General features: G+C 63.2%; 44 protein-coding genes, 2 tRNA genes, 1 other RNA gene and 2 pseudogenes. 23 read left to right on the forward strand and 26 right to left on the reverse strand.

All coding sequences use genetic code 11. The features are described from left to right. Positions 1-217, reverse strand: a pseudogene (locus OS914_RS15535) (hypothetical protein); the annotation flags it as partial. A gap of 431 nt (positions 218-648) precedes the next feature. On the opposite strand from OS914_RS15535, the gene OS914_RS15540 reads away from it, so the two are divergent. Further along, entirely contained in the window at positions 649-864 is a 216-nt protein-coding gene (locus OS914_RS15540) for a hypothetical protein (protein ID WP_267546970.1), read from the forward strand. Here the strand turns inward: OS914_RS15540 and OS914_RS15545 are convergent. Next, the gene (locus tag OS914_RS15545; RefSeq protein ID WP_267546971.1) at positions 839-1,432 is read right to left on the reverse strand and encodes a GNAT family N-acetyltransferase; all 594 of its coding nucleotides are present in this window, start codon (positions 1,430-1,432) and stop codon (positions 839-841) included. The two genes, OS914_RS15540 and OS914_RS15545, sit on opposite strands and share 26 nt — an antisense overlap. Before the next feature lie 125 nt (positions 1,433-1,557). On the opposite strand from OS914_RS15545, the gene OS914_RS15550 reads away from it, so the two are divergent. Beyond that, complete coding sequence (locus OS914_RS15550) at positions 1,558-2,658, forward strand: SGNH/GDSL hydrolase family protein (protein WP_267546972.1); 1,101 nt, start codon at positions 1,558-1,560, stop codon at positions 2,656-2,658. Between the two features lie 58 nt (positions 2,659-2,716). Here the strand turns inward: OS914_RS15550 and OS914_RS15555 are convergent, their stop codons facing one another. Both OS914_RS15555 and OS914_RS15560 read right to left on the reverse strand, forming a co-directional pair. Then, the gene (locus tag OS914_RS15555) at positions 2,717-4,735 is read right to left on the reverse strand and encodes a hypothetical protein (RefSeq protein ID WP_267546973.1); all 2,019 of its coding nucleotides are present in this window, start codon (positions 4,733-4,735) and stop codon (positions 2,717-2,719) included. Positions 4,736-5,031: 296 nt separating this feature from the next. Then, positions 5,032-5,571, reverse strand: coding sequence for an SRPBCC family protein (locus OS914_RS15560; RefSeq protein WP_267546974.1), 540 nt, complete (start codon positions 5,569-5,571; stop codon positions 5,032-5,034). A gap of 110 nt (positions 5,572-5,681) precedes the next feature. On the opposite strand from OS914_RS15560, the gene OS914_RS15565 reads away from it, so the two are divergent. Continuing rightward, entirely contained in the window at positions 5,682-6,542 is an 861-nt protein-coding gene (locus OS914_RS15565) for an NAD-dependent epimerase/dehydratase family protein (protein ID WP_267546975.1), read from the forward strand. Positions 6,543-6,599: 57 nt separating this feature from the next. Here OS914_RS15565 and OS914_RS15570 read toward each other — a convergent pair whose 3' ends face one another. The 3 genes from OS914_RS15570 to mptB (OS914_RS15580) form a co-directional block, all read right to left on the reverse strand. Beyond that, a complete protein-coding gene (locus OS914_RS15570; RefSeq protein ID WP_267546976.1) occupies positions 6,600-7,574 on the reverse strand; it encodes an NAD-dependent epimerase/dehydratase family protein in 975 nt (324 codons plus the stop codon). 114 nt (positions 7,575-7,688) lie between these two features. Further along, the gene (locus OS914_RS15575) at positions 7,689-7,892 is read right to left on the reverse strand and encodes a hypothetical protein (RefSeq protein ID WP_267546977.1); all 204 of its coding nucleotides are present in this window, start codon (positions 7,890-7,892) and stop codon (positions 7,689-7,691) included. A gap of 146 nt (positions 7,893-8,038) precedes the next feature. Further along, a complete protein-coding gene (gene mptB / locus OS914_RS15580) occupies positions 8,039-9,625 on the reverse strand; it encodes a polyprenol phosphomannose-dependent alpha 1,6 mannosyltransferase MptB (protein ID WP_267546978.1) in 1,587 nt (528 codons plus the stop codon). A 320-nt stretch (positions 9,626-9,945) separates the two neighbouring features. Between mptB (OS914_RS15580) and OS914_RS15585 the strand changes: the two genes are divergently transcribed. Both OS914_RS15585 and OS914_RS15590 read left to right on the forward strand, forming a co-directional pair. Further along, positions 9,946-11,238 (forward strand): glycosyltransferase 87 family protein, encoded by a 1,293-nt coding sequence (locus OS914_RS15585; protein WP_267546979.1) that lies wholly within the window; start codon positions 9,946-9,948, stop codon positions 11,236-11,238. Between the two features lie 25 nt (positions 11,239-11,263). Continuing rightward, positions 11,264-12,535, forward strand: a complete 1,272-nt coding sequence (locus tag OS914_RS15590; protein WP_420713982.1) for a glycosyltransferase 87 family protein — start codon at positions 11,264-11,266, stop codon at positions 12,533-12,535. Between the two features lie 113 nt (positions 12,536-12,648). Here OS914_RS15590 and mptB (OS914_RS15595) read toward each other — a convergent pair whose 3' ends face one another. After that, positions 12,649-14,403, reverse strand: coding sequence for a polyprenol phosphomannose-dependent alpha 1,6 mannosyltransferase MptB (mptB, locus tag OS914_RS15595; protein ID WP_267546980.1), 1,755 nt, complete (start codon positions 14,401-14,403; stop codon positions 12,649-12,651). Positions 14,404-14,581: 178 nt separating this feature from the next. On the opposite strand from mptB (OS914_RS15595), the gene orn reads away from it, so the two are divergent. The 6 genes from orn to OS914_RS15625 all read left to right on the forward strand — a co-directional run bounded on the left by orn (position 14,582) and on the right by OS914_RS15625 (position 19,942). Next, the gene (orn, locus tag OS914_RS15600; protein WP_267546981.1) at positions 14,582-15,184 is read left to right on the forward strand and encodes an oligoribonuclease; all 603 of its coding nucleotides are present in this window, start codon (positions 14,582-14,584) and stop codon (positions 15,182-15,184) included. A 171-nt stretch (positions 15,185-15,355) separates the two neighbouring features. Then, positions 15,356-15,431: transfer RNA gene (locus OS914_RS15605), tRNA-His, on the forward strand. Between the two features lie 121 nt (positions 15,432-15,552). Next, positions 15,553-16,707, forward strand: coding sequence for an acyl-CoA dehydrogenase family protein (locus OS914_RS15610; RefSeq protein ID WP_267546982.1), 1,155 nt, complete (start codon positions 15,553-15,555; stop codon positions 16,705-16,707). Continuing rightward, the gene (gene def, locus OS914_RS15615; RefSeq protein ID WP_267546983.1) at positions 16,704-17,276 is read left to right on the forward strand and encodes a peptide deformylase; all 573 of its coding nucleotides are present in this window, start codon (positions 16,704-16,706) and stop codon (positions 17,274-17,276) included. The genes OS914_RS15610 and def overlap by 4 nt, the downstream gene beginning before the upstream one ends. Positions 17,277-17,300: 24 nt before the next feature. After that, the gene (locus tag OS914_RS15620; RefSeq protein WP_267546984.1) at positions 17,301-18,191 is read left to right on the forward strand and encodes an acyltransferase domain-containing protein; all 891 of its coding nucleotides are present in this window, start codon (positions 17,301-17,303) and stop codon (positions 18,189-18,191) included. 101 nt (positions 18,192-18,292) lie between these two features. Beyond that, positions 18,293-19,942, forward strand: a complete 1,650-nt coding sequence (locus OS914_RS15625) for a peptide chain release factor 3 (protein WP_267546985.1) — start codon at positions 18,293-18,295, stop codon at positions 19,940-19,942. Between the two features lie 29 nt (positions 19,943-19,971). On the opposite strand, the gene OS914_RS15630 is transcribed toward OS914_RS15625, so the two are convergent. The 4 genes from OS914_RS15630 to OS914_RS15645 all read right to left on the reverse strand — a co-directional run bounded on the left by OS914_RS15630 (position 19,972) and on the right by OS914_RS15645 (position 23,362). Then, positions 19,972-20,160 (reverse strand): hypothetical protein, encoded by a 189-nt coding sequence (locus OS914_RS15630; protein WP_267546986.1) that lies wholly within the window; start codon positions 20,158-20,160, stop codon positions 19,972-19,974. Between the two features lie 124 nt (positions 20,161-20,284). Further along, positions 20,285-21,139 (reverse strand): HNH endonuclease family protein, encoded by an 855-nt coding sequence (locus tag OS914_RS15635; protein ID WP_267546987.1) that lies wholly within the window; start codon positions 21,137-21,139, stop codon positions 20,285-20,287. Between the two features lie 188 nt (positions 21,140-21,327). Next, positions 21,328-21,717: RNase P RNA component class A (gene rnpB, locus OS914_RS15640), an RNA gene on the reverse strand. A 166-nt stretch (positions 21,718-21,883) separates the two neighbouring features. Next, on the reverse strand, positions 21,884-23,362 hold the full coding sequence (locus OS914_RS15645; RefSeq protein ID WP_267546988.1) for a glyceraldehyde-3-phosphate dehydrogenase: 1,479 nt from the start codon (positions 23,360-23,362) through the stop codon (positions 21,884-21,886). 284 nt (positions 23,363-23,646) lie between these two features. On the opposite strand from OS914_RS15645, the gene OS914_RS15650 reads away from it, so the two are divergent. Then, positions 23,647-24,435: a YaaA family protein gene (locus OS914_RS15650; protein ID WP_267546989.1), complete on the forward strand. Its 789-nt coding sequence runs from the start codon at positions 23,647-23,649 to the stop codon at positions 24,433-24,435. A 22-nt stretch (positions 24,436-24,457) separates the two neighbouring features. On the opposite strand, the gene OS914_RS15655 is transcribed toward OS914_RS15650, so the two are convergent. The 3 genes from OS914_RS15655 to OS914_RS15665 all read right to left on the reverse strand — a co-directional run bounded on the left by OS914_RS15655 (position 24,458) and on the right by OS914_RS15665 (position 26,523). Next, positions 24,458-24,706, reverse strand: a complete 249-nt coding sequence (locus OS914_RS15655; protein WP_267546990.1) for a VOC family protein — start codon at positions 24,704-24,706, stop codon at positions 24,458-24,460. 75 nt (positions 24,707-24,781) lie between these two features. After that, on the reverse strand, positions 24,782-25,519 hold the full coding sequence (locus tag OS914_RS15660) for a zinc ribbon domain-containing protein (RefSeq protein ID WP_267546991.1): 738 nt from the start codon (positions 25,517-25,519) through the stop codon (positions 24,782-24,784). A 65-nt stretch (positions 25,520-25,584) separates the two neighbouring features. Further along, positions 25,585-26,523 carry a Nif3-like dinuclear metal center hexameric protein gene (locus OS914_RS15665; RefSeq protein WP_267546992.1) on the reverse strand — a complete coding sequence of 313 codons (939 nt, stop codon included), beginning with the start codon at positions 26,521-26,523 and terminating at the stop codon, positions 25,585-25,587. A 132-nt stretch (positions 26,524-26,655) separates the two neighbouring features. Between OS914_RS15665 and msrA the strand changes: the two genes are divergently transcribed. The 3 genes from msrA to epsC all read left to right on the forward strand — a co-directional run bounded on the left by msrA (position 26,656) and on the right by epsC (position 28,875). Beyond that, positions 26,656-27,180, forward strand: a complete 525-nt coding sequence (gene msrA, locus OS914_RS15670) for a peptide-methionine (S)-S-oxide reductase MsrA (protein ID WP_267546993.1) — start codon at positions 26,656-26,658, stop codon at positions 27,178-27,180. Between the two features lie 109 nt (positions 27,181-27,289). Continuing rightward, positions 27,290-28,225 carry a cysteine synthase A gene (gene cysK, locus OS914_RS15675; RefSeq protein ID WP_267546994.1) on the forward strand — a complete coding sequence of 312 codons (936 nt, stop codon included), beginning with the start codon at positions 27,290-27,292 and terminating at the stop codon, positions 28,223-28,225. 62 nt (positions 28,226-28,287) lie between these two features. Then, entirely contained in the window at positions 28,288-28,875 is a 588-nt protein-coding gene (gene epsC, locus OS914_RS15680; RefSeq protein ID WP_267547012.1) for a serine O-acetyltransferase EpsC, read from the forward strand. A gap of 202 nt (positions 28,876-29,077) precedes the next feature. Here epsC and gndA read toward each other — a convergent pair whose 3' ends face one another. Further along, positions 29,078-30,514, reverse strand: a complete 1,437-nt coding sequence (gene gndA / locus OS914_RS15685; protein ID WP_267546995.1) for an NADP-dependent phosphogluconate dehydrogenase — start codon at positions 30,512-30,514, stop codon at positions 29,078-29,080. A 256-nt stretch (positions 30,515-30,770) separates the two neighbouring features. Continuing rightward, positions 30,771-30,941: an NAD(P)-binding domain-containing protein gene (locus OS914_RS15690; RefSeq protein ID WP_267546996.1), complete on the reverse strand. Its 171-nt coding sequence runs from the start codon at positions 30,939-30,941 to the stop codon at positions 30,771-30,773. Between the two features lie 121 nt (positions 30,942-31,062). Here OS914_RS15690 and OS914_RS15695 point away from each other — a divergent pair, with 121 nt between their 5' ends. After that, on the forward strand, positions 31,063-32,130 hold the full coding sequence (locus tag OS914_RS15695) for a D-2-hydroxyacid dehydrogenase (protein WP_267546997.1): 1,068 nt from the start codon (positions 31,063-31,065) through the stop codon (positions 32,128-32,130). Between the two features lie 441 nt (positions 32,131-32,571). On the opposite strand, the gene OS914_RS15700 is transcribed toward OS914_RS15695, so the two are convergent. The 5 genes from OS914_RS15700 to OS914_RS15720 all read right to left on the reverse strand — a co-directional run bounded on the left by OS914_RS15700 (position 32,572) and on the right by OS914_RS15720 (position 35,299). Continuing rightward, positions 32,572-32,856 (reverse strand): hypothetical protein, encoded by a 285-nt coding sequence (locus OS914_RS15700; RefSeq protein ID WP_267546998.1) that lies wholly within the window; start codon positions 32,854-32,856, stop codon positions 32,572-32,574. A gap of 366 nt (positions 32,857-33,222) precedes the next feature. Next, a tRNA-Val gene (locus OS914_RS15705) sits at positions 33,223-33,295 on the reverse strand. 107 nt (positions 33,296-33,402) lie between these two features. Further along, positions 33,403-34,353, reverse strand: coding sequence for a Sir2 family NAD-dependent protein deacetylase (locus tag OS914_RS15710; RefSeq protein WP_267546999.1), 951 nt, complete (start codon positions 34,351-34,353; stop codon positions 33,403-33,405). 17 nt (positions 34,354-34,370) lie between these two features. Then, positions 34,371-34,841 carry a peroxiredoxin gene (locus tag OS914_RS15715; RefSeq protein ID WP_267547000.1) on the reverse strand — a complete coding sequence of 157 codons (471 nt, stop codon included), beginning with the start codon at positions 34,839-34,841 and terminating at the stop codon, positions 34,371-34,373. 38 nt (positions 34,842-34,879) lie between these two features. Next, positions 34,880-35,299, reverse strand: a complete 420-nt coding sequence (locus tag OS914_RS15720) for a DUF3052 domain-containing protein (protein ID WP_267547001.1) — start codon at positions 35,297-35,299, stop codon at positions 34,880-34,882. 412 nt (positions 35,300-35,711) lie between these two features. Between OS914_RS15720 and aceE the strand changes: the two genes are divergently transcribed. The 6 genes from aceE (at position 35,712) to fabF (ending at position 43,814) form a co-directional block, all read left to right on the forward strand. After that, positions 35,712-38,465, forward strand: a complete 2,754-nt coding sequence (gene aceE / locus OS914_RS15725) for a pyruvate dehydrogenase (acetyl-transferring), homodimeric type (RefSeq protein WP_267547002.1) — start codon at positions 35,712-35,714, stop codon at positions 38,463-38,465. Positions 38,466-38,703: 238 nt separating this feature from the next. After that, entirely contained in the window at positions 38,704-39,942 is a 1,239-nt protein-coding gene (locus OS914_RS15730) for a PucR family transcriptional regulator (protein ID WP_267547003.1), read from the forward strand. Positions 39,943-40,037: 95 nt separating this feature from the next. After that, positions 40,038-41,009, forward strand: a complete 972-nt coding sequence (locus OS914_RS15735) for an ACP S-malonyltransferase (protein WP_267547004.1) — start codon at positions 40,038-40,040, stop codon at positions 41,007-41,009. Continuing rightward, positions 41,006-42,073, forward strand: a complete 1,068-nt coding sequence (locus OS914_RS15740; RefSeq protein ID WP_267547005.1) for a beta-ketoacyl-ACP synthase III — start codon at positions 41,006-41,008, stop codon at positions 42,071-42,073. The genes OS914_RS15735 and OS914_RS15740 overlap by 4 nt, the downstream gene beginning before the upstream one ends. 118 nt (positions 42,074-42,191) lie before the next feature. Next, positions 42,192-42,437 carry an acyl carrier protein gene (locus OS914_RS15745; RefSeq protein ID WP_267547006.1) on the forward strand — a complete coding sequence of 82 codons (246 nt, stop codon included), beginning with the start codon at positions 42,192-42,194 and terminating at the stop codon, positions 42,435-42,437. A gap of 138 nt (positions 42,438-42,575) precedes the next feature. Further along, on the forward strand, positions 42,576-43,814 hold the full coding sequence (gene fabF / locus OS914_RS15750) for a beta-ketoacyl-ACP synthase II (protein WP_267547007.1): 1,239 nt from the start codon (positions 42,576-42,578) through the stop codon (positions 43,812-43,814). 114 nt (positions 43,815-43,928) lie between these two features. Here fabF and OS914_RS15755 read toward each other — a convergent pair whose 3' ends face one another. The 4 genes and pseudogenes from OS914_RS15755 to OS914_RS15770 form a co-directional block, all read right to left on the reverse strand. Then, positions 43,929-44,432: a DUF3145 domain-containing protein gene (locus tag OS914_RS15755; RefSeq protein ID WP_267547008.1), complete on the reverse strand. Its 504-nt coding sequence runs from the start codon at positions 44,430-44,432 to the stop codon at positions 43,929-43,931. Positions 44,433-44,727: 295 nt separating this feature from the next. Then, the gene (locus OS914_RS15760) at positions 44,728-45,663 is read right to left on the reverse strand and encodes a tyrosine recombinase XerC (protein WP_267547009.1); all 936 of its coding nucleotides are present in this window, start codon (positions 45,661-45,663) and stop codon (positions 44,728-44,730) included. Positions 45,664-45,805: 142 nt separating this feature from the next. Then, positions 45,806-47,014: a DNA-processing protein DprA gene (dprA, locus tag OS914_RS15765; RefSeq protein WP_420713983.1), complete on the reverse strand. Its 1,209-nt coding sequence runs from the start codon at positions 47,012-47,014 to the stop codon at positions 45,806-45,808. 64 nt (positions 47,015-47,078) lie between these two features. After that, a pseudogene (locus OS914_RS15770) lies at positions 47,079-47,693 on the reverse strand (ATP-binding protein); the annotation flags it as partial. Between the two features lie 73 nt (positions 47,694-47,766). Between OS914_RS15770 and OS914_RS15775 the strand changes: the two are divergent. Next, positions 47,767-48,696: a recombinase family protein gene (locus tag OS914_RS15775; RefSeq protein WP_267547010.1), complete on the forward strand. Its 930-nt coding sequence runs from the start codon at positions 47,767-47,769 to the stop codon at positions 48,694-48,696. Positions 48,697-48,807: the final 111 nt, after the last annotated feature.

The raw sequence follows: 48,807 nt of genomic DNA on the forward strand, positions 1-48,807 counted from the left end.
CATAGGGAACCTTGGGCGCGGCCGGCTTTACAGGATCGGCAGGAGCAGCGGGAGTGGCCGGGTTCGCTGCGCCGCTGCCCTCGGGCTGACCGGTCCCGGGAACAGGCCCGGGAACAGCGCCGGAGCCCAGGCCTGCGCGCTGGACCCGGCGCGGATACTTCGCGGTGATCGCGGCCAGCACCTGAGCCAGATTCTCCCGATCAATCTCCACGCCCACCCACCACCCTCAACCCACAAACCCAGCAACCCAAACCCGGCAACCTGCACCAGCAACCCGTACCAGCAAAAACCGGGAAATCCCCCTGATCTCCAACTACTACAAGGCTACGAGCAGGCACTGACATCATCAGGACAAAAAGACCCCAAAACCGGCCCCTGCGGAAAAGAATTTCGAAAAACTTTTCCGGCCATTCGCTATGTGCCAAAGGAGTAACTCGGCTGTTTCTGAAAGCCCCCCGATCCTACCGCCGTGCTGATCGCCGGGACACTGCTGCATTTGCATTTGGTGCTGGACTGCTGCAAGCTTTTAAAGGCCCGTTTCGAAGCGGGCCTTCTTTTGCCTTCCACAGCGTCGCCTTGGACACAGAAGATTTTGGCGTTGCGGTCCACCGACCTATGCCGACACGACCAGCGAATACGGAAGTCACAATGATTGAAACAGCCACTGATCTCACCTTTCGGGTCAAGGTCACAGACAAAGCCACCATGGATGCGGAACTTAATGCCGCCGTCGACATGACACGCGAAAAAGCCATGCGGGACCGCCACGGCGTTCTGATCACCCGGCATGCTTCAGACTCGTTCACGGTCGCCGTCAGCGCAGAAGTTCCCTACGGGATTACTCAGGAAAAGCACGAATGGTAGGAGCCTCGGACTGTCTCCAGTCCTTCGCCAGCACGGCGTAGATCAGTTCGCTGGTCCATTCGCCTTTCAGGAAATAGTTTTCGGCCAAGAGTGCTTCCCTGCGCATACCCAAACGTTTACAAACTGCCGCAGAGGCCGTGTTGCGCTCGTCCAATCTTGCCTGGACGCGGTGGAAGTTCAGTTGACCAAACGCCAACTCCAGGACGGCTGCCGCCGCCTCGGTGGCGAAACCGTTGCCCTGTGCATCGGGGATAAGGGTCCAGCCGATCTCGCCCGTCTTCGGCTGGGCTTCCGCACCAAGGTCCCATTTCAGCGCGATTTCGCCCACAAAGCCGGGTTCGTCCGCTCTTTCAATGGCGAACGAAGCCCAGTCCCCGGGTTTGTCGAAGCCGGAGTCCACGTACATGGCGATTCGAGCCATGCACTCGGTATAGGACCGGGGTTCGTTCAGCAGATAGCGAGCGGTCTCCGGGAGCGACTGGTAGGCGAAAAACGGGTCAAGATCCGCTCCGGTGAAACGACGTAATTTCAGACGTTCCGTGGTCGGGGGCAAAGGGTAGGCAGCCATGATCTTTAGCGTACCGGCTTCGGTTGCGTGAGATTGCTCTCTTTTCCAAATGTTAGGGCGTAGCGGAGCCGTTACGCTGAAAGCTGTTGCATGCCTGATGTTGCTGTCTTTGTAGAAGAGCGATCATGAATATCCTGCGGTTGCCAGATGCCCCCGACGGCGCCCCTGTCAGGTCCCGGCCAGATCGGCCGTTCCAGGCATCGGGTGTGTGGCGCCGGGTCAGCCGCCGGTCCGTGCTGAAGGCCGGCAGCGCGGCAGGCCTTGCAGCCTTTGCAGCCGTATCGGCCGCCGGAATCCTGACGGCAGCGGAAGGACTGCTCGCCGCTCGGCGGCTTATGCCAAGGGGACCGGTCAATATCCTCAGGCCAGCGCAGTTGTTCGGAAGCGGAGCCGATGAGGATTTGATCACGCTTGCCTTGCTCGGTGATTCTCTGGCGGCGGGGTTCGGGGTCGGGACGCCCGAGGAGACCGTAGGCGTCCTGCTGTCCAGCGGGCTGGCAACGGCGGCCGGCCGCCCAGTGAAGCTGCAGAATTTCGCCGTTTTCGGCGCCGAATCGTCCGACCTTCCGACCCAGCTTGCGCAGGTGTGCAGAGCTGGCATTTATCCGGATGTAGCCCTCATTATCGTCGGCGGTAATGACGTCCTGCACCTGCGCAGAATTGATGCTGCTCTTTCGTCGCTGGCCGGCACGGTGCGGGAACTACGGCGGCTTGGCTGCCAGGTGGTGGTGGGTACCTGCCCGGATATGGGTACCGTGGGTCCGATCCCCCAACCCCTGAGGTTCCTTGCCCATTGGGTCAGTCGGCTGCTGGCAACGGGCCAGACGATAGTGGTGCTGCGCAACGGTGGCCGGACGGTTTCGCTGGGCGATTTAGTCGGGCCGGCGTTTCGGATGGAACCTGCACTGATGTTTTCCCCCGATCGGTTGCACCCGTCGGCGCGTGGTTATGCGGAGGCGACCCGTGTCCTGCTGCCGAGCGTAATGGCTGCCGCCGGATACGGTGTGGAAGCGTCAGGGAGGGTGCCGCACCGGGTCTACGACAAAAGTCAACGCCGGCCGCTGGCTTGGTTTGCGTTCAAAGCCTCCCGTCGCGCCGGCGTCGAGGTCAGCACCGTCAAAGCGGCCGACGGCGGCAGCGTTGCCGTGAGAACCCGAACGGCAGGTCGGTCAACCAGCCGGATCCGTCGCTTGGTTCGGCCGTTTCGATCACTCACGGCAGAGTAGTTCTCGGCCAGGTAGGCCCGGTCGGTGCCTTGTTGCAGGCCGAGGGTCGTCTTTAGAGCTATGGTGCTGTGCCTGCGTAGATAAAGCTGTCCCGGGCAGCCCAGTTGATGCCGTCGACTGCGGGACCCGAGACTACGACACCTGTGCCGCTCACCACTACACCAGAGGCGGAGTTCCAGGTATACCGGGTGAGAGCACCAGTGGTATCCCCAAAGTAAATTCTGGTGCCGTCAATGAAAGTGGAGCGGGTGCTGGCGAATTTGGAGCCGTTCGAGGCGGTGAATCGAGTGGCACCGATGATGGTGCTCTGCGGCTCGAAGTAGCGGTAGTACAGATTCGAGCTTCCCGAGACGGTGTAATAGAGCCTTGCTGTGACCCGGTCGTAGAACATCGAGGTCATGACCTGCAGGTCTGCAACGAAGGCCGGCAGGTTGTTTAGCTCGATGGTGCTGGCAGTGCCCAGTGTGGTGCCGTTAAAGGTCTGGGCCCGGAGCGTTCCATCGGAGCGGGCCGAGTAGAGTTTGCCGTCCAGCATGAACAGCCCGCGCACGGTGGAGAAGTCAGTGTTGGTGGAGAGATTGCTCGAAGAGGTGACGGAGGCGCCGCTGAACTCCCTGCGGACGAGCGAGGCGGGCGGCAGTGTGCGGCCCTTGTCATCCTTGGCACCGCCCGCAGCAAAGACGGTTCCCGGCAGTTGTCCCGCCGCTTCCGGCGGCATGGCGAACCCCCCGGTTACGGGCATGAACGCCATCCGCCCGTGGTACTGGTAGCCAGAGATCCGGTCAGTGTCGCTGCCGATCCACAGTCCGGCATCTGTGGCCCAGAAGGAGTAGACACCGTAGCCGCGGGTGCGGCCTGGATTCCATGTGGTCGGTATGCCAGTGCGTGGATCCAGGGCCGCCAGTCCTTCACGGTTGACGGCGCCGGGTCCGACGGCGTCGCCGACGAACGGGTTATTGAGGTAGCTGAAGTGTCCGCCGACGTAAACAGCGGCGCTGGTGACTGCAATCCGGGTGATGGTGTCGCCGCCGGTGTAGTCGATCCAGGTCGGCTGCTGGTTAGCACCCGTGGTGACGATGTTCCAGCGCGAACTCGCATCACACATGGTGTTCGCGTAGTAGGAGCCTGTGGTGGCGACCGCAAAAAACGTGCCGTCCGGCGAGATATCGATGTCGCGCATGTAACTCTCGAACTTGGTGTTGCACAGCGGTTCGAACCGGGTGGTGGACCAGTTCGACAGGGACGTCGGGGACGTGGTGAGATCCGCCATGAAGATTTGGGTGCGTGAGGCGCCGTTGACGACCGTGAAGTTGCCGACAGCGACCAGCTTGGACCCATCAGGGGTGATGTCTGCCCGCAGGATGGAGAGGGCTCCGCCGTTGCGGGGTCCGCTGATGTCCAGCCGGACCTCCGGCAGCTGTGCACCGGTGACCGGGTTAACGGCCGCGAGCAGGGGCCAGGGCTTGCCGGCAACGTTGTTGAACCGGCCGGTGAGGTAGAGCTTGCCGTTGCGCTGCATAACCTGATGGACGCGCCCGTCGAAGGCTGGCGTCTTGAAGCTCGTGTCCCGCGCTCCGGTGGTGACGTCGAGCTTGGCCACGGCGCGCTGGGTGCTGCCGTTAACGGTGGAGAATCCGCCGGCGATCCATACTTGGTTGCTGGTGCCGCCGACGGCGAGCACATCTATGACCTCACCGTTGACGGCGGGAGCGAAGGAAGTGATCTTGCCGGTGGAAAAGTTGAAAGCAAAGATGTTCGTCCGCGCAAGGATTGTGGTGCTGGCCTGGGTGCGTACCTGGCTGAAGTTGCCGACAACGACGACGGTGTCGCCGACCTGGGCGAAGCCGCTGACGTAGCCGTCCAATACGTGCGGGGTGGTCTTGTTCGGCTGATCGCTGACCACCACGGATTGGTTCCCGGGCTGTAGGGCCGCGGCCGGGCTGGCCGGAACCAGCACCGCCAAGATCAGCGCAAGCACCACCAGGCACACCGTGCCTGCAAGGCCGGCTTCGGGACGATATCGACGGCGCCGGGCCGGCGTGATGCACGCAATAGAGACATTTCCTGGAAGCAACACGACAACCGGCCCCTCTCCCTCGCCGAATTATTGCGCTGCCCGCATCCGCACCGGGGCGCTTTTCCGGCTCATCACACAGAACTCTGACTGGTCCGGACGGGGCATGCCATAGGTAGTTCCGGCAAAATACTCGGTATTCCGGGTATTCTTACCCCGCCGTAGCACCAGCCGTACTCCACCAGCCGTACTCCGCCAGCCGTAAATTCGCCAGCCGCGAAATGTCCCGTTGTTGCCGGCCTGCGGGCAGCCATTCCAACACTCCCAGCTGACCAAGTGCTACCAGTCGGGGACCGGAATCACGCCTCCACGGTGGCCTTGAAGGTCTTCAGCGTCTTCTTGATATTCCCGCTTTGAAACTGGGCAAATGTCCGGCCACCGGTGACAACGGCGTCAAAGCCCCTGGCCAGCAGGTCCGGCCATCCACGCCTATCGTCAGTCCAGCTTTCCGTAACGCGGGTCAGTGTATCCGCTGCTTCGAAGCGGTATTCCCAGGTCGCGATCGGTCCGCGCAGGCGGGGAGTTTTTGCGCCGATAGCGTGCACCCTGAATTCGAAGCGCAGACCGGGGTCAGCAGCCGTGACAGTGCATCGCGTAGTCCAGCCGAAACGCCCGCGTTTATTGCGCCCGTCAAATACCATCCCCACATATGCCGCCGCCACGCCGCCCTCGTGTTCGACTTCGCTGCCGCCACCGCCGGTCTGTCCACAGTGGACAGTGGCGCCTAAGTTCTCCGGGCTCCACTGTCCCATCCGCGTGACATCGCTGATCCGTTCGTAGAGGGAAAAGGGATCAGCGCGGATGAGGATGCTCTCTGAAACGGTGAACGTGCGTTTCACGCGGGGACTCCCTTGGTAGGCCATTGAGCGTCACCTTACAGCGTCGAAGAGACCCACGATGGACGGGTTGGGCCCGTCGGGTTGCCGCCCATCACCGTAGACTGTCCTACATGACGGTGCTTATGGCGGGATGTGGTGATTTGGGCACCGAGGCAGGACTACGCTTCGCCGCTGCCGGCCATCGAGTTTTGGGTTGGCGCCGCCATCCGCAAAACCTTCCCGCCGCCATCGAAGGCTCCGCTGTGGACCTAACGCAGGCTCTGCCGCCGGTTCCGCCCGAAACCCGCATCGTCGTCGTCGCGGCGGCTGCCAGTCAACGAACGGTGGAAGCGTACCAGGCCGCCTACGTGGATGTGCTGACCAATGTCCTTGATGCACTGGACCGCGACGACGTCCGGCCCGCTCGGATTCTCTTCATCTCCTCCACCGCTGTGTACGGGGATTCCGGCGGCGGCTACATCGACGAGAGCACAGCAGCGGAGCCGACGACGGCGACCGCCAGGGTGCTGCGGACGGCGGAGGAACTGCTGCACGCACGGCAACCGGACGCCGTCGTACTCCGCCTTGCCGGGATTTACGGACCGGGCCGGACGATGCTGATAAATCAGGTCCGCAAGGGCACCGCCAGGCGCCCGGACCAGCCGCAGTTCACCAACCGCATCCACCGCGATGACGCAGCTGCCGCCATTGTCCATCTGACAACCGGCGTGACCGAGCCGGCCAACACGTATATCGGCGCCGATGACTGCCCGGCGGAACTGGGCGAGGTACTGAGTTTTCTGGCCGCTGAACTTGGCCAGCGGATGCCGCCGAAGGAAGCCGGGGCGGCCAGTGCCACTAACGCGGCCCCACGCGCCAACAAGCGCTGCAGCAACGCACTGCTCCGCAGCACTGGCTTTGAGCTTGCTTACCCGAGCTACCGGGAAGGGTACCGCGCCGTGCTGGCCGGCCAAGGAATTCACCACAGTTGATCGTTGTTCCAGGCGTGCACCTGATGGATGGGACCGAACGCAAGCCCGGCCAGCTCGTCAATGGCTGTCGGCGCCGGGTGTTCGGGCCAGCTGCCCGGCGTCGCGGAGCCACCGCACCGCTTCGGCAACGGCCTGTAGGGACGTGTACCGCGGCACGTAGCCCAGCAACTGCGCGGCCTTGGCGATACTCATGGAGGGACTGCGCGAGATGTGCTCGTAGGTAACGTCGGCGTGCCCGGCGGAGGTCATCTGCCGGAACTGCTCAAACGGCACAAACTCAAGGTTCGCTTCCTTCCCGGACCAGCGGGCCGCCGCCTCCGCGAAGCCGCGAAGCGTCAGCGCCCGTGGGGAAACGATGTGGAAGCTTTCACCGATGGCCGACGGCGGCGGGTCCAGAGCGAGCGTGAAGGCCTGGGCAACGTCGTCGGCATGGACGTGGTGCACCGTTTCGAGGCCGAAGTTCGGCAGCGTGACGCGCTCGCCCGCCGCCAGCCGCTGCCAGATGCCGGGATCCAGATTTCCCGCAGGATTGATCACCGGCCATCCCGGCCCACTGATATGTCCCGGATGTAAAACGACTGAGCGAAGGTTGCGACTGCGGGATTCGTCGTGTAAAACCGTTTCAATGGCCGCCTTGCCGATGCCGTAGGAGCCAAGGGGATGGCGCGGCGCGTCCTCCGTTACCGGCACCTCCGCCGCTGGCCCGTGCACCCAGATGCTCCCGCAGGACAGCAGCATGGTCCCGCTCCTGCGCAGCGGTTCCACGAGCTGCCGGGCCGACTCGGGCGTGAAACACACCATGTCGACGACGACGTCGGCTTTCAGATCCGCTATCCGGCCGGCGAAAGTGCCGGCCGCGTCCTCCGCCTCGCGGTCTGCGGTTATCCGCACCACCTGCTGCCATGCCGGGTCCGCGCGGTACGGGGACCGCAGCCCCCTGCTCATCGCCAGAACTTCATGTCCCGCGCCGACAAGCCGCGGAATCAGGTAGCTGCCCACATGACCGGTGGCGCCGATGACGACAATTCTCATGGTCACTTCCTGACGGCCCTTCGGCCGGTAGGGTCCGGTCCGGTATGGCCCGGTCTGATGGGGTACGGCCCGATGGGGTCCGGCCCGAGAGGCCCTGTCCGGTGGGCACCGCCGTTACCGGCGGAGAACGCTTTCTTCGCCGTCCAGGAACTCATCCTCGATGTCCCAGTCAACCTCTATGGCGGTTACCTCGGCATAATCATTGGCCGGGTCTTCGTCCCGAAAGTGACCCGGCGGCAGATACCGGCGTGTGGCCGGAGCTGGTAGGGATTCAAGCTCTGCGGGGAGGGGTGGGCGGCCTGTCATTTCCGGTGCCATGAGGTGTCTCCAACCGTGGGCGGGACGAACGGTGCTGTCAACGCGGCCCGGTGCTGGCCTGCTGCCTGACCATCCGGTACGGCCCAGCACATCACGGCCCACCGGTGCCGTCAACCCCGCTGCCGTCCTTGGCCCAGCAGTCGGAGTTAGGGCAGTTCCGCGGGCCGGAGGAATAGCACCCGGGTTTTCCGGTCGAAGAAAACCATATACAGCGCGAAGGACACTCCAACGACAATGGCCACCGCGCGGACAACGCCGATCGGGATCCATTGGAAAACGCTCAGCTGGTCGGTCAGCGCAACCAGCATAAAGAACGCGGTCAGGAACAGCACCATGCGCAGCTGCCAGTTTTCCTTGATGCCGGTGAGGCCGAAAAACACGAGCAGCCAAACCATGTACCACGGCTGGATCATCGGCGCCAGCAGGACGACGGCGGCAAACGCCCACGCCATCCGGCGCAGGACGGTTGCGCTGAAGTTGGCTCCGGCCGTGCCGCGGAACGCCAGCCAAACGACGGCGAGAACAGACAGCACGGTTCCGATCAGATGCACGACTGATGTCGCTGCTTCCCCCGGGCCGCCGAGAAGGTCGGTGAAGAATCCCAGCACCGCGCCCAGCGACCCGATGGGCGCATACCAGATCCAGACGGTTGAGGAGGTGCGCAAGGCGGCTACCCAGCCGAATCCGAGGCCATTGACCGCACCGGCAACCCACAACAGGCCCATTGATAGAACAAACGTTCCGGCCCAGCAGCTGAACTTTCGCCGCCATCCGGCGCCGGACCCGGCCCACAATAGGCCAACAAACGGCAAGGCAATCAGTGTGATCGGTTTGACGGCTATGGAAGCGGTGATCAGCACGATTCCCAGCAGGGGTTTCTTGGTGGCGGCGAAATATATACCCGCCACGACTAGACCCAGCATGAGCGAATCATTGTGCGCGCTCGCGACGAAGTTAATCAGCAGGACCGGGTTAAGCACGGTCAACCAGAGGGCCCTCTGCGGGTTGACCCCGTGCAGCGCCGCCAGCCTTGGGACAAAAACCACCAGCAGTACGACCCCGGCAGCGGCGGCCAGCCGGAAAGCCAGCAAGGAAATCTCCGGGATCCCGAACCCGACCCACACGGCGAACTGCTCTATCCACAGAAAGAGCGGCCCATAGGGAGTGGGCGCTTCGGTCCAGAGCGTATCCGGGCCGAGCTGGTAATAGTTGTTCAGCGCCGATATCCCGTTGGTGTAAGGGTTCAACCCCTGACTCATCAGCCGGCCCTGCCCAATATAGGCATAGAGATCCCGGCTGAACAACGGCAGGGCAAGCAGGAGCGGCAGCCCCCAGAGCAACAGCGCTTTGAACAGCACCGGCCGGGCCGACGCGTCCCAGGCACCCACCCGCTGGGCCAGCCGCAACCATGACCGGACCAGCAAGAGGGCCCCAAAACAAAGCAGCACCGTACAGGTAATGACCCCTAAGGGAGTGGTCCGCGCAGCGATGAAAACCGGAACGCGGATCAGCGTCGAGCTCGTGGCAAGCCAGCCGACGCCAATCGATCCCAGCAACATCAGCATTGCGGCGACAAAGCCCTGCCACAGGGCGATCTTCACGGACCCGGGAGCGCCGGCGTCGCCCTTGTGCGACCACGCGGCCAGACGAGCGGCTATTCCCGCCGGCCGGCCGTTCACCGGGGCGTCCGCGGAGTCCGCTGACTGTGCCCGGCGCGGTTTGTCGGTCAACATGGAAGAACAGTCCTCTTCGGTCAGGAAATGCGCTGTTTTTAACGGCTCTGCCATGTGCGTGGCTTAAAACAGGCAACGAACGGCTGGAAGATTGCGGCTGATCCCGCTATTCGAAGATAACCTTTGGATCACCGTGATTCTAACACCGGCGGCTGACGCGAAAGCGGGCCCGGCGGTGTCCTGCGGTAATATCAAGGGGCAACAACCCTCTGCCGCCTCATCTGCGGGCGGCGTCTGCGGCATTAGTCTGCGCGCCATATCTGACACGCTATCTTTCGAGAAGGACTGCTCACATTTCTACCGACTCATTTTTCGGCGCCTTGACGCGGGCCCGGCAACGGATTCTCCCCGATGCGGCAGCGGCGCGGCTGAACAGCCCCCGCGGCCTTCTCTGGGGATTTATTGCCATCCACCTGTTTTTTATCGGCTTCATGATGATCTGGGTGCTGCAGGGCCAAGCCTTCAGTGACACCTTTATCTACCGTGAATGGGCCGCTGCAGGTTTCCGGGACGAGAACCTCTCCGGAGGGCCAAGCCCGTGGGTTTATCCGATCCTGGCGCTGCTGCCCATTGCAATCGCCGGGATCGCGGGCAAGGGTCTGTTTCTGTTGATCTGGGTCCTGATGATCACCGTCCTGAACGCACTCGCGGTGGGCAAGCTCACCAGCTGGGGCAGGAACCGAGGGGCCATCCCGGCTGCCTGGTGGTGGCTGGTTTTCGTTCTCCTGATGGGCTGGCTCGGCTTTGCCCGAGTGGACGGTCTCACGGCCCCGATCGTGCTCATTGCGCTCGTCTACGGCGTCGCCAACCCGTTCGTGGCGTCCGTGCTGCTGAGTATCGCGACCTGGGTCAAGGTCTGGCCCGCCGCCGTCGTGCTGGCGCTTTTCACGGTCGTGAAGGAGCGCCTTCGCGTACTGGCCGCCGGCATTCTGGTCACTGCCCTGGTGGCGGCAGCGGCACTGTCCTTGGGCGTCCTGCCGAAGCTGTTCCACTTCCTGACCGAACAAGGCGACCGCGGCATGCAGCTGGAAGCGACGTTCACCACGCCATGGCTCTGGCTGTCCGTATTGAACGCCGGCGGCACACGGATGTACATGAATACGGACATCAACTCCATGCAGGTCGACGGGCCAGGGACGGCCCTGATGTCCTACCTGATGCAGCCGCTGCTCATTGTTGCCGCGCTCCTGGTGGCCGGACTGATCTTTTGGGCGCTGCATAACGGCAACCGCCATGGTGCCCAGGGCGGCGGCGCGGACCGTACCGAGCTGCTGCTGGCCGGTTCACTGACAATGGCGACGGCGTTCGTCGTCTTTAATAAGGTCGGCTCCCCTCAGTTCATGGTCTGGCTGGCTCCGGCCGTCGCCGTCGGGCTGGCGCACTGCTGGAGGGAATGGCGCGTGCCTGCCGTCATGCTGATTGGCATTGCCGTGGCCACTTTCTTTGTATACCCGTTGTTTTATGACGCGTTGAGCCACAACAACCCGGTGATGGCGCTAGTGCTGACCATCCGGAACGTGCTGCTGGTCGTGCTGTTCTGCTGGTCCGTCCGTCGGCTCTACGTGCTGGGCAAACGGGCCGAAAAACCTGTTGACGCCGTCAAGGAGTTCTAAGATTTCGGTAAAATTCTTTGCCCTGCTGCTTCGTTTCCGCGCGGCACTGCTGCCGCCGGCCGCGGTGGCGTGGTTTGCACGACCTACCAGTGTCTGGTGGGGTTTTGCCGTGGTCCATCTGTATTTCCTTGCCTGGATGATGTCATTCGTTATCCACGGCACCACCTTCAGCGACACGGAGCAGTACCGGCAGTGGGCCCTGGCTGGCTTCAATCCGCCGGACCTGGAAGGCAACATCAGCCCTTGGGTCTACCCGGTGCTGGCCCAGATTCCCATCTTCCTGGCCAACATTGCCGGCCCACACGTCTACCTGCTGATCTGGATGCTCATCATTACGGTGCTCAATGCCGCGGCGATGGCCTACCTGACGCGCGGCACGCGACGGGTCAGCGGCATTGCTCCAGCCTGGTGGTGGCTTGCATTCACCGTGTTCCTGGGATATTTGAGCTTTGCCCGGGTGGAGGGTATTACCGCCCCAATCGTGCTGGTGGCACTGCTCTTCGCTGCCAAAAGGCCGCTGGTGGCCACCGTCCTGCTCAGCATCGCCACCTGGATCAAGGTCTGGCCCGCGGCGGTGATCGCACCCATTGTCATTGTCAGCAGGAAGCGGGTGAAGATCCTTGCCACCGGAGCGCTGGTCAGCGCCGTAGTGGTACTGGGCACCTTCCTGGCCGGCGGCGGGAAGCATTTGTTCGATTTCCTCACCAACCAGGGCGAACGCGGGATGCAGTTGGAAGCCACCTTTTCTACGCCCTGGGTCTGGCTGAGCGTTTTCCATATTGGTGGCGCAAAAATAGCGGACAATCTCGCCATCAATTCAACCGAGGTCTACGGCCCCGGCGCGGCGACCGCTGCCGTGATGATGCAGCCGCTGTTCCTGCTCGCGGCGATGGTGGCGGCACTGCTGATGGTGTGGGCGCTGCGCAAGGGCGCCGAACGGGAGGAACTGTTCCTTGAGGGTGCGCTGATGATGACTTCCGCATTTATTGTTTTCAACAAGGTGGGCTCACCGCAGTTCATCATCTGGCTGGCACCGGTCATCATCGCAGGGCTGACGCATGACTGGGAGCGGTGGAAGGTTCCCGCCGCACTGCTGATGGCCATCGCCGTCACCACATTCGTGATTTATCCGCTGTTTTACACTCCGCTGATCCACGCGAATCCAGCCATGGCTGCGGTGCTGACGGCCCGCAATGTGCTGCTGGTGGTTCTGCTGTACTGGTCCATTCGACGCACGGTGGAGCTGGCGCTCAGGCCCCGGCCCGTAGCAGGAACGGTCTCCACCCCCGCGGGCTGACCCCGGCTGAGCCCATCGGGATGCCTTCGTTGTTCCCTCTGCCCCCTGCTGACGCACCAGCTGAGGACTGGCGCTGCTGCTTCAGCAGGGGTCCTGGTCCACAGCGGCCCTACTCAGTCCCGCGTTGTGCCGCCCGCGTGCCCCGCCTCGGCCGGAGGCATCGTGCCGGCGGCGGGTCCGGCCCCCGCCTCCGCCGAGGGCCTAACCTTGACTGGAACCAGAGCCATGGCCGCCGTGGCCGGTGCTTCCCCGGGCACGGCCTCCCACCCATCCGATATGTCTGTCCCGTACCCGGCTTGGCCCGCAGCCCCCTTCCGGCCGAGGAGTAGTCTCCGAAAGCCCCTGTGCAGCAGGAGCTTTCTGGTGTGTACGTCCACGAACAGCAGATAGACGATGAACGCCAGTGCCACCACATATGCCAGCGTCGAGGCATGGACCGGAAGCCGGACAAAGGACCAGACGGAGAGCTGGTCCTGGGCACCAAACACCACAAAGAACGTGATGACCACGTAGAGCGATTTGATCTGCCAGTCGTTGCGGATACCGGTGACGGCCAGGAAAGGGATGAACCATAGCACGTACCACGGCTGAATGATGGGGGAAAGCATCACGACGGCCGCGAAGGCCAGGGCCATCCGACGGATGAGCTTTGCGTAGTCGCCGCGGAACATCAGCAGGACCACCAAGCCCACACCTGCCCATTTAAGCACCATCCGCAGCAGCGATGCCAGCATCCCGCCATGCAGCCCCAGCAGATTCGCCAGCTCACCCACCCGTTGGCCAAGGAAGCCCGACGGCGAGTACCCGGTGAAACCTGGTGTGGGATCCAGGATGGCCCAAACCCAGCCGAGGCCGAGGTTGTAGGGAATGCCGCTGAGCGCCAGCACCCCGAAGCTGATCGCCGCCGTCGCGCCCCAATAGAAAAACTTCCGGCCCAGCGAAGCGGCCGGACCGGCCCACAAAAGGCCGATGAACGGCAGCAGCAAGACCGTTATCGGTTTAACACCGATGGAGGCCGTCACCAGCAAAATCCCCCATCCGGGATGTTTAGTGGCAGCAAAGTAGGTACCGGCGACGGCGAGGCCCACCATCAGCGCATCGTTGTGTGCGCTAGCGACGAAACTGATCAAGAAAAGCGGATTCGCCACCGATATCCAAAGGGCGCGGGCGCCGCTGAGCCCGTGCAGCCGGGCCAGCTTGGGAACATACAACACGCAAAGGCCGACGCCGGCCACGGCCAGCAGGCGGAACAGGAAAACCGAGAAGTCCGGCTGGGCCCCGGTAATTTGCACGACGGCCCGCTCGAGCCAGAGGAAATAGGGCCCGTAGGGGGTCTTGGCTTCCGCCCACGCCGGATCGGCACCCAGGGCAAACCAATTGCTGAGGGTGGAGATCCCCGTGGTGTAAGGGTTCAGGTTCTCCAACATCAGCCTCCCCTGCCCCGTATAGGCGTAGACGTCGCGGGAAAAGATCGGAACAGCGAACAGCATCGGCGCGGACCACGCCCCGACCGCTATGACCACCGAGCGCAACGCACCGGGCCCCCAATGCTGCAGCCGCTGACCCAACCGAAGCCAGGAGCGCATCAACAACATGGCTCCGACCGTGAGCAATAGGGTGGACGTGGTGACCCCCCAGCCCTCGGTGCGAAGAGCGATCACCACCGGGTTGCGGACCATCGGTGATCCATTGGCGATCCAGCCGGCACCGATGGAGCCAACGAACATCATCAGGGACCCGATAAACCCTTGGACGGTGGCGACGTAGGCCTTCGGCCCAGGGCTGGACGCGCCAGCTGCGGTGCCCGCAGCTGCCTGCAAGGCTGTCGGCTGGCCGCCCCTGCCCATACGCGAATCGCCTGCCGTCATCTGTCTAAAATCCTCTGGTGCCCGAGGGCGATTGTCCGCAGCTGGTAGAAGGGAGTTCGGGTGGAGTCAATTGCATAGCCATTTTAGCACCGGGGTGTCGCCCCACCCCGGATAAAACGCACCGTGACCTGCTCCTTCCGGCCAAAGGACCGCAGCGCCCAGACGGTACATTTGACTGGTGCCTATAACTAACGAACGCATTGTATGGATCGACTGCGAGATGACGGGTCTGGATCTGCTGGCGGATGCCCTCATTGAAGTTGCAGTGCTGGTAACAGACTCCGAGCTGAACGTTCTTGGCGAGGGATTGGACATCATCATCCGCCCTGAGCCCGAGGCCCTGGCACAAATGGGTGACTTTGTCCGGGACATGCACACCACCTCGAAGCTGCTCGATGAGCTCCCGCACGGCATGTCCATGGACGAAGCGCAGGAACAGGTCCTGGCGTACATCAAAACGTACGTTCCGGAACCGAATAAGGCCCCGCTGGGCGGCAACTCCGTGGGAACGGACCGGATGTTCCTCGCGCGCGACATGCCTGCCGTCGTCGAACATCTGCATTACCGGGTGATCGACGTTTCCACCATCAAGGAACTCTCCCGCCGCTGGTACGCCCGCGCCTACTTTCAGTCGCCGCCCAAGACCGGCGGCCACCGCGCGCTCGGTGACATCCAGGACTCGATTAACGAACTCAAGTACTACCGCGAGGCGGTCTTTGTCCCGGCCCCGGGCCCGGATTCTGCCACCGCGAAACGGATTTCGCAGCAATACCGGGACTGACAAGGCATGACTTTCGGACTTTTCGCACCCGAAAATCGCCGAAAATCCGGCCTTTTTAGGGTATGTACGCGTGCCGACGTCGGGTCCGTGTCACCAGCACCCTTCAAGAGCAGGTAGACTATTTGCCGTTGCCTTATCCGCTCCGGTCCGCCGGAACTGTAGAGGCACATGGTGGGATTAGCTCAGTTGGCAGAGCGCCTGGTTGTGGTCCAGGAGGTCGCGGGTTCAACCCCCGTATCTCACCCCAAGGAAAGTATCGACAAAGGCCGCCCTGGAATTATCCGGTGCGGCCTTTGTCATGTTCAATGGACATCAGAATACCCGCACGGAAGCGAAGCTTCCGTCAATATCCGACAGGAGCCTCCGGCATGCAGCGCAAACTCTATGAGGAAGACCACGAGCTGTTCCGCGAGGTGGCGCAGGAGTTCAACGCCCGCGAGGTTGCTCCGCACTACGCCCAGTGGGACGCGGACCATATGATGTCCCGCCAGCTGTGGACCGCTGCGGGTGAACAGGGGCTGCTGGGGCTGGCGGTACCCGAGGACTTCGGCGGGATGGGCATGACGGACTACCGTTTCCGCGCCGTTCTGGACGAGGAGTTCGCCAAAGCCAACCATCTCGCCGTCGGCCTGGCCTTTCATCTGCACGACGACATGGTCCTTCCGCACCTGCTGGCCTTCGGCTCGGAGGAGCTGAAGGGCCGGTGGCTGCCGGGTATGGTGTCCGGGGAAATTGTCACGTCGGTAGGCTGGACCGAGCCCGGCGCCGGTTCGGATCTGCGCGGCGTGCGCACAAAAGCCGTGCGGGACGGGGATGACTGGCTGATTTCGGGTCAAAAGACTTTCATTGGCAACGGCATTTCCGGCGACGCAGCACTGGTGCTGGCCCGGACCGACGGCGGCACCGGCAGGGGTGCCCACGACTCCTATTCGCTGTTCATGGTCGCCAAGGGTGCCGGCTACAGCACCGGCAGGCAGCTGGACAAGATGGGGCTGAAGGCCTCGGATACGGCCGAGCTGTTCTTCGACAACGTCCGCGTCCCGAATGCCGATCTGGTCGGCGAGCTGGGCAACGGCCTTGAGTACGCCGCCGCCGCGCTTCCGCAGGGACGGCTGGCCATCGCGGTGGCATCCGCCGCCGTCGCCCGTTCCGTCTATGAAGCGACCGTAACCTACGCCAAGGAGCGCAACGCCTTCGGTGAGCGGATCATCGACTTCCAGAACAGCCGGTTCGTGCTGGCGGACATCCTGACCGAGGTTGAAGTCACCGAGGGCTACGTGGACCGGGCCATGCTGGCGTTCAACGACGGCGAGCTGGACGCGGCATCTGCGGCACGTGCGAAGCTCTGGGCCAGCGATCGGGTCAAATCGATCACGGACCGCTGCCTGCAACTGCACGGCGGCTACGGCTACATTCTGGAATACCCGGTGGCGCAGGCCTTCCTGGCGTCACGGCTGCTGACCATCTTCGGCGGGACCAACGAGATCATGCGCGACCTCGTTGGCCGCGGGATTGCCCAATGACCGTTCATCCCGTCACCATTTGGGGCGAACCTGTGCTGCATCGTCGCGCGGAGGAGGTCAGGACTTTTGACGGCGAGCTGCAGAGATTGATCGCGGACATGTTTGAGACCATGGACGTTGCCAACGGCGTCGGCCTGGCCGCCCCGCAGATCGGTGTTGGTCTGCGGATCTTCACCTATCAGATGGAGAACGACGACGGCGTCCCCGACCGCGGCGTGTTGGTGAACCCATCGATTTCGCTCGGCAAGATTTCCGGGAAAATCCCTGATCCGGAGGAGGAAACCGAGGGCTGCCTGTCCGTCCCCGGCGAGCATTTCCCCCTCAAACGGGCCGAATGGGCCCGGCTCACCGGCTTCGACGCTCAGGGGGCGCTGCTCGAATTCGAGGCCACCGGCTGGTTTGCCCGCTGCATGCAGCATGAATACGACCACCTGGACGGCAAGCTCTACGTGGACCGTCTCACCGACCGCTACCGGCGCAAGGCCAGGCGGCTGTCCAAGGACCAGGGCTGGGGCGTGCCGGGGCTGAGCTGGCTGCCCGGCGTGGATCCGGACCCGTTCGGACACTGACATTTCAGCGTCAGGCCTCGGTCAATGAACCGGGCGGATAGGCTGGAGACCATGATGGACGCTGCGCTGCTGACCACCGAACCGATCCTGGATTATCTGGCCGTGGCGGCGGCGGACCGCGCGGCCTGCGTGCAGCTGCTGGAAGGCACCCCGGGCCCGGCCGCCGTCGAGGTCATCGCCGCGCTGCGTACAAGCCTCTGCGCGGGTGTCAGCGAACTGCCGGTACTGGTGCAGGCCGATGAAACAGACTGGATCGAGGCCTTTCTCAGGTTCACCCCAGAGCTCCTGTGCTGGCATGCCGAGCGCGGCATTGCGGATGAGGTCAGCCGTGCCACGCTGGCCGATGTGGGCCGCAATCTGGAGATCAACCGCCGGGTGCACGGACGCTTCGGCATGGATACCCACACCTGGCTGATCCATCACTTCACCGGACGCCTCTACCAGCTAGGGCGCCTGCAGTACCTGCTGCACCGCGGCGCGGTGCCCGCCGCGGGAGGCGGGATTCCCGGTGCAGAGTCCGGCGACTGGCGGCTGGGCATCCACATTCCGGAATCCGGCGGCCTGGATCCGGAGACCGTGCACGCCAGTCTGGACCTGGCCCGGCCGTTCTTTACCCGGCACTTCCCGGATCAGCCCGTGCGGATTGCCGACTGCGCGTCATGGTTGCTCGACCCCTATATTGCGGGCTATCTGGACTCGGACTCAAACATTGTCCGGTTCGCCAACCGATTTACGCCGTACGGTCACCCGCTCGATGCGCCCACTGACGCTGTCTACTTCACCTTCCGGACGCGCAGCAGTGACCCGGAGCTGGCTTCGCTGCCGCGCCGCACTTCGCTGCAGCGGATGGTGCTGGAGAGGATCGACGACGGCGGCTGCTGGCAGCTCGGGTTCGGCTACCTGGAGCTGCCCTGACGACGGACTGACGTCGCCCACCAGCGGCCGATGCCGGCTGCGGTAAACTTGATTGTTTGGGCGGCATCTTGCCACACCAACCGAGCCGCGAAAGAAGCACAGTGTCCCAAGACGTCATCTCCCCCGACCGCGCCCATGAGATCCGCGCCGCTAAGATCAACGGGCAGGCCGCACGTCGGCGCACTTTCGCTGTAATTTCCCACCCGGATGCCGGAAAGTCCACGCTCACCGAGGCCCTGGCCCTGCACGCCAAGGTGATCGGCACGGCCGGAGCCACCAACGGAAAATCGAACCGCAAGGATACGATTTCCGACTGGATGCAGATGGAAAAAGACCGCGGTATTTCGATCAGCTCGGCCGCCCTCCAGTTCTCCTACCGGGACACTGTCATCAACTTGTTGGATACACCCGGCCACGCGGATTTCTCCGAAGACACCTACCGGGTGCTTGCCGCCGTCGACTGTGCCGTCATGCTGGTGGACGCCGCCAAGGGGCTGGAAACCCAGACCATGAAGCTGTTCGAGGTGTGCCGCCAACGTGGTCTGCCCATTATTACCGTCATCAACAAATGGGACCGGCCCGGGCTGGACACCCTGGCGCTGATGGACGAGATCACCGAGCGCACCGGCCTGCTGCCGATGCCGCTGACCTGGGCCGTCGGCATTGCCGGCGATTTCCGCGGAGTCTGGGACCTGCAGCGGGATCGTTTTGTCCGCTTCACCCGCAACAACAGCGGCGCCAGCATCGCTTTGACCGAGTACTACACTCCGGAAGAAGCCGCAGCCAGTGAAGGGGACGTCTGGACAGACGCGGTGGACGAGGCCGGACTGGTCAAGGATTCGAACCTGCCCTTTGACCCGGAGAATTTCTATGCCGGCAAAGGCACCCCCATCCTGTTCTCCTCCGCTGCGCTGAACTTCGGCGTCAAGGAACTGCTCGATACACTGGTGGACTTCGCTCCTCCGGCCGCGCCGCGCCCCGACGTTGCTGGCCAGCTTCGCCCGGTAGCCGATGCCTTCTCCGGCTTCGTCTTCAAGGTCCAGGCCGGAATGAACCAGGCGCACCGGGACCACGTGGCGTTCGTTCGGGTCTGTTCCGGGATCTTTGAACGCGGCATGGTCGTGACGCAGTCCCGCACCGGAAAGTCCTTTGCGACCAAATACGCCCAGCAGGTTTTCGGACGCGAGCGCGAGGTGATTGACGAGGCGTTCCCGGGGGATGTCGTCGGCCTCGTTAATGCCTCCGCACTACGCGTGGGAGACAGCCTTTACCTGGAAGATTCCGTCGAGTTCCCAGCCATCCCGCTCTTTGCCCCGGAACATTTCCAGGTCGCCCGGTCCAAGGATCCGAGCCGGTACAAGCAGTTTCGGCGCGGCATCGACCAACTCGAGCATGAGGGTGTCATTCAGGTCCTGCGTTCGGATCTACGCGGTGATCAGGCGCCGGTTCTCGCCGCCGTCGGCCCCATGCAGTTTGAGGTGGTAGAGGACCGAATGACGAACGAATTCAATGCGCCCATGCGGTTCGAACGTCTCCCCTACTCGCTGGCGCGGCTCACCACGGCGGATGCCGTCGCGACGCTCGGTCTGGTGCACGGTGCCGAGGTCCTGCTCCGCTCCGACGGCGAATACTTGGCGTTGTTCAACGACGTCTGGGCCCTCCGCCGGGTAGAGAAAAACAATCCCGACCTGATGCTCGCGGTGATCGGGACGCAAAGCCGCAGCGCGATGCAGGGCTACCAGGTACCTTAGGCGAACGCTGGCCTTGCGGACGCCCTGCCCTAGTTCTCCTTCATCACGCGCTGCAGATCCTGCGCCGCAGTAGTGCGGAGGTCCTCGATCTGCGTGAGCCTACGCTGATCGATGGTCCCCTTGGTGTAGTCACGCTGGGCCTGCGTGAGCTGCCGATTGGCCTCATCCAAGTTGTCCTGGGCGGACTTGACGGGGTCTACGTGCTGAATTTTGCTCATACAGGCATCATCCCACCGTTTTTGTCACGCCGCCATTTCACCCCGCCGCAGCCTTCCCGCCAGTCTTCATCTGTCGTCCCAATGGTTGCCCCACTGGCCTTTCCAGAAGCCATACAGCGGCCTCTTAGGGCACATAGCCGGACTCCAGTGTCGGCTGTCGTGGACAGGACGTCAGGACGCGCGTCATCGCGTCCTTCTCCGCTGGTGTCACCCACAGACGATAGGCTGCCTTCACCGAGACCTGACGGGCTATGTAGCGGCAGCGGAACTCTTTGTTCGGGGGAAGCCAGGTCGCAGCGTCGCCGTCGCCTTTTTGCACGTTGGTTGGCCCATCCACCGCCAGCAGGTTCAGGGGATCATTGGCCAGGCTCTGCCGCTGTTCGTCCGTGAGCTGCTGGGCGCCGGTCTGCCAAGCATTACCCAGCGCCACCACGTGATCGATTTGGATGGCCTTACTGCTGTGCGGCCCTCTGTTGAAATCCAGCTCTCGACCCGTATATGGATCCGCCAGTTGGCCCGAGCCCAGTTGGCATCCAGCCGCCTTGACCAGCTGCTTTTGGGTCAGATCCCGCGCCAGAATGTCATTGCGCGTATCGCAGCCATTGCGGTCCATGTCCAGCCATGGTTCACCGAAGGCGAGCCGATCATAGGTGTTCCGCGGTGCCCGGCCCTGCACCTGCAGGACATCGAGTACGCTCAACGCCAGTGCCGGCTTCACCCGAATCACCGGGCTCCCCGACCCTGCCCATCCCGGCTCCAGCACCAACGGACCCTGACCAGCGAGTGCGGCGGAGACCGGGTTCAGCGGTCCCCAGGCGTAGAGGGCCGCAAGCAATGCCACCAATGCCGCAAACACCGGCACGGCAACGGCAAGCGCGCGTGGTCGCCGTCGCTGGGTGCGCCAGCGAACCCAAGCCGCGCTGCGCCAGGGAGCGCGTGCCGGTCGCGGGGACCGCGCTACCTTAATTCGTGGTGACATCGCCGCTGCCTGCATGCCTGTAAAGTGTTGGTCTGACACCAACACTAAGCCACAGCGCTGACATCGCCGGAGGTATCCACAGCCCGCATCTGGAGTGTGCCAATTGCGCAGGGAGGGCGTTTTGACCCGCTGGAGCGCATTCCCGATATTCGGTGCGGACAATACGCGCTAAATTGTCCGGGGGGGGGTGGATGGGTTGGCCGATACGCCGGGTTCTGTCATCCCGCGCCGTTACCGATGCGGGAGTAGCGGCCATCCATCTACGAACGCCGTTGCCGACGCCCTCTAGCGGCCTACCCGGACACTTGGGCGGGCAGCCCTCAAACATGCCCTGTCTGGCCTTGCTCCCGGTGGGGTTTACCTAGCTTCCCTGGTCGCCCAGGGAACTGGTGGTCTCTTACACCACCGTTTCACCCTTACCTGCCTGCGCACATGTTTCCATGCTGCCGGCCGGCGGTCTGTTTTCTGTGGCACTTTCCTGCGGGTTACCCCGAGTGGGTGTTACCCACCACCTTGCCCTGCGGAGCCCGGACGTTCCTCGAGCCACTTGCGTGACGCGCGGCCGCCTAGCCAACCCATCCAGCTATACAGTCTACTGTCCCGCCGGGCACGCCGGGCACCTGCGCAACCGGACGTGCCGGCACTGCGAAGCTTACGACGACGGCGGCACGCTGCCGCCGTCGTCGTCAAGGGGTCGGCGGCACGCTGCCGCCGCAGCCGTCGTCGTCGTCCCGGGCTCTTTGCCTAGTGGACGGAGCCAGCCAAGGGTCGGGCGCGGTCCACTGCGGGGAAGGCCGGCGGATGCGCTCCGGCCATTTCCTCCATCACCCGGACCACCTGGCAGCTGTAGCCGAATTCGTTGTCGTACCAGACGTACAGGACCAGATGCTTCTCCGTGCTGATCGTGGCCAAACCGTCCACGATTCCCGCCCGGCGCGAGCCAACAAAGTCCGTGGACACTACCTCGGGCGAATCGATGAAGTCGATCTGTTTGTGCAGGTCCGAGTGCAGCGACATATTGCGCAGGTAGGTGTTGATTTCTTCCTTGTTGGTCCCGCGCTCCAGCGTCAGGTTCAGGATCGCCATCGAGACATCCGGAGTGGGGACGCGGATCGAGTTGCCGGTCAGTTTCCCGGCCAATTCCGGCAACGCCTTGGCAACGGCCTTGGCCGCACCGGTCTCGGTCAACACCATGTTCAGTGCAGCGGAACGGCCGCGGCGGTCCCCCTTGTGGAAATTATCCGTCAGGTTCTGGTCATTGGTGAACGAGTGCACCGTCTCCACATGCCCGTGCACAATGCCGAACTCATCATTGACAGCCTTGAGCACTGGGGTAATGGCGTTAGTGGTGCAGGAGGCGGCGGTGATGATCTTATCCGCAGCGCTGATCACCCCGTGGTTGATGCCGTGCACTACGTTTTTCAGCTCGCCCTTGCCGGGCGCGGTGAGCAGCACGCGGGCAGCGCCGCGGCTGAGCAGGTGCTGGGACAGCCCCTCGGCATCGCGCCAGCGGCCGGTGTTGTCCACCACAAGCGCGTCATGGATGCCGAAGGCGGTGTAATCGATAGTGGCCGGATTGTCCGAATAGATCACCTGGATCAGGGTGCCGTTGGCCAGGATCGTGTTCTGTTCCTCATCGACGGTGATGGTGCCAACGAAGGGTCCGTGCACGGAGTCGCGGCGCAGCAGGCTGGCACGCTTGATCAGGTCCTGGTCCGAGCCGCGCCGGACCACAATGGCGCGCAGCCGGAGTCCGTCGCCGCCACCGGCGTGCTCGATCAGGATCCGTGCCAACAGCCGGCCGATCCGGCCAAAACCATACAGGACGACGTCTGTGCTGGTGCGCTCGTCAATGCCTTGGCGGTCGACGACGTCGGCCAGTTCTGTGCGCAGGAATTCCTCCCGCGTCCGGCCGGCACCCTCCTGGGCATAGAGCAGGTTCAGCTTTGCCAAGTTGATCGACGCAGGGCCAAGTTTGAGTGCGCTGAGGGCCTGCAGCAGCGGCAGAGTTTCCTCCGGGCGCAGTTCCACGTCGTCCACATGGCGGGCGAAGCGGTGGGCTTTAAGGACGCTGATCGCGGACTGGTTGATCAGCGAGCGGCCATGGACCGAAATGACCACGTTGTTTTCCCGGTACAAGCGGCCGATCAGTGAGATCATGTCCTCGGCCAAAGCCTCGCGCTTGATCCAAACATCCAGAGTTGTATCGACGATCTGCTTCACAGCTTCCCTTTCCTGTCCCAACCGGAAACGCCTTCGGTGCCGGCCGCACGCCGGGCTCCGATACTGCGAAGCACGGCACCCTGGGACGCGGCGCGGATTGCCGTACGTTCCAGGGAAGTTGACCCCGCGGGTATCCGCAGGTTCTGAAGGGCGGCAAGTCCTGCGGGCCGCCCGATCTACTAATCATTCTAAACGAGATGGTCGCGGCCAAACCCGCGGGAGCGGCGAAAGTGTGCAGGATCACCCCGTGCGGCCGGGGCCTGCCAAGCCGCTAGGCTCAACGGGTGCGCATCCTGCTTCCGCCTTCCGAGGGCAAGACTCCTGTTACCACCGGCGCTGCCATCCGGCTTGACGAGCTGCATTTCCCGGTGCTGAACGCTGCGCGCTCGGAGGTGATGAACGCCCTGGCCCAGGTCTCGGCGACGGAGAATGCACTGCTGCACCTAGGCGTTGGGGCATCGTTGGGTGCTGAGGTGGCCCGCAACATCCGGCTGGGGACCGAACCCGCCGCGGCCGCTCACTCGGTGTATTCCGGCGTGCTCTACGATGCCCTGGGTTACCGGTCACTGACCGCGGCACAGCGCCGGAAAGCGGACGAGTCTGTCGTCGTGATGTCCGGCCTGTGGGGCGTGATCGGCTTCGCAGACCGGATCCCGGCGTACCGCCTTTCAATGGCCGTAAGTCTGCCGGGTCTGGGCAGGCTGGCCGCGTATTGGAGGCCACGGCTGGCCGCTGCGATGACGGAATTTACCGCCGGTCAGCTGCTGATTGACTGCCGGTCCAGCACGTATGCGGCGGCCTGGACGCCCCCGGCCGCGCAGACGGTGACCGTGAATGTGTTCCAGGAGCGGGACGGGAAGCGCACCGTGGTGTCACATTTTGCCAAGCACACCCGCGGCGAGCTGGCCCGCGAGCTACTGGTGCGCCCCGGCAGATCCCCGCGAACTCCCGAGCAGCTGTTGACGGTCGTGTCTGCTCCGGAGTTTCACGACCGCTGGCAGGCCGAACTGGTCCCCGGGACGCAGCGGAAATCCCATGCGCTGAATCTCATCCTGCGCAACCCCACCCGCTGACCCTGCGCAGGTTCCTCCGGACTTACGCGGCCGCAGCCAGCTGCTCTACGTCCTCCACGGTCCCGGCCTTGAAGGCCAGATGGTTCAGACCGGGGCGCAGACGCTCATGGAGCCGGGCCGCGACGTCTGGCCCGGATTCGAGCACTATGTAGTCGTGCTCCCCTTGCCACGAACCGCCCGACGGACCGGCGCCCCACTCCTCCGACAGCGAATACCCGACGCATTCCAACATCCAGCTAAGCGAGGCCTTGGCCCGTGCATAGTCAGCCACCCAGATTTCCAAATGATGCAGGCTGCCGGCTTTCCCGGGCAGCGCCGGTCCCTTAGGAATGCCCGTCCCGCCGGATCAGTTCCAGTCCGGGCTGCGGACCAGGATGCAGCCCGCGTCCGGACACATGACGACGTCGTCGTCCGGCGCCTTGCGGATGTCCGCAAGATCTCCGGGACTCAGCTGCATGCCGGAGCCTTCCGACGTGCCGTGGAAAAGGCGGGCGGCGCCTATCCCACGTTTAGTCAGGGCACGCTCGTAGACCGCCAAGAGTGCGGCGTCGAAGGATGCCGCAAGGGCGCTCCGATCCCGGACGACGGCTTCCCGGTCCGTGGAAACCTCCGTTAACCGCGCATCAACCTCGTCCCGAATCTCCCCCAGCGATCCGCTGATGTCATCCACCACACCTTGCTGCTTGGCGGCGCGGGCCGACGCGCTCTCCAGCCGTTCCATAAGTTCAAGTTCGACATCTTCCAAAGTGGAACGCCGTCTGGCCAGCGACTCGAGTTCCTTTTGCAGAGCCACCAGGTCCTTGGAAAGCCCGGTGCCGCTGTTGAGTCTGGCCTCGTCCCGGCTCATCCGGGTGGCAACCTGCTCCACGTCCGTCTCCGCCCGGGTCAGTTCGCGCGCAAGGTCGGCGGCCTCGGTGGTCAGCACCACCAGATCGCTTTGCGCGACGGCCAGCCCGGCGTGCAGGTCCGTCAGGCGTGGATCCTCGCGCAGCACTTTGGCGCGGGTGTCCAGCTGTTTGATTCTCGCGTCCAGTGCCTGCAAATCCAGCAAACGTAACTGCTCCGCGGGTGCTGCCTTCGCCATCGAAATCCTCTCGGTGTGCCGGCGTCCGCCAAAACGCGTCCGCCCGTCTACGTCCTAGATTACGTCTATCCCTGGCCGCCGCGTCCCAGCCCGGGTGTCAGGATGAAATCCCACGGGTCGGTATTGGTCTGACTGACGGCAAGTTCGACGTCGAACCCCTGATCCGTGAGGACGTTGCCCAGCGCCTGGGCTGCGGCCGGGAGCCATAGCCATTCACTGGCGAAGTGTGACAAGTCAACCAAATAGGGGCGCCCGTTGACGGCGGATTCCCGCGCTTCCGAGGCGGGATGATGGCGCAGATCCGCGGTAACATAAACATCTGCTCCGCTGGCCCGGACCGCATCGAAGAGACTGTCACCGGCCCCACCGCACACGGCAACCCGACGCACCAGGCCCTGCCGATCTCCCGCCACGCGAACTCCCCCGGCGACGGACGGGAGCACCCCGAAGACACGCTCAGCGAAATCTCCCAGACTCATTACTGCGGGCAGCTGCCCAACCCGGCCGATGCCTTCCTCGGGCAGCCCGAGAGGGGCCGGGCTCAGCGGCGATACATCGGTCAGGCCCAAGGCATCGGCGAGCACATCCGATACGCCGCCGACGGCACTGTCGCCGTTGGTGTGCACCGTGAGCAGCGCACAGCCGCCCTCGATCAACCGGTGCACCGCTTGGCCCTTGCCAGTGTTGGCTGCGATCGAGGTGACGCCCTTGAGCAGCAACGGGTGGTGTGTGATGAGCAGCTGCGCACCCCAATCCAGAGCTTCCTCGATAACTTCCAAGGTCGGGTCAACGGCAAACATGATCCGCTGCACCTTCGCGTCGGGGCGCCCTGCTACCAGGCCGACGGCGTCCCACTCCTGGGCGAGGGACTCCGGCCAGAGCTCTTCCGCGGCCAGCAGCACCTCCGCGAGGGTGGGCCGGCCCGGCGCTCCCTGCGCCTGGGCCTGCTGAACGTCCCCGCCGACGTGCCTGCCGCCGTCGTCCGCCTTATCCTTCGGTTCCATGCATCCCATTTCCTCCCTGGGTCCGGCTTCCATTGTCTAACAAAAGCTTCCCGCCGGGTCTTGGGCGCCCGGACGCAACAGTCAATTTCACCGTCGGGGAATCATCTTGTACTCCCGGACATTGATACAGGTATGAAGACATTTGTGCTCGGTGGAGGTTGTTTCTGGTGTTTGGACGCTTTGTATCAGCAGACCCGTGGTGTCACGGAGGTGGTCTCCGGCTATACCGGTGGCCATGTACGCCACCCCGATTATTACGACGTCTGTAACGGAACGACAGGCCACGCCGAGGTGGTTGCGGTGACTTTTGACGAGAGCATCATTGGCGGGGACGTAATCCTCGATATGTTTTTTGTCTCCCACGATCCGACCACGCTGAACCGGCAGGGGTACGACGTCGGCACGCAGTATCGTTCCTCGATGTTCTACACAGACGCGGCGCAGGAAGAGGCCTTCCGTGCCGCCATTGAGAGGAATCAGCCGCATTGGGACAAGCCGATTGTCACGGTCGTCACCAGGCTTCCCGAGTTCTACACTGCGGAAGAGGAACACCAGAACTTCTACGCGAAGCACCCGGAGCAGGGCTATTGCCAAGTGATCATCAATCCGAAGCTGGCTAAGGCCCGGAAATATTACTCCGCGTGGCTTGCTGCATAGGCCCAAGAGCACGCATTCCGTAGGCTAATATTGGTATGCGGTTTTTTGCTGCCGAAAATTTCGCCGGCAAAATCCGCTGTAAAGAATTTAGAGAAAAGGTATAAATCAAATGGGCCGCATTTACGACGACATCACCGAGCTGGTTGGCGGCACACCGCTGGTGCGGCTGAACCGTCTGACCGAGGGACTGGACGCCACGGTCGCGGTGAAGCTGGAATTCTACAACCCGGCCAACAGCGTCAAAGACCGGATCGGGGTGGCGATTGTTGATGCGGCCGAAAAAGCCGGGGAGTTAAAGCCGGGCGGCACGATTGTGGAAGGCACCTCGGGGAATACCGGAATAGCCCTGGCCATGGTGGGCGCAGCCCGGGGCTACAAGGTCATTCTGACCATGCCGGAAACCATGTCCACCGAGCGCCGGGTGATGCTGCGGGCTTTTGGCGCCGAAATTGTGCTCACGCCGGGTTCGGAAGGCATGCGGGGTGCCGTTGACAAGGCCAGGGAAATCGTGGCCACCACCGAGAACTCCATCTGGGCCCAGCAGTTTGCCAACCCCGCCAATGCGCAGATTCACCGGACCACCACGGCGGAGGAAATCTGGGAGGACACCAACGGCGCCGTGGACATCTTTGTCGCCGGGATCGGCACCGGGGGGACCATTACCGGCGTGGGACAGGTCCTCAAGGGCCGCAAGCCGTCCGTCCAGATCGTTGCCGTGGAACCGAAAGACTCTGCCATCCTCAACGGTGGTGCCCCCGGACCGCACAAGATCCAGGGCCTGGGCGCAAACTTTATTCCCGAGGTGCTGGACCGGGAGGTCTATGACGAGGTGCTGGATGCCACGATCGAGGACTCCGTCCGGGTGGCCCGCGCCCTGGGCACACGTGAGGGCATTCTGGGCGGCATCTCCGCCGGTGCCGCGGTATGGGGAGCCCTTGAGCTGGCCAAGCGTCCAGAGAATGCCGGAAAACTGATTGTTGCCGTGGTTCCGGACTTCGGCGAGCGCTACATCTCCACCGTCCTGTACGACGACATCCGGGGCTGACCCGGGTGAATGCCGCTGCCGCGCTCCAAGGCCACGACCGAAGGAATCCCGTGACCGTGATCATGGGGGCCGCGACCCGGTTGCGCGAGGACCTCCAAGCCGCCCGGTCGCATGACCCGGCCGCCCGGGGTTCTTTCGAGAACTTCTTTGTCTACTCCGGGCTGCATGCGATCTGGATTCACCGACTGACGCATCACATGTGGCAACACCCATCGCTGCGGTTTCCGGCCCGACTGCTGTCCCAGTTCGCCCGCTTTGCCACCGGCATCGAGATCCATCCGGGAGCCACCGTGGGCCGGCGGTTCTTCATTGACCACGGCATGGGTGTGGTCATCGGTGAAACGTCCCAGATTGGGGACGACGTGATGATTTACCACGGGGTCACCCTGGGTGGAAGATCATTGGCGAAGGTCAAGCGGCATCCCACCATCGGGGACCGGGTTACCATCGGTTCCGGCGCCAAGGTTCTGGGTCCCATTACCATCGGTGCGGGCAGCGCCATCGGTGCGAACGCCGTCGTCGTTAAGGACGCACCGGAGGATTCCATCCTTACCGGCATCCCGGCCAGATGGCGGCACCGCGACGCCGCGCGGGAAACGGCACCCGCGGTGGACCCGGCCGAGTATATCGATCCGGCCATGTGGATCTGATGCCGTAGCTGCGCAGAACGTCCACGACCGATAATCCGGGCTGAGCGAGTCCCTCAGGTCGCTTACGCAGAGGTAAACGGCCGCCTCCACTTCCCCGCACCCGTTACCGGCGTCTTGCGAGGTTTCCCTCCCTGATAACGCAGCGGGCGCCCATGTTGTGGAAACCATGGGCGCCCGCCGCCATGTCAATCGGCGTCTGGAGTTAGTGCGTGTCCACCGCAGCGATCTCGGACTTGTCCTCGCCCCAGAGCGTATGGAAGGTGCCGTCCTCGTCCACCCGGTGGTAAGTGTGGGCGCCAAACAAATCCCGGAGCCCCTGCGTCAGTGCCGCCGGCAGCCGCTTACGCCGCAGCCCGTCGTAGTAGGCAAGCGAGGAGGAGAACACGGGGACCGGAATGCCCAGCTGCACAGCGGTAGCAACGACGCGGCGCCAGGCCGGCAGTGCGCCCGCAATGGCGTCGCTGAAGGCCGGGGCGAACAGCAGGTTGGCGGGCTTCTCCTGGACCGAATAGGCCTTCGTGATGTCCTTGAGCAGCTCGGCGCGGATAATGCAGCCGCCGCGCCAGAGACCGGCAATTTCGTCCAGCCGCAGATCCCAGCTGTATTCCTTGGCGGCACCCGTGAGCATGTCCAGTCCCTGCGCGTAGCTGACCAGCTTGGACGCGAACAATGCCTGCCGGACATCGTCGACGAAGCCCTGGCCCACGGCAATTTTTTCCTCGTGGCCGGCCAGCTTCTCCTGAGCTTCCGCCCGCTGTGCCGCCTGCGAGGACAGGGCGCGGGCAAAGACCGATTCTGCAATACCCGACGTCGGCGACCCAAGTTCGAGTGCGGAAATGACGGTCCAGCGTCCGGTACCCTTCTGGCCTGCAGCGTCAACGACGACGTCGACAAACGGCTTGCCGGTCCGCGCGTCCGTATGGCCGAGGACCTCCGCTGTAATTTCAATCAGAAAGGACGCCAGCTCGGTTTGGTTCCACTCGCTGAAGATTTTGGCCTGCTCGGCCGGCTCGATGCCTGCTCCGGAGCGCAGCAGGTCGAAAGCCTCGCCGATAACCTGCATGTCCGCATATTCAATGCCGTTATGCACCATCTTCACGAAGTGCCCTGCGCCGTCGGTGCCGATCCAGGCACAGCAAGGTTTGCCGTCCACATGGGCGGAGATTTTCTCCAGCAGCGGGCCCAAGGCGGCGTACGACTCCTTCGAACCTCCCGGCATGATGGACGGGCCATTCAACGCGCCCTCCTCACCACCGGAGACCCCGATGCCGACAAAGTGCAGATCCTTCTTCGCCAACGCGGCTTCGCGGCGGCGGGTGTCCTGGAAATGCGAGTTTCCGCCGTCGATGACGATGTCCCCGGGCTCGAGCAGCGGCACCAGCTGATCGATGACGGAATCCACGGGAGCACCCGCCTTGACCATGATGAGCACCCGGCGCGGCTTCTCCAGCGAGTCCACCAATTCCTGCAGGGTCTCGGTCCGAATGAACTCCCCGTCACCGCCATGCTTTTCCAGCAGCGCATCCGTTTTCGCGACGGAACGGTTGTGCAGGGCGACCGTGAACCCGTTGCGGGCCAGGTTCCGGGCCAGGTTCGCGCCCATGACGGCGAGGCCTGTGACGCCGATTTGTGCAGACATATATCCTCCAGAATTAATTGCGGGCGTGTTTCACCCAGCCTAGCTGCGAGTTCGCACGGCCAGAAGGGCTTGCTCGTTGCGAGGTGCGAATGTGACGTATCGGGTCGGTCCCATCAGTGGCCGAACTTCAGCAGCACATTGCCGGAGACCGCGGAACTGCGGGCCACCTCGAGAGCTGGCCCTGCGCACAGCGCGGCTAAATTCACCAATGGCCGTCCAGAAAACACAGCTCATGACGACGACAGCGGTTCCGCGTTCAGGTAGCCGGGCGCCAAGAGGCAAGGGGTCCGACGGCGACCTCGGCAATGAAGATGGTAAAGTCCACCAACGCCGGCTCGGGCCGGTTCCAGGCCGAAATCTGCCAGTCTGCCGGCAGCAGGCTGGCGGCCATCGGCGCACCCATCAGGCCCAGATCGACAAAGCCCAAGTGACGGTCCGCGGTGGGGTCGGCAATTCGGTCCGCGGTTGGCGGACTTCGCTCGCAGGGCTCCCCTCAGCACGCCGTGGACACGAAACATATTTTTTCAACATCCTGGCCACGATTCAGTATGATGACCACCATGCCCCCCAAAGACCTGACAGTGGCCATTGCCGTCCCCCTTGAGGCCGAGTATGTGGACCGCATTCGAGCGGTCCATCCCGGCGTCAACGTGTTGTATGAACCGGAATTGTTACCTCCGGAACGGTACCCCGCGGATCATGGTGGGGACCCCGCTTTCCAACGCACCGCGGCGCAGGAGGGCCGCTATTGGGCCATGCTCCGGGCCGCCGACGTTCTCTACGGCTTCCCGAACGAGAGCCCCGCAGGCCTGGCGGCCATAGCGGACGGCAACCAGCGGCTGCAATGGGTACAGGCGATGGCCGCCGGAGCCGGCGGCGCGGTCAAAGCCTCCGGGCTGGACACCACGACACTGCAACGAATCAAAATCACCACCTCAGCGGGCGTGCATGCGCTGCCGCTGGCTGAATTTGCCATGCTGGGCATCCTCAATGGTTTCAAGCGCACCGGCGAGCTCGCAGCTGACCAGCAGGCTAAACGATGGCCGCCGCTGCGGACGCCGACCAGACTTGTCAACGGTTCCCGGCTTGTTATTGCCGGTCTCGGTGAAATTGGCGTGGAGACCGCGCGGCTGGCCCGTGCCTTGGGGATGACTGTCAGCGGCACCAAACGCTCGGTGGAACCGCTGGAAGGCATCGAACCGGTGGCGGATAACAACGGTCTTCCGGAACTGCTCGCCTCCGCGGACGCTGTGGTCAACACGCTGCCAGGCACCTCGAACACAGAGAGACTGTTCAGCCGCAGGATCTTCGGCGCCATGAAACCGGGCACTGTGTTCGTCAACGTCGGACGCGGCTCGGTGGTCGATGAGGATGCCCTGCTGGAAGCGCTGGACAATGGTCGGGTCTCCTACGCGTGCCTGGACGTGTTCGCCGTCGAGCCCTTGCCTGCCGGCAGCCCCCTCTGGGAACATCCGAACATTTTAGTATCGCCGCATACCTCGGCGCTCAGCACGGCGGAGAATCGGCTGATTGCCGAACGCTTCACCGACAATCTGCGGATTTTCCTGGCCGGCGGAGAACTGCCGCACCAGGTGGACCCGCTGCACTTCTATTGACAGCACTTATTAACAGCACTGAAATTTGTCACAACTCTGCGGTCCGCAGGGGCTGGGGAGTCATCGCCGGCAACTGCAGTTCACTGGGACACATCCCGGCAATGTCATGCTGATGCAGGCGGGCGACCGGGCCTTGCCCACCGCGCAGTTGTCGCCCGAACGAAAAACCGGATCCTTGCCGGCTCACCGGTTCGACCGCGGTAGCGCAATTGACGCCGCCCACAGCGCCGTGTCACCCCGCCTTCATACCGGCTGCCGAGGAGGTAGAACCTCCCTTTTACTTTTCCACCCACAGCCATGTATATTTGATCCCAGGCCCTCCACTGCTGCATCCCCCAATAGCCGCAGCGGAGGGCTCTCCACTTTAAGTCCTCGTCCGCCAGCGCGCCGGGGTGCGTTTGTCTGCAACGGCGGACGGCTCCGGCGTGATTCAGCTGCGGTTCAGGCCGCCGACGCCAACCGCAGCTTCCACCCCCCTCCCTGTTGGTCCCGCAGCAGCTCCATCGTGGTGAGCTCACTGCGTGCGTTCCTGCCCAGCCGTGCCTGCACGCGCCATACCTCCACATCCATCCGGCTGAGGCCCTTGGGCATTCGTCGCTGGCTTTCCCACCAGCTCACCCGCTCATACCAGCGCACCGGCTCCGCACCTATCAGCCACTCGCGTCCGGCCCGCTGAACCGCTAAAGGCATCCCGGCCGCCGTCGTCCGCACCACTACATGTTCCATAGTCCTGAACGCTATGCGCAGGGTCTGACATCGTAGGACTATCCGGCTCTGCAACTAACCCGCCGGAAGCCCACTCAGGGAAAAATCAGCAAGGTATCGTGAAAATTCCGGAAAAATCTCTTACTGTGAGGTATGCGAAAGCTCCTGCGCATGGTCAGCCGGTGGATAGGACTGGACCTGCTGACGTTCGAAAGCCCCGAGGATGATGACACTATGACTGGCGCTGCGGACTCGTAGGGTAGCTGAGCGGACCCCGGCGCCGCGTGGGCACCGCCAGAATCGGGCAGCCCCGCAGCATGTACAGCCCCTCATCGGACAAAAAGAAATCCCCTGATCAACGTCTCCGTCGATCAGGGGATTTCACGGTGGGCCCTACCGGGATCGAACCGATGACATCCACGGTGTAAACGTGGCGCTCTACCAGCTGAGCTAAAGGCCCCTTTGTACCGTCGCGATCCATTTGATGTGGATTTCCTGCGTCAGCCAACGAGGAATAACTGTACCTGAAACTTTGCTTTTGGTGCTAACCGACGCAACCCGAAGAGCCTAGCCCCCGGATTTGGCGCCGGTGGGTAACCGCGCGGCCAGGTACCGCAGGCCGGGGCTCACGCCGGCGTCCAATTTGATGCTGGCGGTGTCATCCCCGCGGGTCGGCCCACGGTTAATAATGACCACAGGTTTACCGCATTTTTTGGCGTACCTCGGAAACCGCAGCCCGCTCATGACCGTCAGGGACGAGCCGGCCACCAGCAGGGCATCGGCGGCATCCACCATAGCGTAGGAGCGGTCAACGCGGTCTTTAGGGACGTTCTCGCCGAAGAAGACAAAATCCGGCTTGAGCATGCCGGCGCATGCTTCACATTCCGCAATGATGAATCGCGCTATCTGTTCTTCCTGCACCAGTGCGGCGTCAGCATCCGGAGCTGCCGCAATCGGCCCTGCGGCTTCGACGAGCTCCACGAACCCGGGGTTAAGGCTCTCGAGCTCGTCAGCAAGGTGGCTGCGGCTGATGACACGGCGGCAGTTCAGGCAAACAACGCGGTCGAAACGCCCGTGCAGATCCACCACGTTCACCGCGCCGGCGCTTTCGTGCAGCCGGTCGACGTTCTGCGTGATGATCCCGCTGGTCAGGCCATGGCGTTCCAGAGCCGCCAGCGCATAATGCCCGGCGTTCGGGTCTGCGTGGCGCAGGTGCCGCCAGCCAAGGTGATTTCTGGCCCAGTACCTTTGCCGCAGGACGCCGTCCCCGACGAACTCCTGGTAGGTCATGGGCGTCCGCGGAACAGAACCGGGACCGCGATAATCCGGAACACCGGAATCGGTGCTGAGCCCTGCACCTGTTAAAATTGCCAGTTTTGCATCCTGCAGCAGTCCCGCGATCCGGGCCAGCACCGGGAGCTCCTCTGCGGATGGCTCGAGGCTGCCGGCCAGTGGCGGGGAACTTGCAAAGCCCGTCATGCCGATTCCGACCGGTGGCCGATCCGTGGTCTCATCCATGCGCACAAGCCCCGATTCTAAAGTTCCGCGAGAGCCTTGCGGTACCGGTCCAGTGACCGTGCCCGGCCGGCGGCGGTGCTGAAGGTATCACGCAGAATACCATTGGCGTCGATGACAAAGGTCCCCCGCCCCGCTATGCCCCGATCTGCGTCAAAGACGCCATAGCGGCGTGCTGTTTCGCCGTGCGGCCAGAAATCAGCCAGCAGGTCGAACTCAAGTCCTTCGGCCTCGGCATAGGCACGCAGCGCGTATTTGCTGTCCACAGAGATGGCCAGAACACGGGCACGGGCGGTGGCAAAGTCGCCCGGATTGTCCCGGAGTTCGCACATTTCGCCGGTGCAAATCCCGGAAAACGCAAAAGGATAAAAAACGACGACGACGTTGCCGCCGCGCAACGACGCAAGCGAGATCCGCTCACCGAACTGGTTGGAAAGCTCGAAACCCGGAGCTGGTTCACCGATGACCGGTGTCCCGAATGCCGTGGGCATCGTCCCGTCTCCCGGTGAAGCCGCCCTCACGGCTCCCGTCATTGCTTCTTGCGCGGGGCGAGCCTTGTTGCGGCCCAGTCAGTGGAAACGCCGACCGTCGTGGTGGAATGTAGACCGGCCGTAGGCGCGGCCTCCTGGATCTCGGCCGGCGGGACGTACCCGACGCGACCGTTTTTCGGGGTCAGCACCCACACAATTCCACCCTCATCCAAGGTGGTCAGCGAGTCGACTAGCGCGTCGACCAAATCGCCGTCGTCGGCCCGCCACCACAGGAGCACGGAATCAACGACGTCATGGTCCTCCTCGGTCAGCAACTCGGACCCGACCAGTTCTTCAACACTGTCGCGCAGAGCAAAATCAACGTCGTCGTCGTACCCGAGTTCCTGGATCAGATCGCCATCCTTGAAACCCAATTTGCCCGCCACATTAACTACAGTGCCGGCGTCGGCCTCGCTCACGTTGTTCCTCCTGCTTGAAACGCATCAGCGCTTCGTTGATGGTGTGTTCTAAATGTCTATTTTACAGATTGTCTTACAGATTGTGGGGTCTTTACGAACTGCTCTTGCCATCAGGTACTCACACACAACCCGACCCGGACGGTTATGAGAACCTTCGGACCCGGCTCCGCAGTGACGTGCCTTACTCCAGCCAACACCCTAAAGCAGTCGGCAACAAGTCGGCGCCGCCATACTGCTCCTCATGCTACGGGTCCTCAAGGTGCGAGTCCTCAAGGTGCGACGGAGGTGAGGGGCCGGCGCCTGACGACGGCACACCGGCTACTCACTCTGGTCCAACCCGGACTAGAGTGTTCGGTGTGCGCCCGCAGCCACAGCTGAGGGCCGGAATAACTGTCTTTAAGAGAGGTCTGACGTGGCCGCAGGCGAAGAGAACTCCCACATCCTGAGCGGGTTAACCCACCAGCTTCCCGACAGGGACCCTGAAGAGACCGCGGAATGGATCGAGTCGCTGGACTCACTGATCCAGGAACAGGGCACCGAACGGGCTCAGTTCATTATGCGCAGTCTGCTCCAGCGGGCCGGTGCGCAGAGCGTGGGCGTACCGATGGTGACGACCACGGACTATGTCAACACCATCCCGGCGGACCAGGAGCCGGAGTTCCCCGGCAACGAAGAAATAGAGCGCAAATACCGGGCCTGGCTGCGCTGGAATGCCGCCATTATGGTGCACCGGGCGCAGCGTCCGGACATCGGCGTGGGCGGGCACATCTCCACCTATGCCGGCGCCGCAACTCTCTACGAGGTAGGTTTCAACCATTTCTTCCGCGGGAAGGACCACCCGGGCGGCGGAGACCAGATCTTCTTCCAGGGCCACGCCTCCCCCGGCATGTATGCCCGCGCCTTCATGGAAGGCCGGTTGAGCGAAGAGGACCTGGACGGGTTCCGGCAGGAAAAGTCCAAGGAAGGCCACGCGCTTTCCTCCTATCCGCACCCGCGGCTGATGCCCGAGTTCTGGGAGTTCCCCACGGTCTCGATGGGGATCGGCCCGATGAACGCGATCTACCAAGCGCAGTCCAACCGCTACCTGCACAACCGCGGCATCAAGGACACCTCGGACCAGCAGGTCTGGGCGTTCCTGGGCGACGGCGAAATGGACGAGCCCGAGAGCCGCGGGCTGCTCCAGCTCGCGGCCAACGACAAGCTCGACAACCTGAACTTTGTGATCAACTGCAACCTCCAGCGCCTGGACGGACCGGTCCGCGGTAACGGCAAGATCATGCAGGAGCTCGAGGCGTTCTTCCGCGGGGCGGGCTGGAACGTCATCAAGGTGGTCTGGGGCCGCGAGTGGGACGACCTGCTGGCCAAGGACGAAGACGGCTCCCTGGTGAAGGTCATGAACACCACCGTCGACGGCGACTACCAGACCTACAAGGGCGAGTCCGGCGGGTTTGTGCGCGAGCACTTCTTCGGCCAGACACCGCAGACGAAGGAATTGGTCGCCGATCTGACCGATGATGAGGTGTGGAACCTCAAGCGCGGCGGCCACGATTACCGCAAGGTTTACGCAGCCTACAAGGCGGCCACAGAGTTCAAGGGCAAGCCGACGGTGATTCTGGCCCACACGGTCAAGGGCTACGGTCTGGGCACCCACTTTGAGGCCCGCAACGCCACGCACCAGATGAAAAAACTCACCATGCCGGATCTGAAGAATTTCCGTGACCACTTGCGTATCCCGATTACCGATGCAGAGCTGGAAAAGGACCTGTACCGTCCTCCGTACTACCACCCGGGGATGGATGCGCCGGAGATCAAGTACCTGATGGACCGCCGCGCCCAGCTGGGGGGTTTCGTGCCCGAGCGGCGCACCGAGCATTCCGAGGTTGCACTGCCAGGTGAGAAGACCTATGAGGTGGCCAACCGCGGTTCCGGGAAGCAACATGCCGCCACCACGATGGCCTTCGTGCGTCTGCTCAAGGAACTGATGCGGGATAAGGAATTCGGCGCCCGGATTGTGCCGATCATTCCCGATGAGGCTCGGACCTTCGGCATCGATGCGTTCTTCCCGACGGCGAAGATCTACAATCCGAACGGCCAGAACTACCTGTCTGTGGACCGCGACCTGATACTGGCGTACAAGGAATCCATCTCCGGCCAGATTGTGCATGCCGGCATCAACGAGGCCGGCTCCGTGGCTGCTTTCACCGCTGCGGGCACGTCCTACGCCACGCACGGCGAGGCGCTGATCCCGGTTTACGTCTTCTACTCCATGTTCGGCTTCCAGCGCACCGGGGATTCCCTGTGGGCGGCGGCGGACCAGATGACGCGCGGATTCATCATCGGCGCCACCGCCGGCCGGACCACGCTCACCGGTGAAGGTCTGCAGCACGCGGACGGGCATTCCCCGCTGCTGGCCTCCACGAACCCGGCAGTGGTGACCTATGACCCGGCCTACGGGTACGAAATCGGTGTCATCATGCGCGATGGCTTGGAGCGGATGTACGGCAAGGGGCCGGCATCCGGCGACTCGTCGCGGAACGTGATGTATTACATCACTGTCTACAACGAGCCGATCATCCAGCCGCCCGCGCCGGAGGACATGGACGTGGAGGGAATCATCAAGGGGATTTACCTGCTGGCCCCCGCAAAGGTGGACGGGCCGCGCGCCCAGCTGCTGGCTTCCGGTGTTTCCGTACCGTGGGCCTTGGAAGCACAGCAGATCCTCGCCGATGACTGGGGAGTTTCGGCCGATGTCTGGTCCGTGACGTCCTGGACCGAGCTGCGCCGCGACGCGCTGGCCGCGGAGGAAGAGCAGTTCCTTAATCCCGGCACCAATGCCCGCACGCCGTTCGTGACCGAGCAGCTCGCCGGAGCCACCGGGCCTATCGTGGCTGTCAGCGACTACATGAAGGCGGTGCCGGACCAGATCCGGCAGTTTGTGCCTAATGAATTCGCCACCTTGGGGGCCGACGGGTTTGGTTTCTCCGATACGCGGGCCGCAGCACGCCGATTCTTCAAGATCGACTCGCACTCGATAGTGGTCCGGGCGCTGGAGATGCTCGCCCGCCGCGGCGAGGTCGATTGGCAGACACCGGCGCAGGCAATCGAGAAATATAAGCTGCTGGATGTCAATGCCGGCACCACCGGCGTCACCGGCGGCGACAGCTAGCAGCCAGAGGCTCCGGCTGACGCGCCAGCGTCAGTTGGAGAGGCTGTGACGCGCTCAGCTTCACTGACAACGGAGGCTGGCCCGCGAGGACCATGTTGCGCAACATGGTCCTCGCGGGTCAGCCTGAGTTTTCGTGACCGGTCCCGCCCCAGAGCGGGCCAACCCTTTGTAGCCATCGTACAAATTGTAGTGATCGTACAAATGCGGCATCCATGGAGGCTGGCCGTATGCTCGAAGAATGGCTCAGACCCCCCGTACCCCCGCAGATCCTTCGGAAGCCTCGGTTACGGCTGCGGACGCGCAGGCTCTGACGCTGCAGCGGCTGCGCGCCAACGTGGGACGGTTATCCACCGCCACCTTGAAGGAACTGGAATCCTCGCTGCCTTGGTACCGCCGGCTCAGCGCGGATGAACGCTCCGCATTGGGAATGGTTGCACAAAACGGCATCAATGCCTTCGTTTCGTGGTACCAGCGGCCATCGTCTCCGTCGTGGGTCCTCTCCGATGTCTTTGGCACCGCCCCCACCGAACTCACCCGCTCAATCAGCCTGCAGCGGGCACTGCAGCTGATCCGAACCGTGGTGCAGGTGGTGGAGGATCAGGTGCCCGAAATTGCCCCCAAAGCCGAACAGGGAGCGCTGCGCGAAGCTGTGCTGCGCTATTCCCGCGAGGTGGCATTCGCAGCCGCCGACGTCTACGCCCGGGCGGCCGAGAGCCGGGGCTCGTGGGACACCCGCTTGGAAGCGCTGGTCGTGGACGCCATTTTGCGCGGCGAAGACACGGATTCCCTGCGGTCCCGGATGGCCGCCCTGGGCTGGAAATCGCAGAGCCGCTTCACCGTCATGGTGGGCACCTCACCGTCGGAAACCACCGCAGGCTTCGTCTCCGACCTGCGCCGGGCCGCGAGCCGGTTTGCCGAAGACGCGCTGGTCGGAATTCAGGGCGAAAGGCTGATTCTGGTACTCGGCGGCGTGGCGGACCAGGACACGGCCTACCTGCGTCTTGGCGACCTGTTTGCGCCCGGTCCCGTGGTGTACGGACCGCTGGCTGCCTCCCTGCTGGAGGCGACCAACTCCGCCCAGGCGGCCTTCGCCGGATTAGCTGCTGCCAAGGCTTGGCCCGGCGCGCCGCGGCCGGTTGCCGCCGATGACTTGTGGCCCGAGCGCGTGATTTCCGGCGACGAGACGGCCCGGCGCGCGCTGGTGAAGAACATTTACCGCCCCCTACTCGCGGCCTCCAACGGCTTGGCGGATACCCTCAGCAGCTACCTGCAACTGGGCCATTCTCTCGAAGCCACGGCCCGCGAATTGTTCGTTCATGCGAACACCGTTCGCTACCGGTTACGCCGCGTCTGCGACGTCACGGGCTGGGATCCCCTCATCCCCCGGGAAGCCTTTGTGCTCCAGACTGCGTTGGTGGTCGGGCGGCTCGCCCCGCCGCCGGTCCCTGTCATCGAGCGGAACGCGACGCGGCCCTAACGCCACGGCATTGTAGACTTCCTACAAAAGCGCCTCACGAGCTTGGTGTACGCAAACACCGATGAAAGAGCGCAATCTTTGGAAAGGTGGGTATCGTGCTTGCAATAGTCTGCCCTGGTCAGGGTTCCCAAACTCCCGGCTTCCTTGCACCGTGGCTGGAGCTGCCCGCCGCAGCAGCACGACTTGAGGCCTTGAGCGAGGTTGCCGGCATCGATCTGGCAGCCCATGGGACAACGTCCGATGCGGAAACCATCAAGGACACCGCAGTGGCGCAGCCGCTGATTGTCGCCGCCGGCCTCGTGTCCGCCCACGCCCTATTCCAGTCCGCCGGGCTGCCACCGGTGGAAGATTCCACCTTGCGGGGGCTCCCGCTGGTACTTGCCGGCCATTCGGTAGGTGAGATCACCGCCGCTGCCCTGTCGGGCGCGCTGAGCGAACACGATGCGCTGATCTTCGTCCGGGAACGCGCCAACACAATGGCCACGGCCGCGGCCGCCACGCCCACGGGCATGAGCGCCGTCGTCGGCGGGGATCCGGCGCAGGTTCTGGCAGCCATCGCCGCAGCCGGCCTGACTGCTGCCAATATGAACAGCGTGGGGCAGACGGTTGCCGCCGGTACCCTCGAGCAGCTCCAGAGCCTGGCAGATAACCCGCCGGCCAAAGCCCGGGTCATCCCGCTACAGGTGGCAGGTGCCTTCCATACCAAACACATGGCCCCGGCAGTCACCGCACTGCAGGAACTTAGGCCACGTCTGAACCCCGGGAATCCTGATCCGGCTCTGCTTTCCAACTTTGACGGACAGCCCGTGACCTCCGGTGCCCGAGCCGTCGAAAGCCTGATCGCCCAGGTTTCCCGACCGGTGCGCTGGGACTTGTGCATGGAGACTATGGTCTCGATGGGTGTTACGGCGCTGATTGAACTCTCCCCCGCCGGGACCCTGACGGGCCTGGCGAAGCGGGCGATGCCCGGCGTTACCTGCGTTGCCGTCAAATCTCCCCAGGATCTGAAATCCGCCAAGGAACTGCTTGTGGCCGCGCTGGCCGGGCGGAAAGAAGGAACCGAATGAGCACTCCCACTCTCCAGCAGAACCCGCTGCGCGAATTCACACGCATCCTGGGCATCGGGGCCTACCGCCCGGACATTATTGTCACCAATGACGACGTCTGCCAGTGGATCGATTCTTCCGACGAGTGGATCCGTCAGCGCACCGGCATTGTGACCCGGCATCGAGCCGCCAGGGACGTCAGCGTTGTCGACATGGCCGAGGGTGCCGCCCGCGAGGCGCTCCGTGGTGCCGGCATCGACGCCGCCCAACTTGGCGCCGTCATTGTCTCCACCGTCACCCACCCGTATGCGACGCCGTCGGCCGCCTCCTTGCTCGCTGAGCGCCTCGGTGCCACACCGGCCCCCGCCTATGACGTTTCCGCAGCCTGCGCCGGCTACTGTTACGGCGTGGCGCAAGGAGACGCACTGGTCCGCGCCGGGACGGCCGACTACGTACTAGTGGTCGGCGTGGAGAAGCTCTCGGATGTGATTGACAACCATGAGCGCACCATCTCCTTCCTGCTCGGCGATGGCGCCGGCGCCGTGGTGATCGGGCCCGCCGAACGCGCCGGAATCGGCCCTACGGTGTGGGGTTCTGACGGAAGCCGCTGGGATGCCATCGGCATGACGCACTCCCAGCTCGCCATCCGCGACTTCAGCATTGCCGCAATGAAAAACGAGGACGACGACGGCGACATGGCCGCCGTCGGCGAGGAACATGCAACCTTGTGGCCGACGTTGCGCCAGGACGGACAAACCGTGTTCCGATGGGCGGTCTGGGAAATGGCCAAGGTAGCAAAGCAGGCCCTCGATGCCGCAGGCATCACGGCCGATCAACTTTCAGCGTTCGTGCCGCACCAAGCCAATATGCGCATCATTGACGAGTTGGCAAAACAGTTGAAGATCCCGGATTCGGTGCTGATCGGACGCGACATTGCGGACGCGGGCAACACCTCAGCGGCGTCCATTCCGCTGGCCACCCACCGGCTGCTGCAGGAAAATCCCGGCCTCAGCGGAGGACTGTCGCTGCAGATCGGTTTCGGCGCGGGGCTCGTCTTCGGGGCCCAGGTCGTGGAGCTGCCGTAGCGGCACCCCCAACCGTGAGCGACAAAGTCTGCATAGAATTCGGACCACAACCGTGGTTTGATCAACACTGCTTCACCCCCTTACCAACGACAAAATATTACTAGAAAAGGAGCCACTAATGGCTAGCAACGAAGAAATCCTGGCCGGTCTGGCAGAAATCGTCAATGAAGAAACCGGCCTTGCCCCCGAAGCCGTTGAATTGGACAAGTCCTTCACTGACGATCTGGACATCGATTCCATCTCCATGATGACCATCGTGGTCAACGCCGAAGAGAAGTTCGGCGTGCGGATCCCGGATGAAGAAGTCAAGAACCTCAAGACCGTCGGCGACGCCGTCACCTTCATCTCCGGCGCACAGGCCTAGTTCTTTCGCGACTGACCTACGCCCCGCATCCGCAGGGCAGGGAGGATGGCCGGCTTGTCCAACGGCACCGGCCATCCTCCTACACACGAACTGTCCTGCTGAGCATACGTTTCGTAGGAATTCCCAGAGAGTAGAACCATGGCCCGCAAAGTAGTCATTACCGGACTCGGAGCTACCACGCCGATTGGCGGCGACGTTCCCACGATGTGGGCGAACGCGCTCATTGGCGTGTCCGGAGCGCATACCCTGACCGCGGACTGGGTAGCCAAATACGATCTTCCCGTTCATTTTGCCGCCAAGGCTTCCACCCCTGCCACGGAGATCCTCAGCCGGGTCGAGGCCAAGCGGTTGGACCCCTCTAGCCAATTTGCCGTCGTCGCCGCCCGTGAAGCCTGGAAAGATTCGGGCATCACCGAGGTAGACCACGACCGTCTCGCCGTAGCCTTCGCCACCGGCATCGGCGGGGTCTGGACCCTCCTTGATGCCTGGGACACGCTGCGCGAGAAAGGCCCGCGCCGTGTCCTGCCGATGACGGTTCCGATGCTGATGCCCAATGGCGCAGCCGCCGCCGTCAGCCTCGACCTGGGCGCGCGAGCCGGGGCCCATACGCCGGTGTCCGCTTGCGCCTCCGGTACCGAAGCCCTGCACTTAGGACTGGAATTGATTCGATCCGGTAAGGCCGATGTGGTCATGGCCGGAGGCGCCGAAGCCGCCATCCATCCGCTGCCGATGGCCTCGTTCTCCTCGATGCAGGCGCTTTCCCGGCGCAACGACGACCCGGAACACGCGTCCCGTCCCTACGACCGGGACCGCGACGGCTTCGTCATGGGCGAAGGAGCGGGCGCTCTGGTCCTCGAGGCCGAAGAGCATGCGCTGGCCCGCGGCGCCCACATCTACGGCGAACTGGCCGGCACGTCCGTTACGGCCGATGCCTACCACATCACGGCGCCCGATCCGGAAGGGCTCGGTGCCACCCGGGCGTTGAAGGCAGCCCTTTTCGATGCCCGCGCGCAAAACACCGACGTCGTGCACGTCAACGCGCACGCGACGTCGACTCCGGTGGGCGACAAACCCGAGTACACCGCGCTGAAGGCAGCCTTGGGCAGCCATGTGGACAACGTGGCCGTCTCCGCCACTAAGTCCCAAACAGGGCACTTGCTGGGCGCGTCCGGAGCCGTCGAGGCGGTCATGACCGTGCTGGCCGTGTACAACCGCAAAGCGCCGGTGACCATCAACTTGGAAAACCAGGATCCAGAGATTCCGCTGGACGTTGTCACAACCGCCCGCGATCTGCCGGCCGGCGACATCGTAGCTTTGAGCAACTCCTTCGGTTTTGGCGGACACAATGCCGTCATCGTCGTCCGGAGCACGAACTAGAGAACTCGCAGCAAGAACAGCGAAGCGGCCGGGCCTCGGGTCCGGCCGCTTCGCTTTCCTTTGCTTAGTTACGAAATTGCGTAAAGCGGGAATGGCCGGACATGACCGGTGGAATCAGCCGACCTGGTGAAGCCAGCGCACGGGCGCTCCCTCACCTGCGTGGCGGAACGCTTCCAACTCCTCATCCCATGCTTCGCCGAGGGCGAGCGAGAGCTCATGGTAAACGGCAGCCGGATCCCCGGCCCCGGACTCGTAGGCGTACCGAATGCGGTCCTCCGTCACCATAATGTTGCCGTGGGCATCGGTGACCGCATGGAATATTCCCAGTTCCGGAGTGTGCGACCAGCGGCCACCGTCAACTCCCGCGCTGGGCTCCTCGGCGACTTCGTACCGCAGGTGGGCCCAGCCGCGCAGGGCCGAAGCCAGCTGCGCCCCCGTTCCCGGTGCCCCGGCCCACGACAATTCTGCGCGCATCATGCCCGGAGCTGCCGGCTGGGCAGCCCAGTCCAGCTGGGTGCGCCGATCCACTACGGAGCCGATGGCCCACTCGATATGCGGGCACAACGCAGTAGGGGCTGAGTGAATAAACAAAACACCGCGCGTCATTACAACAGACATTCCATCCTCCATAGCTGTAGGTACGTCTTCCCCAACGACCTTCGGCAATGCTGAAATACTGGAATGCCACTGCTTGATGCTGCGCAGGATTGCTGTTCACAGTCCCTGAACCGGCTGCTGATGCGGAACGCGTTTTTTCGTTCCTTGCGTTTGCTGGGCAATGTCTTGCCCACTTCCTCACATTGTGCCGCATGCTGGCTAATAACGCCAGTGGAATTCCGCCAGTGGCATTACGGCATTGGCGTGCGGCATTGGTGTGCGGCATTCCCCACGCCTGTGACCGTTGGCCCGCCCTTCATGCGCGGGGATGCGCCTGCTGGTAACTGCTGCGAAGCCGGTCGACGGAAACATGTGTGTAGATTTGCGTCGTCGCCAGACTGCTGTGCCCTAGAATCTCTTGGACAGCGCGCAGATCCGCACCACCGTCGAGCAGGTGAGTCGCCGCGGAGTGGCGCAGAGCGTGCGGCCCGGTGGCCGAAGTATCTCCGAGAGTCCTAAAAAGACGGCCGACGACGGAACGTACTTGGCGCGGATCGATCCGGTTGCCGCGCTGGCCCAGAAACAGTGCCACTCCACTGGTGGGCGTCGCCAGTTTCGGTCTTCCGCACGAAAGCCACACATCCAACGCTTTCCCTGCGGGCTGGCCGAAGGGAACGGTACGTTCCTTATTCCCCTTGCCGATGACCCTCAGAGTCCGCCGCTGAGGGTCAAGGTCTCCGTGATCCAGCCCGACAAGCTCTCCGACCCGGACCCCAGTTGCATAAAGCAGCTCAACCAAGGCCAGGTCCCGGATAGCAATAGGGTCTGCGCCTAGGGCCTTGTCCTGCAGTTCCGCAAACAGGCGAGCCACTTGTTGCTGTTGCAGAACCCCCGGTAGCGTCTTGTCCCGCTTCGGCGCCTTGAGTCGCAGGGCAGCGTCCAAGGCCACTAGATCCTGCCGTACCGCCCAGGACGAAAAACTGCGGGCGGTGGCGGCCCGCCGGGCCAAGGTTGCACGGGCCAGCCCGGCGGAGCTTTGCTCCCCCAGCCAGCGGCGCAAGGTTCCCAGCTCCAACGCCGCCAAGGTCGTTACACCTTCCGTGAGCGCATGAATCAGCAGGCTTTCAACATCGCCTAGGTAGGCGCGCACCGTGTGAGCGGATCTGGCTCTTTCGGAGACGAGGTAACGCTCAAACTCGACCAGCGCTGAAGAGAACTCCTCTGGTAGCTGGGCAATTTCGGATCGGTCCACCTCCCTACTGTGCGTCCACGGGCGCCATCGGGCAAGCCGCATCGCCGAGTCCGCCGGGAATTATGCACGCCGGTCCCGGCACGGCGCGCCCGTGGCGACCAGTCCCAGCGGCGCGCCCGGGCGGTGCCCCCGGCCGTGGCTTTCACTTTGTGCCCCTGCGGAGTCTCCAGTTGCCGTCAATGCGCTCCGCCAGTCCCATCAATTCCAATCTGCCCAAGCCTGCCAGCACCGATGCAATGCCCAGGCCTGCCACGGAAGACAGCTTTTCCGGTGGGCTCCCCTGCCTGGCAGGCAAAGCATCCATGAGAAGTAGATCGTCGACGTTCAGCCCGTCGTGGGTGGCCGTCGCACCCGTCGGCTCACTTGCCAGATGTTCGCCACATAGGCCGGCAAGCTCCGCCACTTCGGCCGCATCAGTAACGCAGACAGCGGAACCCTCACGCAGCAATCGGTGGCAGCCGGCCGAATTCGCGCTGAAGACCGATCCCGGCACAGCGGCAACCTGTCGGCTCAGGGAGTCAGCATGATGGGCGGTGTTCAAGGCGCCCGAGCGCCAGCGTGCTTCCACCACGACAGTAACGGAGCAAAGTGCCGCGATGAGACGGTTTCGCTGCAGAAAACGGTAGCGCGTGGGATTTGTTCCGGGCGGCACCTCGGCAATCATGGATCCTTCCTGCGCAATGGTCCGCAGCAGGTCCTCATTCCCTGACGGATAGTATCTATCGATACCACCTGCCATGACAGCAATGGTGGGAAGGTGCTCATTGCCACCGGCGAGTGCCCCCAAGTGCGCATGAGCGTCGATCCCGTAGGCGCCACCGCTGACAACGGTTATTCCGCGTTGGGCCAGTCCCTGCGAGATCTGGCCCGTAACGGAGGCACCGTAGTCGGTGTTGTCTCGGGAGCCGACCACGGCCACGCACCTGTTCAACCCGGGAAGAACGCGGTAGGGGCTTCTGCACCACAGCGCAATCGGTTCGGCTAATCCCAAGTCGGACAAGGACCCCGGCCAATCATCATCCTCAGGAATGAGCAAGCCACCCCCCAGCCGCCTGATCACGGCCAGGTCCCGCTCCGGCGCGAGATCGTTGATGCGCGGCGCCCATCGACTCATCGAGGATTCCAATCCCATCCAACTACGCAGCGCGCCGGCTTCATCCATGAGCCCGGCGATTTTGTGCTCCGTCTCGGTTCCCGCACGCTCTTCGCCCTTGGCGATCCGTATTGCTTGTACCGGTCCTACGACTCGAATCAACGCCAGTCCGGCGAGATCCGACGGTTCCATCAAGCGCGTGAGGGCGGCCCGGGCCACCGTAACAGCTCCTAATTTACCCTTGTCCATGCCGTCCATGCCGTCCATGCCCTCCTTGCCGTTCACGCCGTCCCGCCGTTCATCCGTTCATCCGTTCATCCGTTCATCCGTTCATCCCGCGTTGTCTCATGTTCAGCGCCAGCCCCACCTGATGGCTGCCCGGCTGAGCAATTTGAGCCAGGTCCGCCAGCGTCCATGACAACCGAAGCACTCGGTCATAACCGCGGGCAGTCAAGACCCCGGATTCCAGCGATGTATCGAGCACCGCAGTTGTCCGCGAAGGGAGTCGGAAGACCCCGCGAAGGAGTTTCCCGCCCACGTCAGCGTTCCGCATCAGGCCATGGACGCTGAGCCGCTGGCGTTGTCTGGTCCTCGCCGCCGCTACCCTGGCAGCCACCACCGTCGAGCTCTCTCGCTGCTCCATGCTGGATAATTCCGCAAGGGATACCCGGTTGACCTGGAGCTGAATGTCCACTCGGTCTAGGAGCGGACCGGACAGCCGACCGAAGTATCTCCGGCGGGCCATCGCCGTGCAGGTACAGTCCTGTCCTTTCCCCGATGCCCTGCCGCAAGGACACGGGTTAGCGGCCAAGACCAGCTGGAAGCGCGCAGGATAGGAGGCTGTTCCCGCAGAGCGGTGCAGGATCAGTTCGCCGCTTTCCAGTGGCTGACGCAGGGCATCAAGGACCCGCCGCTCATACTCGGGTGCCTCGTCGAGTCATTCGGAAGCACCCCACAAATCGCATGGATAAGAACAATGAACCAACCGCGCTTTGATAGGGATGCCAGACATGAAAGCTACTGCCGATGAACCTAGATTCGCGATCTACTGTCGCATTAGCCGCGACCGAGTAGGAGCCGGGCTCGGGATTGAGCGACAGCTAAGCGACTGCCAAGCCCTTGCCACCCAACTCGGAGGGACGGTAGTTGCTACCTTTGCGGACAACGACATCTCCGCATACTCGGGCAAACGCCGACCCGGCTACGAGGCCTTACTCGCCGCTATGCGCGACGGGACTGTAACCACGGTGTTGGCGTGGCACGCCGACAGGATTCACCGCTCAATGGTGGAACTTGAGGACTACGTCGCAGCGTCGGATCTGCACGGTATAGCGACCCAAACCGTTAGGGCTGGCCTCATTGACCTCTCAACACCCTCGGGGAGGCTCGTTGCCCGTCAACTTGGGGCTGTCGCCCGCTATGAGGTGGAGCACTCTATAGAACGTCAGCGTGCCGCCAAACTCCAGGCGGCGAGGGCTGGATTACCGAGTGGAGGGAATCGACCATACGGATACGAACAGAATGGCATGGATGTGAGGCAATCGGAAGCGGTCATCGTTGTCGAAGCCGCCGAGCGTTTCGTGTCCGGCGATTCATATCGGTCAATCGCGGCTGATCTTAACGCGCGCGGAATTCCAACAGCCAAGGGGCATAGGTGGGCGGGCGTAAATATACGAAATGTCATTCTGCGGAAACGCAACATTGCTGTCCGTGTCCACAATAGCGACGAATATCCGGCACAGTGGTCTCCCCTGTTTACTGACGAATTGTGGAACGAACTGCAATTGGCTATCGCTCGTGGAAAATCACTTTATGGTGATCATTCCTATTCAAGACTACATCTACTGAAAGGCTTCGTCTTTTGTGGCATATGTAGCAATCGAATGAATATTGTCAGCGCCCAAGGTCGCCATGGCAGTTATGTGGCTCTTCAGAATTGAGGGTGTAGTTTCGGTCTGAATCCGCCGGATTCCAGCAGTGATCTTGCGACGTAGTTGGTGAGGTTGCGGAAGCCGAGAGCGGAACCGCGAAGGTGTTCGAGCCGGCCATTG

This window comes from Arthrobacter endolithicus, from assembly GCF_026627425.1.
In the GTDB taxonomy this organism is placed as follows: Bacteria; Actinomycetota; Actinomycetes; order Actinomycetales; family Micrococcaceae; genus Arthrobacter_M.

Excerpts from the sequence above, each read along its gene's own strand:
- OS914_RS15540 (WP_267546970.1), top strand. The coding sequence starts at position 649 with ATGATTGAAACAGCCACTGATCTCACCTTTCGGGTCAAGGTCACAGAC.
- OS914_RS15545 (WP_267546971.1), bottom strand. The coding sequence starts at position 1,432 with ATGGCTGCCTACCCTTTGCCCCCGACCACGGAACGTCTGAAATTACGT.
- OS914_RS15550 (WP_267546972.1), top strand. The coding sequence starts at position 1,558 with ATGAATATCCTGCGGTTGCCAGATGCCCCCGACGGCGCCCCTGTCAGG.
- OS914_RS15565 (WP_267546975.1), top strand. The coding sequence starts at position 5,682 with ATGACGGTGCTTATGGCGGGATGTGGTGATTTGGGCACCGAGGCAGGA.
- OS914_RS15570 (WP_267546976.1), bottom strand. The coding sequence starts at position 7,574 with ATGAGAATTGTCGTCATCGGCGCCACCGGTCATGTGGGCAGCTACCTG.
- OS914_RS15575 (WP_267546977.1), bottom strand. The coding sequence starts at position 7,892 with ATGGCACCGGAAATGACAGGCCGCCCACCCCTCCCCGCAGAGCTTGAA.
- mptB (WP_267546978.1), bottom strand. The coding sequence starts at position 9,625 with ATGTTGACCGACAAACCGCGCCGGGCACAGTCAGCGGACTCCGCGGAC.
- mptB (WP_267546980.1), bottom strand. The coding sequence starts at position 14,403 with ATGACGGCAGGCGATTCGCGTATGGGCAGGGGCGGCCAGCCGACAGCC.
- OS914_RS15610 (WP_267546982.1), top strand. The coding sequence starts at position 15,553 with ATGCAGCGCAAACTCTATGAGGAAGACCACGAGCTGTTCCGCGAGGTG.
- def (WP_267546983.1), top strand. The coding sequence starts at position 16,704 with ATGACCGTTCATCCCGTCACCATTTGGGGCGAACCTGTGCTGCATCGT.
- OS914_RS15620 (WP_267546984.1), top strand. The coding sequence starts at position 17,301 with ATGAACCGGGCGGATAGGCTGGAGACCATGATGGACGCTGCGCTGCTG.
- OS914_RS15630 (WP_267546986.1), bottom strand. The coding sequence starts at position 20,160 with ATGAGCAAAATTCAGCACGTAGACCCCGTCAAGTCCGCCCAGGACAAC.
- OS914_RS15635 (WP_267546987.1), bottom strand. The coding sequence starts at position 21,139 with ATGTCACCACGAATTAAGGTAGCGCGGTCCCCGCGACCGGCACGCGCT.
- OS914_RS15660 (WP_267546991.1), bottom strand. The coding sequence starts at position 25,519 with ATGGCGAAGGCAGCACCCGCGGAGCAGTTACGTTTGCTGGATTTGCAG.
- OS914_RS15665 (WP_267546992.1), bottom strand. The coding sequence starts at position 26,523 with ATGGAACCGAAGGATAAGGCGGACGACGGCGGCAGGCACGTCGGCGGG.
- msrA (WP_267546993.1), top strand. The coding sequence starts at position 26,656 with ATGAAGACATTTGTGCTCGGTGGAGGTTGTTTCTGGTGTTTGGACGCT.
- cysK (WP_267546994.1), top strand. The coding sequence starts at position 27,290 with ATGGGCCGCATTTACGACGACATCACCGAGCTGGTTGGCGGCACACCG.
- epsC (WP_267547012.1), top strand. The coding sequence starts at position 28,288 with ATGGGGGCCGCGACCCGGTTGCGCGAGGACCTCCAAGCCGCCCGGTCG.
- gndA (WP_267546995.1), bottom strand. The coding sequence starts at position 30,514 with ATGTCTGCACAAATCGGCGTCACAGGCCTCGCCGTCATGGGCGCGAAC.
- OS914_RS15695 (WP_267546997.1), top strand. The coding sequence starts at position 31,063 with ATGATGACCACCATGCCCCCCAAAGACCTGACAGTGGCCATTGCCGTC.
- OS914_RS15700 (WP_267546998.1), bottom strand. The coding sequence starts at position 32,856 with ATGGAACATGTAGTGGTGCGGACGACGGCGGCCGGGATGCCTTTAGCG.
- OS914_RS15710 (WP_267546999.1), bottom strand. The coding sequence starts at position 34,353 with ATGGATGAGACCACGGATCGGCCACCGGTCGGAATCGGCATGACGGGC.
- OS914_RS15715 (WP_267547000.1), bottom strand. The coding sequence starts at position 34,841 with ATGCCCACGGCATTCGGGACACCGGTCATCGGTGAACCAGCTCCGGGT.
- OS914_RS15730 (WP_267547003.1), top strand. The coding sequence starts at position 38,704 with ATGGCTCAGACCCCCCGTACCCCCGCAGATCCTTCGGAAGCCTCGGTT.
- OS914_RS15740 (WP_267547005.1), top strand. The coding sequence starts at position 41,006 with ATGAGCACTCCCACTCTCCAGCAGAACCCGCTGCGCGAATTCACACGC.
- OS914_RS15745 (WP_267547006.1), top strand. The coding sequence starts at position 42,192 with ATGGCTAGCAACGAAGAAATCCTGGCCGGTCTGGCAGAAATCGTCAAT.
- fabF (WP_267547007.1), top strand. The coding sequence starts at position 42,576 with ATGGCCCGCAAAGTAGTCATTACCGGACTCGGAGCTACCACGCCGATT.
- OS914_RS15755 (WP_267547008.1), bottom strand. The coding sequence starts at position 44,432 with ATGTCTGTTGTAATGACGCGCGGTGTTTTGTTTATTCACTCAGCCCCT.
- dprA (WP_420713983.1), bottom strand. The coding sequence starts at position 47,014 with ATGGACGGCATGGACAAGGGTAAATTAGGAGCTGTTACGGTGGCCCGG.
- OS914_RS15775 (WP_267547010.1), top strand. The coding sequence starts at position 47,767 with ATGAAAGCTACTGCCGATGAACCTAGATTCGCGATCTACTGTCGCATT.